50 protein-coding genes (1 of these 50 running past the window's edge) are annotated in these 57671 nt (G+C 56.2%); 16 read left to right on the forward strand and 34 right to left on the reverse strand.

Annotated elements, in window-relative coordinates; translation table 11 throughout:
• Nucleotides 1–89: 89 nt before the first annotated feature.
• Complete coding sequence (locus BM399_RS08425; RefSeq protein WP_177228088.1) at nt 90–1574, reverse strand: O-antigen ligase family protein; 1485 nt, start codon at nt 1572–1574, stop codon at nt 90–92.
• A gap of 65 nt (nt 1575–1639) precedes the next feature.
• Nucleotides 1640–2062 (reverse strand): FecR family protein, encoded by a 423-nt coding sequence (locus BM399_RS21125; RefSeq protein ID WP_177228089.1) that lies wholly within the window; start codon nt 2060–2062, stop codon nt 1640–1642.
• 160 nt (nt 2063–2222) lie between these two features.
• Here BM399_RS21125 and BM399_RS08430 point away from each other — a divergent pair, with 160 nt between their 5' ends.
• The 5 genes from BM399_RS08430 to BM399_RS08450 all read left to right on the forward strand — a co-directional run bounded on the left by BM399_RS08430 (nt 2223) and on the right by BM399_RS08450 (nt 8202).
• Nucleotides 2223–2936 (forward strand): tyrosine-protein phosphatase, encoded by a 714-nt coding sequence (locus BM399_RS08430; protein ID WP_177228090.1) that lies wholly within the window; start codon nt 2223–2225, stop codon nt 2934–2936.
• Nucleotides 2937–3238: 302 nt separating this feature from the next.
• On the forward strand, nt 3239–3817 hold the full coding sequence (locus BM399_RS08435; protein WP_244531158.1) for a polysaccharide biosynthesis/export family protein: 579 nt from the start codon (nt 3239–3241) through the stop codon (nt 3815–3817).
• Between the two features lie 88 nt (nt 3818–3905).
• On the forward strand, nt 3906–6194 hold the full coding sequence (locus BM399_RS08440) for a GumC family protein (protein ID WP_244531159.1): 2289 nt from the start codon (nt 3906–3908) through the stop codon (nt 6192–6194).
• Nucleotides 6194–6781 carry a J domain-containing protein gene (locus BM399_RS08445; RefSeq protein ID WP_143111377.1) on the forward strand — a complete coding sequence of 196 codons (588 nt, stop codon included), beginning with the start codon at nt 6194–6196 and terminating at the stop codon, nt 6779–6781. Before BM399_RS08440 ends, BM399_RS08445 begins: the two co-directional genes overlap by 1 nt.
• Before the next feature lie 86 nt (nt 6782–6867).
• Nucleotides 6868–8202, forward strand: a complete 1335-nt coding sequence (locus tag BM399_RS08450) for a tetratricopeptide repeat protein (protein ID WP_143111378.1) — start codon at nt 6868–6870, stop codon at nt 8200–8202.
• A 2-nt stretch (nt 8203–8204) separates the two neighbouring features.
• On the opposite strand, the gene BM399_RS08455 is transcribed toward BM399_RS08450, so the two are convergent.
• From BM399_RS08455 to BM399_RS08470, 4 genes are all read right to left on the reverse strand, one after another.
• Nucleotides 8205–8564, reverse strand: a complete 360-nt coding sequence (locus tag BM399_RS08455) for a FecR family protein (protein WP_143111379.1) — start codon at nt 8562–8564, stop codon at nt 8205–8207.
• A 225-nt stretch (nt 8565–8789) separates the two neighbouring features.
• Nucleotides 8790–9773 carry a GDP-L-fucose synthase gene (gene fcl, locus BM399_RS08460; protein WP_092867053.1) on the reverse strand — a complete coding sequence of 328 codons (984 nt, stop codon included), beginning with the start codon at nt 9771–9773 and terminating at the stop codon, nt 8790–8792.
• Nucleotides 9774–9788: 15 nt separating this feature from the next.
• Nucleotides 9789–10862: a GDP-mannose 4,6-dehydratase gene (gene gmd, locus BM399_RS08465; protein WP_244531160.1), complete on the reverse strand. Its 1074-nt coding sequence runs from the start codon at nt 10860–10862 to the stop codon at nt 9789–9791.
• A 379-nt stretch (nt 10863–11241) separates the two neighbouring features.
• Entirely contained in the window at nt 11242–12999 is a 1758-nt protein-coding gene (locus BM399_RS08470) for a trimethylamine N-oxide permease (RefSeq protein WP_092867057.1), read from the reverse strand.
• 250 nt (nt 13000–13249) lie between these two features.
• Here BM399_RS08470 and BM399_RS08475 point away from each other — a divergent pair, with 250 nt between their 5' ends.
• Nucleotides 13250–13921, forward strand: a complete 672-nt coding sequence (locus BM399_RS08475) for a helix-turn-helix domain-containing protein (protein ID WP_092867059.1) — start codon at nt 13250–13252, stop codon at nt 13919–13921.
• 68 nt (nt 13922–13989) lie between these two features.
• Here BM399_RS08475 and BM399_RS08480 read toward each other — a convergent pair whose 3' ends face one another.
• Genes BM399_RS08480 through glnT form a run of 4 tightly spaced genes read right to left on the reverse strand, consistent with a single transcriptional unit; the run spans nt 13990 to nt 18338 of the window.
• The gene (locus BM399_RS08480; protein ID WP_092867061.1) at nt 13990–15327 is read right to left on the reverse strand and encodes an FMN-binding glutamate synthase family protein; all 1338 of its coding nucleotides are present in this window, start codon (nt 15325–15327) and stop codon (nt 13990–13992) included.
• Nucleotides 15327–16016, reverse strand: coding sequence for a GltB/FmdC/FwdC-like GXGXG domain-containing protein (locus tag BM399_RS08485; protein ID WP_092867063.1), 690 nt, complete (start codon nt 16014–16016; stop codon nt 15327–15329). Before BM399_RS08485 ends, BM399_RS08480 begins: the two co-directional genes overlap by 1 nt.
• A complete protein-coding gene (locus BM399_RS08490) occupies nt 16016–16912 on the reverse strand; it encodes a class II glutamine amidotransferase (RefSeq protein ID WP_092867065.1) in 897 nt (298 codons plus the stop codon). The genes BM399_RS08485 and BM399_RS08490 overlap by 1 nt, the downstream gene beginning before the upstream one ends.
• 28 nt (nt 16913–16940) lie before the next feature.
• Entirely contained in the window at nt 16941–18338 is a 1398-nt protein-coding gene (gene glnT / locus BM399_RS08495; protein ID WP_092867067.1) for a type III glutamate--ammonia ligase, read from the reverse strand.
• Nucleotides 18339–18493: 155 nt separating this feature from the next.
• Between glnT and BM399_RS08500 the strand changes: the two genes are divergently transcribed.
• The gene (locus BM399_RS08500) at nt 18494–19852 is read left to right on the forward strand and encodes an NAD(P)/FAD-dependent oxidoreductase (protein ID WP_092867069.1); all 1359 of its coding nucleotides are present in this window, start codon (nt 18494–18496) and stop codon (nt 19850–19852) included.
• Nucleotides 19853–19869: 17 nt separating this feature from the next.
• A complete protein-coding gene (locus BM399_RS08505) occupies nt 19870–20265 on the forward strand; it encodes a RidA family protein (protein WP_092867071.1) in 396 nt (131 codons plus the stop codon).
• A gap of 71 nt (nt 20266–20336) precedes the next feature.
• On the opposite strand, the gene BM399_RS08510 is transcribed toward BM399_RS08505, so the two are convergent.
• The 8 genes from BM399_RS08510 to BM399_RS08545 form a co-directional block, all read right to left on the reverse strand.
• Complete coding sequence (locus tag BM399_RS08510; protein ID WP_092867073.1) at nt 20337–21146, reverse strand: vWA domain-containing protein; 810 nt, start codon at nt 21144–21146, stop codon at nt 20337–20339.
• Between the two features lie 12 nt (nt 21147–21158).
• Nucleotides 21159–21500 (reverse strand): helix-turn-helix domain-containing protein, encoded by a 342-nt coding sequence (locus tag BM399_RS08515; protein ID WP_177228091.1) that lies wholly within the window; start codon nt 21498–21500, stop codon nt 21159–21161.
• A 625-nt stretch (nt 21501–22125) separates the two neighbouring features.
• A complete protein-coding gene (locus BM399_RS08520; protein ID WP_092867077.1) occupies nt 22126–23004 on the reverse strand; it encodes a hypothetical protein in 879 nt (292 codons plus the stop codon).
• Nucleotides 23005–23514: 510 nt separating this feature from the next.
• Nucleotides 23515–24372 (reverse strand): ABC transporter permease, encoded by an 858-nt coding sequence (locus BM399_RS08525; RefSeq protein ID WP_092867079.1) that lies wholly within the window; start codon nt 24370–24372, stop codon nt 23515–23517.
• Nucleotides 24365–25276: an ABC transporter permease gene (locus tag BM399_RS08530; RefSeq protein ID WP_092867081.1), complete on the reverse strand. Its 912-nt coding sequence runs from the start codon at nt 25274–25276 to the stop codon at nt 24365–24367. The genes BM399_RS08525 and BM399_RS08530 overlap by 8 nt, the downstream gene beginning before the upstream one ends.
• Nucleotides 25273–26319, reverse strand: a complete 1047-nt coding sequence (locus BM399_RS08535; protein WP_143111381.1) for an ABC transporter ATP-binding protein — start codon at nt 26317–26319, stop codon at nt 25273–25275. Before BM399_RS08535 ends, BM399_RS08530 begins: the two co-directional genes overlap by 4 nt.
• A 175-nt stretch (nt 26320–26494) precedes the next feature.
• Nucleotides 26495–28042: an aldehyde dehydrogenase family protein gene (locus BM399_RS08540; RefSeq protein ID WP_244531161.1), complete on the reverse strand. Its 1548-nt coding sequence runs from the start codon at nt 28040–28042 to the stop codon at nt 26495–26497.
• Nucleotides 28043–28109: 67 nt separating this feature from the next.
• Nucleotides 28110–29735 carry a phytoene desaturase family protein gene (locus tag BM399_RS08545; protein WP_092867085.1) on the reverse strand — a complete coding sequence of 542 codons (1626 nt, stop codon included), beginning with the start codon at nt 29733–29735 and terminating at the stop codon, nt 28110–28112.
• 399 nt (nt 29736–30134) lie between these two features.
• On the opposite strand from BM399_RS08545, the gene BM399_RS08550 reads away from it, so the two are divergent.
• Nucleotides 30135–30959: a cupin domain-containing protein gene (locus BM399_RS08550; RefSeq protein WP_092867087.1), complete on the forward strand. Its 825-nt coding sequence runs from the start codon at nt 30135–30137 to the stop codon at nt 30957–30959.
• A 46-nt stretch (nt 30960–31005) separates the two neighbouring features.
• Nucleotides 31006–32076: a LuxR C-terminal-related transcriptional regulator gene (locus tag BM399_RS08555; RefSeq protein WP_244531162.1), complete on the forward strand. Its 1071-nt coding sequence runs from the start codon at nt 31006–31008 to the stop codon at nt 32074–32076.
• Nucleotides 32077–32095: 19 nt separating this feature from the next.
• Here the strand turns inward: BM399_RS08555 and BM399_RS08560 are convergent, their stop codons facing one another.
• The 4 genes from BM399_RS08560 to BM399_RS08575 form a co-directional block, all read right to left on the reverse strand.
• A complete protein-coding gene (locus BM399_RS08560) occupies nt 32096–32857 on the reverse strand; it encodes an SDR family NAD(P)-dependent oxidoreductase (RefSeq protein WP_092867089.1) in 762 nt (253 codons plus the stop codon).
• 79 nt (nt 32858–32936) lie between these two features.
• Entirely contained in the window at nt 32937–34058 is a 1122-nt protein-coding gene (locus BM399_RS08565) for an ABC transporter substrate-binding protein (RefSeq protein ID WP_092867091.1), read from the reverse strand.
• A 66-nt stretch (nt 34059–34124) separates the two neighbouring features.
• Nucleotides 34125–35150: a 2Fe-2S iron-sulfur cluster-binding protein gene (locus tag BM399_RS08570; protein ID WP_092867093.1), complete on the reverse strand. Its 1026-nt coding sequence runs from the start codon at nt 35148–35150 to the stop codon at nt 34125–34127.
• A 21-nt stretch (nt 35151–35171) separates the two neighbouring features.
• A complete protein-coding gene (locus BM399_RS08575; protein ID WP_092867095.1) occupies nt 35172–36299 on the reverse strand; it encodes an aromatic ring-hydroxylating oxygenase subunit alpha in 1128 nt (375 codons plus the stop codon).
• A 264-nt stretch (nt 36300–36563) separates the two neighbouring features.
• On the opposite strand from BM399_RS08575, the gene BM399_RS08580 reads away from it, so the two are divergent.
• The 3 genes from BM399_RS08580 (at nt 36564) to BM399_RS08590 (ending at nt 39218) form a co-directional block, all read left to right on the forward strand.
• Nucleotides 36564–37106 carry a formaldehyde-activating enzyme gene (locus BM399_RS08580; protein WP_092867097.1) on the forward strand — a complete coding sequence of 181 codons (543 nt, stop codon included), beginning with the start codon at nt 36564–36566 and terminating at the stop codon, nt 37104–37106.
• Nucleotides 37107–37569: 463 nt separating this feature from the next.
• Entirely contained in the window at nt 37570–38304 is a 735-nt protein-coding gene (locus BM399_RS08585; RefSeq protein ID WP_177228092.1) for an MBL fold metallo-hydrolase, read from the forward strand.
• 35 nt (nt 38305–38339) lie between these two features.
• Complete coding sequence (locus BM399_RS08590) at nt 38340–39218, forward strand: DMT family transporter (RefSeq protein WP_244531163.1); 879 nt, start codon at nt 38340–38342, stop codon at nt 39216–39218.
• A 485-nt stretch (nt 39219–39703) separates the two neighbouring features.
• On the opposite strand, the gene BM399_RS08595 is transcribed toward BM399_RS08590, so the two are convergent.
• Entirely contained in the window at nt 39704–41068 is a 1365-nt protein-coding gene (locus BM399_RS08595; protein ID WP_092867103.1) for an NAD(P)-binding domain-containing protein, read from the reverse strand.
• Nucleotides 41069–41192: 124 nt separating this feature from the next.
• Nucleotides 41193–42086 carry a DMT family transporter gene (locus BM399_RS08600; RefSeq protein WP_092867105.1) on the reverse strand — a complete coding sequence of 298 codons (894 nt, stop codon included), beginning with the start codon at nt 42084–42086 and terminating at the stop codon, nt 41193–41195.
• 332 nt (nt 42087–42418) lie between these two features.
• Between BM399_RS08600 and BM399_RS08605 the strand changes: the two genes are divergently transcribed.
• From BM399_RS08605 to BM399_RS08615, 3 genes are all read left to right on the forward strand, one after another.
• A complete protein-coding gene (locus BM399_RS08605) occupies nt 42419–43393 on the forward strand; it encodes an ABC transporter substrate-binding protein (protein WP_177228093.1) in 975 nt (324 codons plus the stop codon).
• A gap of 89 nt (nt 43394–43482) precedes the next feature.
• Nucleotides 43483–44577 (forward strand): quaternary amine ABC transporter ATP-binding protein, encoded by a 1095-nt coding sequence (locus tag BM399_RS08610; protein WP_425284068.1) that lies wholly within the window; start codon nt 43483–43485, stop codon nt 44575–44577.
• Nucleotides 44574–46670: an ABC transporter permease gene (locus BM399_RS08615; RefSeq protein ID WP_092867109.1), complete on the forward strand. Its 2097-nt coding sequence runs from the start codon at nt 44574–44576 to the stop codon at nt 46668–46670. Before BM399_RS08610 ends, BM399_RS08615 begins: the two co-directional genes overlap by 4 nt.
• A gap of 319 nt (nt 46671–46989) precedes the next feature.
• Here the strand turns inward: BM399_RS08615 and BM399_RS08620 are convergent, their stop codons facing one another.
• From BM399_RS08620 to BM399_RS08660, 10 genes are all read right to left on the reverse strand, one after another.
• Entirely contained in the window at nt 46990–48003 is a 1014-nt protein-coding gene (locus BM399_RS08620) for a 2Fe-2S iron-sulfur cluster-binding protein (RefSeq protein ID WP_143111382.1), read from the reverse strand.
• A gap of 73 nt (nt 48004–48076) precedes the next feature.
• The gene (locus BM399_RS08625) at nt 48077–49264 is read right to left on the reverse strand and encodes an aromatic ring-hydroxylating oxygenase subunit alpha (protein WP_092867112.1); all 1188 of its coding nucleotides are present in this window, start codon (nt 49262–49264) and stop codon (nt 48077–48079) included.
• Between the two features lie 231 nt (nt 49265–49495).
• Complete coding sequence (locus BM399_RS08630; RefSeq protein ID WP_177228094.1) at nt 49496–50248, reverse strand: helix-turn-helix transcriptional regulator; 753 nt, start codon at nt 50246–50248, stop codon at nt 49496–49498.
• A 573-nt stretch (nt 50249–50821) separates the two neighbouring features.
• Complete coding sequence (gene fae, locus BM399_RS08635; RefSeq protein WP_092867115.1) at nt 50822–51361, reverse strand: formaldehyde-activating enzyme; 540 nt, start codon at nt 51359–51361, stop codon at nt 50822–50824.
• 518 nt (nt 51362–51879) lie between these two features.
• Entirely contained in the window at nt 51880–52092 is a 213-nt protein-coding gene (locus BM399_RS08640; protein ID WP_092867117.1) for a KTSC domain-containing protein, read from the reverse strand.
• Nucleotides 52089–53936: an ATP-binding protein gene (locus BM399_RS08645; protein ID WP_092867119.1), complete on the reverse strand. Its 1848-nt coding sequence runs from the start codon at nt 53934–53936 to the stop codon at nt 52089–52091. The genes BM399_RS08640 and BM399_RS08645 overlap by 4 nt, the downstream gene beginning before the upstream one ends.
• Complete coding sequence (locus tag BM399_RS08650; protein ID WP_244531164.1) at nt 53933–54721, reverse strand: SIR2 family NAD-dependent protein deacylase; 789 nt, start codon at nt 54719–54721, stop codon at nt 53933–53935. Before BM399_RS08650 ends, BM399_RS08645 begins: the two co-directional genes overlap by 4 nt.
• Nucleotides 54669–55163: a hypothetical protein gene (locus BM399_RS21350; RefSeq protein ID WP_244531165.1), complete on the reverse strand. Its 495-nt coding sequence runs from the start codon at nt 55161–55163 to the stop codon at nt 54669–54671. The genes BM399_RS08650 and BM399_RS21350 overlap by 53 nt, the downstream gene beginning before the upstream one ends.
• A 155-nt stretch (nt 55164–55318) precedes the next feature.
• Nucleotides 55319–56893: a DUF2779 domain-containing protein gene (locus tag BM399_RS08655; protein WP_143111383.1), complete on the reverse strand. Its 1575-nt coding sequence runs from the start codon at nt 56891–56893 to the stop codon at nt 55319–55321.
• Between the two features lie 302 nt (nt 56894–57195).
• Nucleotides 57196–57671, reverse strand: partial view of a DUF262 domain-containing protein gene (locus BM399_RS08660; protein ID WP_177228095.1) — the final stretch only. It continues 1243 nt past the right edge of the window; the window shows 476 of its 1719 coding nt (coding positions 1244–1719); the start codon falls outside the window, past its right edge; it ends in the stop codon at nt 57196–57198.

Here is a 57671-nt window from a genome sequence, read left to right on the forward strand (position 1 = left end):
TTGCGCTGCGGCTACAACGGCGGCGAGGTTCGCCAATGAACTGAACGTTCGTCGCTCATGTTCAGCGCTCTTTTGCTCCTGCAATCAGCCTATTTTTTTCCGGGCTTGTGTTGGAACGGATCGCTCCGCCACTCGTCAGGCCAATTGATATCGGCGCCCCAGGGCTCACCCGCAGAAGAAGGCCCTTTTTCCGGATAACGCCGTTCAAAGCGAGCCCGGTCTATCGGGTCACCGTGAACGTCAGGAGCTTGTTCGCTCGCGTTCACGCCGGCGAACGGCCTAACCAACAAGCCGCATGAAAATGCGAACACCACTGCTATCGCGGTCGTTCGCAGGGCGTAATCGACTAGAGCATGCGCGCTCAAAAGCACAACAACGAAAAGTGCCGCCCTTTCCCAAAGAACATCAGTGGCGAAAGCCTTCGCAGTTGGACGCCGCCAAAGCTCGAAGCATCGCCATACGATCCATGCGCCGAAGAGCAACATCATGAGCAAGCCCGGCAATCCTGCTTCAAGCGCCGCCTCGAGGATATCGTTGTGCGCATGGTTCGCGTACGCCGCGAAGACATCTGCAGGCCGCTCGAACATGCCGTAAACATCGACGAATGTTCCCATGCCAGACCCAAACGGCATAAAGGCTCGCGCAGCCTCAAAAGTGTTTCGGGCAAACGGCAATCGCGCGTCGTCGAGGGTATCACTTCCGAAACGCTCTAGAATGCGCAGAAGGGCAAACTGCAGCGCAAAAATCATCGATACTACAACGGCCGCAGCAAACACTTTGCCTGACCGCAGCCCGGTGCCACGATGGGGATCAAAACTGGCCAACGGCCAAGCGAGCAGCAGAGCCGCCATTGTGAGACCGAGGCCAGCGCGCGATCGCGCCACGAGCTGGGCCGCGATCAAAATCACAAGCACGACAAATCCAGCGATCAGGGGCAGTAGCGCGGCGGGCTCGAACAAGCGCTTCCGGCTGTTGAACCCTGCATCGATAATCAAGGCGCTTGCGAGAACGGTAAGGCAATAAAGAAGGGCGGCAAAATGATTGCGGTTTGCGAAGAAGCCGACGGCCTCGCTGGGGTTCGTATATTCGAAGAAGCGCAACGGACTGTTGGGCCCCTGAGCGACCTGGATCAGCCCAAGGCATGCGCTCAGGAGGCCGATACTCAATACGAGATAACTTAGTTGCCGGCGATCGATATTGCTCAACGACACTGTACCAAGGAACACTGCGAGCGGCGGCATTAATGCGGCAAGGCTGAGCCACGTGCCCGTTGGATAAGCCGTAATTGGCGCCCATTGTCCTTTATTCCCGGCGACCTCGAAGGCGGCCGCCACATTGGCCCTCTCAGGAAGATGGGACCAAATTGCAGGAGGAAGCGGCACCAGTTGCAGCAACGGCACGAGGACAATCGCGACACAGAACGCAAGTATTGCGTTCGTCTCTTTCGTCCTTTCAAGACCAAGGATCCGTGTCGATGCGAGGAGCAGCAAAGGTATCGAAGCAAGCTGCAAAATGCTGTCGGACAGGAAGCCCGCGCGCGTGCCGCCACCCAGCAAGAGGCTGGCCGCAATCACGAACCCGCAAAGTACTCCGACGACGCCCTGTCTCTTCAGAAGATCGAGAAATGCCCGGCGCAGCGTCAGGGACTGGCGGGTTGATTCACGTGCACTATTACCCCTATTCCGCCACCCACGACGAGACTGCCAACGATCAAAGCGTGATCCGGATCTCGCGCCACTGTTTCGCATTTCACTTCAGGCGTGTCCTTCAGGCTGCCGACAGCGCAGCCCCGGCTACAAGGATTGTCGGCGCCGATGATGAAAACGGAATGTGGCCCAACCTTTACCAGACATTGGCCGGCATATGTGATCTCTGCGCTGCTGGCCGGCCCAACCATGACGGTATCTCCGGGATTTCCCTCGGTGCCCGCAACGGTTTTATGAAAGCCTTCGCCGCGATTGATCGAAACCGCGCCAGAAACGAAGGTTATTGTCGCGGTCGACGCCGCAGCATAGGAACTCAGCTGCCAGAAGGCAGCAATCAACGCAAACAACATACGCATTACGCGAACCTCGTACGCAACACAGCCGAGATAACGTCTCATTACGCTAACACAAAGATCGTGGTTTATAAGGCCCGATCACTTGGCGGCGGATCAAAAAATTCCGTCACCGAGATAATATTGCCACGTTAGTTCTTCCACCTCATTGTACGGATCATCCGTGATCGACCTTCATTGCCATCTGCTTCCCAGCATAGACGACGGACCTAACGACCTTGCCATATCGCTCGAGATGGCAAGAACCTTCGTGGCCGACGGCGTCTCGATTGTGGCGTGTACGCCGCATATTTTTCCCGGCATTTATCCGAATACCGGTCACGAGATACGCTACCGCGTCGAACTCTTGCAAAACGCGCTAGATGCTCATGAAATTCCGCTCCGCCTAGTTTCCGGGGCGGACATTCACATGATGCCGAATTTCGTTTCTGGCTTGCGTACGGGCGAGCTGATTTCCCTCAACGACACGCGTTATGTGCTTGTCGAACCTCCGCATCACGTCGCACCGCCACGACTTGAGCATTTCTTCCGCGAACTAATCGACGCGAACTATGTTCCTGTTCTCACTCACCCTGAACGCCTTTCGTGGATCAAGACAGGCTATCCCGTAATAGCCAAGCTCGCCGATGCGGGGGTCTGGCTGCAAATTACGGCCGGGTCTCTCACCGGAGATTTCGGCAGCCGCGCCAAGTACTGGGCAGAACGATTTCTCGATGAACGGCTGGTAAAAATACTCGCGACCGACGCCCATGATATGCTCCGACGACCTCCTATTTTGAGCAAAGGATACGAAGCCGCCGCACGCAAGATCGGCGCCGCCGAAGCGAAACGCTTGGTACTGACGAATCCAACTGCTATACTTTTCGAAGGGAAATGAAGTCACATCGCGGCATCATTTGAGGCATCACGTCCGGCGGGGGGCGGAAATTCATGTTCGTAGCGTCGTGTAGATTTTCTAGTCCACTGAAGCCCGAAACCGCCAGGCGCATCGGGCCTGTGCTTATCGCTTCTGTTTTTACTGCATTATTGTCGGGCTGTGGCGCGACGTTGCCGGAGGGGCAGCTCACCCCTATTGAGACGAGTTCCTCTTCTAACGCTCAGAAAGTCGGCCGCGTCGAAACCGCGTCGTTGCGCACGTCTCCTGATGAAAAATTTGCCGTCACAAAAGCGGCGGACGTCATGACGTCTGCGTCGGTTGCGGGCGCGAGCGGGTACAAAATTGGTCCGCAAGACGTTTTGGATATTTCAGTCTTCAAGGTCCCGGAACTTTCCAAGAGCCTGCAGGTCGCGGATTCCGGCAACATCAATTTGCCCTTGGTCGGGGAGATGCCTGCTGCTGGTCGAACGCCTGAGGAACTCGAGGCGGATCTTACAAGGCAATTGGGCCGCAAATACCTGCAGTCTCCGCAGGTGACCGTTTACGTCAAAGAATACAATAGCCAGCGGATTACTGTTGAAGGCGCGGTCAAAAAGCCGGGCGTATATCCATTTCGCGGCAAAGGGTCCTTGCTGCAATACCTCGCAATGGCGGAGGGCCTCGACTCGCTCAGCTCCGATTCAACCGTTCTCGTGTTTCGGCAGATTTCGGGAAAACGCGCCGCCGCGAAATTTGATATCAGCCAAATTCGAGCGGGCAAAGAGGACGATCCGGCCGTTCAATCAGGCGACGTTATCGTCGCTGGAACGTCCGCTACCAAAGAGACCTTCAATACAATCATGAAAGTATTGCCTCTTGCCGCTGTCTTCACTTTCCTTTGACTCGGGTGCGACGCCTAATTCGGCGGCCAACAGGCTGTAGTTTGTGAAAATGAGAGAGATTGGCGCGGATTCGGAGAACCCAAAATCGGTGCGCCTCGTACCGACGGCAGATGCCGCGCTCATTCCTCGCGATCCTTATGGCTCGATCGGCGACTATCCAGGCTACGGAAGCCAGGATGCGGGCTTCGGCTCTTACGAGCTCGCGGAGCTCTGGCGCATCGTCAATAAGCGAAAGTGGATCATCCTTGGGATCGTGATCGCTTCGGTTTCTATCGGGGCGGTGCGTACCCTGATGGAGACCCCGCTCTATAATTCGACTGTGCGCATTCAGATTGATAGAACCGTATCGAAAGTTGTCCAAAGCGGCGATGTGTCCGCCGACAACTTCGACTATGATTTCTTGCGGACGGAATATGAGCGCTTGAGCGGGCGGATGATGGCTGAGCGCGTCGCATCGGCCTTGAAGCTCGGCGATGACAGTGACTTTCTTCGGCCTCGCGCAGTCACATTGCGCGCGCTTGTAACGCATTTCCTGTCCCGTCCGGCAGCTTCGCCGCAGATTTCCAATAGGGGAGATAACGAACGCGCCGCTGCCGGCGTCGTTCAGGACAATCTCGCCGTGAGGCCGGTGAACGGATCACGGATGGTCGATCTCACCTACACCGATCCCAATCCGGTGCGGGCTCAAAAAATAGCGACCGCTTATGCAGACGCGTACATTGCGTCAAATCTCGACAAGCGTTTTGAGGCCAATGCCTACGCCAAGACGTTCCTCGAGGATCAGCTCAAGCAATTGAAGTTGCGCCTCGAAAACTCCGAGAGGGACCTTCTCGACTTCGCGCAAAAAGAACAGATCGTGGCTGTGAACGAGAAGTCGTCGACGGGAGAAGCCAATCTCTCGGCTGCAAACGCCGCTCTCGGCAGTCTCATTTCGGAGCGCATCAAGAACGAACAGCTTTGGAGACAGATCGAAGCGATACCCACCGATGCGGCCAAGCTGCCTCAGGTACCGCAGTTGCTGTCCAACGGCGTTATCGATGGACTTCGTGCGCAGCGTAACGCACTCGTGACCGAATATCAGGAAAAGCTGGAGACGTTTAAGCCCAGCTATCCGGCGATGATACAGATCAACAACAAGATAAAGGAAGTCGATCGGCAGCTTGCGGGCGAAGTCGGAACGATCAAGAACACCCTGAAAGCCGCATACCAATCTTCGCTCAGCCAAGAGAACGAAATGAAGTCTCGTATCGAGACGCTCAAGGTCGAGCTCTTGGATCTCCAAAAGCGCAGCATTCAATATAATATTTTGAAACGCGAGGTCGACACCAATCGAGGCCTCTACGACGGTCTGCTGCAGCGCTACAAGGAGGTCGACGTCGCGGGCGGCGTCGGCGCCAACAACGTATTCATTGTCGACAAGGCCGAAGTGCCAGGCGCGCCATTTTCGCCCAACCTGTCCCGCGCCCTGCTCATGGCGTTCGCGCTCGGCCTCGGCGTTGCGGCCTCGGCCGCATTCGTGCTCGAGAAGCTCGACGACACGATCAGCACGCCGGAACAAATCGAAGGCATTTCCGGCATCGCGACAATTGGGATCATTCCGAAGCTCGGAAAGAAGGCGACGATCGAATCCGAACTCGCGGACCCTCGCTCGGCTCTGTCGGAAGCCTATCGATCGCTTTGCACGGCTGTTCAATTTTCTACCGAGAGCGGATTGCCGAAGACGCTGCTCGTTACAAGTTCGATGCCGGGCGAAGGGAAATCGACAACGTCGCTTGCGATGGCCAAGCATTTCACCGCCCTCGGCCTCAAGGTGTTGCTTGTCGATGCTGATTTGCGGAATGCCTCGCTGCACATCAAGCTCGGGATACAGGAAGGCATAGGACTTAGCGATTATCTGGCTGGACACTGTTCGCCGCCTGAAGCCTTCCGGAAGACCGATTTCTCGAACCTCGCGTTCATGGCGTCCGGCAGCGTCTTCCCGCATGCCGGCGACTTGCTCGCCAGCCCTCGCCTCATGTCGCTTCTCTCCATTGGACTTGAGGTATTCGATCTGATCGTCATCGACGGCCCCCCCGTCATGGGACTCGCCGACGCGCCAATTCTCGCGAATGCCACTGCCGGAACGATATTTGTCGTCGGGGCCGGTCAAGGCCGTAAGGCTGTCGTCCGCGGAGCAATTCGACGGCTGCGGATGTCTCGCGCAACCGTTATCGGCTCAGTCCTGACCAAATTTGACGCGCGGGCGTCCGGATACGGACGGGAATACGGGTCGAGCTATGGTGACGGCTACGATGCGAGCCCGCGGCGCAACGCACCTTCCTTCAACGCTCCTGACAAACATCATCCCCAAATCGCAGCTCGGCAAGAGAACATGTAATGCAGGACCTGACTGCATTGAGAGTTGCCATAGACATTCTGCAAGTGCCGTCTCGCATGCACGCGACGAGGTCAAAGCCTTTGCCTGACGGTGTTGGGCTTCTCCTCTCTGTTGCGGCCGGCGATGAACAGGTGACGGCGAATGCATCTCGAACGACGGCGAGATCTCCAGAATTCCTGCTCGAAGCGGCGCAATTTTTTGTCGAGCAAATTCTGCTGTCACCGACTTCCGACAGCTATCGCATTCTGGGGGCTGACCGTACCGCTACCGCCATTGAGCTGAGGCGAAACATGGCTCTGCTGCTCAAAATTCTGCATCCCGATCATTATCAAAACGTTCAGCGCTCGATTTTTGCAGGGCGCGTTACCGAGGCCTGGAACAATCTGAAGACCCTCGAGCGCCGCAATACCTACGACGCGGGTCGCGACACGCACGCCGAAGAAGAACACTCCCGAGTACCGGCGAACCGAGCGGCACAATGGCCTCCGGCGATCGCTCGCCATTCGCAATCGAGCTCTCGCCCCATCAGGAGGCGGAGACCGCTGCGGCGCGCATTGTTAGATTTTCTGGCTCACTTCAGGGCCTGAACGCCATTCAACCTCCAGCCAGGTGGATGTCTGGTTCATCGAGAAGAGTTCCGGATGTTTGAATACGGAGCGGTTTGAAACATCAAATGACCAGGCGCTTCCTTGTATTTTCGATAGGGGTGGCACTCGTTTGGCTGGTCGCCTCCAAAAGCTTTGTCGCTTATTTGGCTATCACCGCGCCGGACAAGGCGCTGCGGGTAAGCTCCAGCAATTCGACTGCGCTTCTGAATTTAGCCGACCAAGCTCTCGCTCCGAACGACGCTGCCGCTGATATAACGAACGTCGAGAAAGAGGGTGTCCTCGGCGGGTTATCAAAAGCTGCCTCTGGTTCTTCGCGAGCTTCGGATCAACAGGTGGCCGCGTGGGCGAAGACGGCGCTCGCGAACGAGCCCTTCAACGCTCGGGCCTATCGAATTCTGGGCGAAATTGCAGAGCGTTCCGGCGATCTTCGTTCGGCAACCAAGCTGATGAGCGCCGCGGCCCGTCATTCTCTCCATGAAAGCAAGGCTGTTTACTGGCTGATGCGCAAAGCCTTCGAACAGAGGGATTTCCGGACGGCCACTTACTACGCAGATGTCCTCCTCAGGACGCAGGAGCAAGCCAACGAACATATCGTACCGCTTCTCGCAAAGATTGCCGAAGACAAAGACGGCACGAGCGAAGTCAAAGCGTTGCTGAGGACGAACCCGCCATGGCGCAGGCAATTCTTCGCGACACTTCTCAATAGCGTCACGCACGCGCGGACGCCGCTCGATCTTCTGCTTAGCCTACAGGACAGCCCCAATCCGCCGACCACGGTGGAGTTGCGAACATATCTCGATTTTCTCATCGACCATCAATTCTACGACCTCGCCTATAGTGCGTGGTTGCAGTTTCTCTCGGCAGGTGACCTGCAACGGGTCGGCTTTCTGTTTAACGGGAGCTTTGAGAGCATGCCTTCAGGCTTGCCTTTCGATTGGGTTATCACGCCGGGATATGGCGTGACGATCGACATTGCCGAGAGGCCTCCGCTGACCGCATTCGATACCGTGGCCGACCGGTCATCCGAACAAAGTAACGAGCGCGCTCTGTTCATTGAGTTCGGCTATGGACGCGCCGAATTTCAGCCCGTGTGGCAACTCCTGATGCTCGCTCCCGGTGACTATAAGCTGAGCGGCCAGTACCAAGGACAACTACAGGGCCGCCGCGGATTAATCTGGCGCACCGATTGCGCGGATAACAGCGCACAACTCGGCCAGAGCGATATGTTGCTGGGCGTCGCTCCGGCATGGAAGAGCTTTGAATTCGACTTCAAAGTCCCGAACACCGGATGTCGCGCGCAAAAACTTCAGCTCGTCCTGGACGCGCGCTCGGCGTCAGAGCAGATGATCTCAGGCTCAATCTGGATCGATGACATTAAAATCGTGAGAAGGAAGCCGTGACCTCACGGGCCGATCGCACGTGCATCTTGGAAATCGACTCGACCTGACGCACTGCGGGCATTCGGAATGCTGTCGTTATTACCGTTTGATCCGGCGGCGCAGGGCGATGGTCCGCCGTGGATCAAGAGCGCTGAGCCGGACTCAACAGTGAAATGGCAGCCGTCGCCAAATAAGACCTGGGCTTGACCGTTTGGCTTGGCGAATATCGTATCGCCGATCTTAAGTTCGTCGTGTCCGGTAACCGGCGTGAAGCCGGAGCCGTGATTGACGAAGACTTCTCCCCGCGCGAACGTGATGTTTTCCGCCCTCAGGGATGGTGCAACAAAAAGCGTGGCGATGGATGCGCCGATAAACAACGCCAAGGAATTTCGTACCATTGCAACCCCGCGCATCGACCGAAGCGAATCAATTGATCAGAAGATAACATTCGCTAGTTGAGCGCAGTTGTCTGCACAATGACGATTGGCGCGTTGCCCACAGCGCCCGGCTATTACTCCGTGTTGCCCACAGCCACTGCCGATTTGTCCACAGGCGCGCACAGTCATTGCACGGAAGACGCTAGGCGTCGCCGGCCGAAAGATTTTGATTCAGGCCGCCTCACCGGACGCAAGATAATTCCGGTACGTGCTTTCCAGACCCTGTTCAAAACTGATCTGCGGCCGCCAGCCGAGGGCCTTGAGCTTCGACCCGTCCATCAGCTTTTGCGGCGTCCCATCTGGTTTGGACAAGTCATGCGCAATCTCGCCGTCGAAACCAACGACCTTGCATATGACTCTCGCAAGGTCAGCGATTGAAATGTCTTCGCCCGATCCAACGTTGATGTGTTCGTCTTCGGAATAGAATTTCAAAATGTGCACCAGCGCGCCGGCGCAATCCTCCGCGTGTAGAAACTCGCGGCGCGGCTTACCCGAACCCCAGATGACGAGAGACTTCGCGCCGGACATCTTGGCCTCGTGCGTCTTGCGTATGAGGGCCGGAATAACGTGGCTTGTATTGAGATCGTAATTGTCGCCCGGCCCATACAGGTTGGTCGGCATTGCGGAAACAAAATCGCAACCGAATTGACGACGATAGGCTTGACCGAGCTTGATGCCCGCGATCTTTGCGATCGCATACCACTCGTTCGTCGGCTCGAGCGAGCCGGTGAGAAGCGCCGCTTCGACGATCGGCTGATCGGCGAACTTCGGATAGATGCAAGACGATCCGAGAAAAAGCGCCCGTTCGACACCGTGGTCTGCGGAGCTCTTCGTCACGTTCGCCGCGATCATCAGGTTGTCATATAGAAAATCCGCAGGATAGGAGGCGTTCGCCAGAATGCCCCCGACCTTGGCGGCGGCCAGCACGACGACCTCCGGGCGTTCGCGTTTGAAGAACGCAGCCACTCCAGATGAATCCCGGAGATCCAATTCGCTTCGCGGAGACGTTAGGATCTCGCAGTGCTCGTCCTGCAATCGCCGCGCGATTGCCGAGCCAACCATGCCACGATGTCCGGCAAGGAAAACTCTTTTGCCCCGGAGATCGTAGCGGTATGCGGATCCGATCGCAGGCAAGCTCTCGTCTATGACTGCCATGATTTTCGGCCTGCTTCAGCTTGCGGTACGGTCTTTGCGCCAAGATTCTCTGGCGACCGCTTTCATATCGCTCTCCACCATTTCGGAGACAAGCTGCTTGAAATCCGTCTTATGAGTCCATCCCAGCTTTTGGCGCGCCCTTGACGGATCGCCCCACAGCTCCTCCACTTCGGTCGGGCGGTAGTATCGCTGATCAATGCGCACAAGGTCTTTTCCGGACTTCTCATCCACGCCGATTTCGTCTTTGCCGGAACCTTGCCACTTGATCCGGCGGCCGACTTTTTCAAACGCCAGCTCGACGAACTCGCGAACGGAATGCATCTCGCCCGTTGCGATGACATAGTCGTCCGGCTCCGGTTGCTGCAAAATGAGCCACATCGCCTCAACGAAATCCCGCGCGTGCCCCCAATCTCGCTTGGCGTTCAAATTGCCAAGATACAAACGTTCTTGAAGCCCGAGCTCAATCCCAGCAATTGCCCGGGTGATTTTGCGCGTCACGAACGTTTCGCCGCGCGTCGGGCCTTCGTGATTGAACAATATGCCGTTGGACGCGTGGAAGCCATAGGCCTCGCGGTAGTTGACCGTGATCCAGTAGCCGTAGAGCTTGGCCGCCGCGTAAGGAGAACGCGGATAAAACGGCGTTGTTTCACGCTGAGGTTTCTCTTGGACCTTACCGTAAAGTTCCGATGTCGACGCTTGGTAGAAGCGAACTTTGTCGCCCATGCCCAAGATCCGGATAGCTTCGAGAATACGCAGAGGGCCGAGCCCGTCGGAATTTGCGGTATATTCCGGTGTCTCGAAGCTCACTGCCACGTGGCTTTGCGCAGCGAGATTATAAATCTCCGTCGGAGCAATCTCCTGTATTAGACGGATAAGATTGGTCGCGTCGGTCAGATCGCCATAATGAAGAAAAAACCGTGTCTGTTCCTCGTGCGGGTCCAAATAGAGGTCGTCAATTCGCTCAGTGTTGAACGATGACGAGCGTCTCTTTACGCCGTGGACCGTGTAGCCCTTATCGAGAAGAAGCCGAGCGAGATAGGCGCCGTCTTGACCGGTAACCCCGGTAATCAGTGCACATCGTTTCGTCACTTTTGGATTTCCCCCGCGGTCACTCAGATGACGCGGCGGCTTGCGCCGCAGCCCCCTCAGCATTCTTCCGATTTGACGTTTTCCCAGTCAATGGCGATGCGCTGCAACCACACCGCTGAAGGCATTAAGTCCCACACTTCCGGGGGAAGCGAAATCAGAAACCGAGTCGGCCACTCGGAACCCGCGATGTCACTGAATCTTATTCACATCCAACCGCCCTGAGGCGTTGGGATGTTGTCAAGGCAACAATCAGTTCACTCAGAGTGAGACCATGAGTTGCCTCTACTCGACCCAAAAAACAAAGCTGCGGGAGCAAGCCCCCGCAGCAACTTTTCGTCTGAGGAACACTTTCGAGCCCGGGGTCGTCCGCCCCCGAAAGCTATGGCGTAGGAGGAAGCTGGAAGTAATAGTGCGATGAGAGAACGACACCGGCTGCCAGGAGGAGCGTAAGGTAGGGAAGGAACCCAGCGCGGCGTTCACCCAAATCCTGGCTCTTGAGATCCAGGTCTTCGAGCATGTGGTTCGGGAATTTGCCGCCATCCTGAATGTAGTGCCGATAGAGGAACACCGGGATGATCAACGCGGCGAATATCAACCCGTACCAAAGTGCATTCGGATTGCCCCATACTTTGGCGCCCGCTCCCATGAGTGCAAGGTTTACGAAGCCAAGGAACGCACCAAGCGCGACGAGCCAGTTCGGCGCGCGGTAGGGACGCGGGATATGCGGGCTATCGATGCGGTGAATCCAGGTCGACTGCAGGTTCAGGAAGATGAAAAGCATGTAGCCGACATTCGAGATCGACAGGATCAAATAGTAGGCGGTGGCGTCCGAGGCAGCGAACGTCAGCAGACCGAGATTGAAGACCAAGTCCGTCCACATGGCCCGGGTCGGCGCGCCATGCTCGTTGACGTGTCCGAGGTATTTCGGGAGCCAGCCATCGACGCCACCCTGGTAGAGGGTACGCGAAGAACCAGCCATCGCCATCATGATCGCGAGGATCAAGGCGAGGATCATCATCATCTCGAGGAGATGGACGACGATCGCGTTGTTCCCGCCTACCATGTCGCCCATGGCTGCTGCAACGCCCGTTCCGTCGACGATGCCAGGCTGCGTCATGCCTTCAAGGCCGAGATGCCCTTGGAATGAGGCCGCGACGAGCGAGTAGACCACGACGCAAAGGATGCCCGCGGCGATGATCGCTTTCTTCGTGTCAGCAGCGGGATTTTTGAATTCACGCGTATAGCAAACGGCCGTCTCGAACGCGTAGCTCGACCAGCCTGCAATGAACAGCGCGCCGAGGAACATGGTCCAGCCGGCATTGTCCCAGGCCCCGTTTGGGGGGACCAAAGGCGTGAAGTTCGAATATTCGACGTTGCCGGTAAGAAACGGCACGATGCCGACGATCAGCATCGGCACGATCACGAGCAGTCCGATCCACATCTGGATGCGGGCCGTTCCGAGAATGCCGCGATGCTGTACAGCGAAAGTGGCGAGCATCAAGGCCGCGCCAATGAAGAACGTTGCCCCGACCTCGATCTTCGCCAAGCCGAAGAACGAGAAATCCAAAAGCTTAAATGAGCGGATGAATGGCGTTGCATCTGCGGTCAGCGCGGTGATTGCAATGTTGGCCGCCTCTGCGCCCGACTTGCCGGCAATCGCTGCTGCATTCGACGCATCTTGCAGCCACGCAAGCACTTGCGGAGACTCCGCCGTAAATGAGGGGAGTGGCGCGATCGCATTGAGAATGTATCCGGCGGCGACGGCGCAACCGAGCGACAACACCGGCGTCCAGGCAAACCAATTGCACCAGACGGAAAGCGGCGCGATGAGCTTGCTGTAGCGCAGCCACGCGGCAGCGCCGTAAACAGCCGCTCCGCCCGACTTGTTTGCAAACAGCCCGGCGATTTCGGCGTAGCTGTAGGACTGGATCAGGCCCATCAGGACCGAGATCATCCACACGAGGAAGGCAAGCTTGCCTGCCGTCGCCCCCATCCCGCCGATCGAGATCAAAACCAGCGCTGGAACGCCACTGGCGATCCAAAAAGCACCTTTCCAGTCTAGCGTTCGATGCAGGCCATGGGTGTCGGCGCTCGCGGCGCCCACACCCATGTCCCGCGTTTGTGTCGCGATGGTCATGCGAAGATCTCCCCTTCAGATTCTTGACGCGTGCTCTGTCAAAACATCGCGCGACATATTCACAAAGATGCATTATATGCAAGTATTTTGCATAGACTGCATCTTGAAATTTTCGATATTCTGTTTGTTTTGCAGTCGCGAAGAGCAATAAATGGGCGCTTATTGCACGTGCGTTGGCCACCACGACGGTGTTTGCTTTCGAGCCGGCCCGCTTTAATGGATAATTCGAGAACTCAGAAAAGGGCGACGAATGACAAAAGAAAAGGCCGGCCTCAAAGCGCGGCCCACAACGCGAAAGTCGTCTGCCGAGAAGGCCGCCGTCAACGAGCTCAACAATCGCCACGACTTGGCGCATGTTCCGCTGGAGCAACGAATAGGCGCTGTCATCAAGCGCCGAAGGTTGGAGTCAAATCTCACGCTCTCCGATCTCAGCACCGGCGCGGGGCTCTCGAGCGCGATGCTCAGTCGAATTGAAAACGGCATGGCGACCGCAAGTCTCGACGCTCTCGAGCGCTTGTGCGCCGCCGTCGGCATTGGGCTGTCGGATCTTTTCAAGGAAACAGAGACCAAGCAGGGCAGTGCGCAACTCGTGAAGCGCACCGAACAGATGGAAGTCGTTCGCGTCGGCACCAAGTTTGGCCACACATATCGCCTTCTCTCCTATGACCGGGGACCGCGAAAGCTGTTCGAGCCGTTCTTCATCGAGATGGACAAGAAGAGCGAGACGTATCCCCGCTTCGCCCACCCTGGCACCGAGTTCATCTACATGCTTCAGGGGAGAATGGAGTACCGCTTCGGCGAACATACGTATCTGATCGAGCCCGGCGATGCGTTCACATTCTCCGGTGAGGTCGTGCACGGACCGGAGAAGCTTCTCGACGATCGGATCAAGTTTCTCGCGATCATCTTTTACGGCGAATAAGCCGTTTTCGCCGGCGACGCCGCCCCGTCGTGGACCAGGGCGGCGTCACACACCCGCTGACGAACGCTTCAGAATCCCGGCGATCCGGGGATCCAGTTCGTGCCGGCCAGCGGCACTCTCGCCATAGCGGCAGCTTCCATGGTGAGAGCGACCAGGTCTTCCGGCTCGAGGTTGTGGAGGTGGTTCTTGCCGCAAGCGCGAGCCAGCGTTTGCGCCTCCAGCGTCAGAACCTTCAGGTAGTTCGCCAGCCTGCGGCCAGCGGCGACAGGATCGAGCCTCTCCATCAGTTCCGGCGTCTGCGTGGTGATGCCGGCCGGATCCTTGCCTTCGTGCCAATCATCGTAGCAGCCGGCCGTGGTGCCGAGCTTGTTGTACTCGGCTTCCCAGCGCGGATCGTTGTCGCCAAGGGCGACGAGCGCGGCGGTTCCGATCCCGACAGCATCGGCTCCGAGTGCCAAGGCTTTCGCCACGTCGCCGCCGTTGCGGATACCGCCGGAGACGATGAGCTGCACCTTGCGATGCATGCCGAGGTCCTGAAGCGCTTGCACGGCAGGGCGAATGGCCGAGAGCAGCGGTATGCCCACATGCTCGATGAAGACCTCCTGCGTCGCCGCCGTTCCGCCCTGCATGCCATCAAGGACGATCGCGTCGGCGCCCGACTTCACCGCCAGCTGAACATCGAAGTAAGGCCGGCTGGCGCCGATCTTCAGATAGATCGGCTTTTCCCAGTCCGTGATTTCGCGCAGTTCGTTGATCTTGACTTCCAGATCATCGGCGCCCGTCCAATCCGGATGCCGGCACGCAGAGCGCTGATCGATGCCCTTCGGCAGCTGACGCATCTGCGCGACCCGATCAGAGATCTTCTGGCCGAGCAGCATGCCGCCGCCGCCGGGCTTCGCTCCCTGACCGATGACGATTTCGATCGCATCGGCGCGGCGCAGATCGTCGGGGTTCATACCGTAACGCGACGGCAGATATTGGTAGACGAGATATTTCGATTGGCCGCGCTCTTCCGGTGTCATGCCGCCATCGCCCGTCGTGGTCGACGTGCCCGCGAGACTCGCACCACGGCCCAAAGCCTCCTTGGCGTTGGCCGAGAGCGAACCGAAGCTCATACCCGAGATCGTAATCGGAATGGAAAGCTTGATGGGCTTCTTTGCAAATCTAGAACCGATGACGACTTCGGTGCCGCATTTTTCGCGATACCCTTCGAGGGGGTAGCGAGACATGGATGCGCCGAGCAACAGAAGATCGTCGAAATTCGGCATCCGGCGTTTCGAGCCGCCGCCGCGAATATCGTAGATGCCGGTTGCCGCGGCACGCCGGATTTCGGCGAGCGTCGCGTCGTCGAATGTCGCCGACTTACGAGGCGGCGTTCCGAGCCAGTTTCTCTGGTGCTCTGTCATTAGTACGCTCCGGCATTATCGATATTGAAGTTGTAGAGCTTCCGCGCCGAGCCATAGCGGCGGAATTCGGAGACATCGACCTTGTGGATTTCTCCTGCTGCTTTCAGAAGCTCGCCAAGCTCCGCCTTGTGTTCGTCGCGCATCTCTTTCTCGATGCAATCGGCGCCCAAACTGGCGACTGGTCCGCGAACATAGATGTGCGCTTCGTAAATCGAATCGCCGAGCGCTTCGCCCGCTTCTCCGAATACGACCAAGCGGCCGTTCTGACCCATGAACGCGGAGAGATGGCCGATGTCGCCTTTGACGACGATATCGATGCCCTTCATCGAAATCCCGCATCGCGCCGATGCGTTTCCTTCGACGAGAAGGAGCCCGCCTCTCCCGGTCGCGCCGGCGCTTTGGCTGGCGTCCCCTTTGACGTGGATACGTCCGGACATCATGTTTTCACCGACGCCCTGCCCCGCACTGCCGTCGATCACGATGTTGGCGTACTTGTTCATGCCGCCGCAGAAGTAGCCGACATTGCCGCCAATGTTCACCGTGATGGGCGCATCGACGCCGACCGCGATCGAATGCTCGCCGGCGGGATTGGCGATGGACCAAAGGGTTTCGTTGGTGTCCTTACCGAGCTTGTGCAGAGCTGCGTTCAACTCGCGCACTGACGTTTCTGCTAGATCAACGTTCGGCATCAGGCGTGCTCCCAGAAGTAGACGGTTGCGGGCTTTGGCTCCCACACGCGCGCGGTCTTGATGCCGGGCAGGCACGTGAGAGTTTTGTATTCGGAACCGAACGCGACGTACTCGTCCGTTTCGGCCATGACAGCCGGCTTGCAGGCGATCGGATCTCTGAGGACACCGAAGCCCGTCTCCGTGCCGACAACGAAGGTGAAGAAGCCGTCGAGGTCATCGAGGCTGGATTTCAAGGCTTCGCTGAGCGTCTGTCCGTTCTTCATCTGTCGCGTCAGATAGCCGGCTGCGACCTCGGTATCGTTCTCGGTGCGAATTTTGATACCTTCCCGCCGCAACTCGCGGCGGAGCGAAGCATGATTGGACAGCGATCCGTTATGAACCAGGCACTGATCGGTGGCTGTCGAGAACGGATGCGCGCCGTTGGTCGTCACGGCAGACTCCGTCGCCATGCGCGTATGCGAGATGCCGTGCGTACCGCTCATCTTTGCGATGTCGAATTCGCGGGCGACGTCGTCGGGGAAGCCGACTTCCTTATAAATCTCGAGCCGCTGACCTTCGCTCATGATCGTGACATCCGGCAGATTCTTTGCCAGCCACGCCTCGGCGCGAGGAACGTCTTCCGTTTTTACCGTGACGACCGCGTGTGAGTGGCGCACGCTGACCTGGCCGCCGCCGATCGCCTCCACCAGCAGCTTGGCGGCGCGCGCGATGTCGACTTCCGCAGTGCTGCCTGAGATCGTCAATTTGGTTTGACCGGCCGCGCCGTTTCCGTAGATGGCAAACCCCGCCGAGTCCGGACCCCGGCTGCAAAGCGTCGAAGTCATCTTCGCGAGAAGCTCGCCGAGCCTCGGCTCTAGTTTCGGATCCTTGATGAAAAGGCCCGCAATTCCACACATATCTTTGTCTCCAACTCAGCGTGGTTGTTCAGAAGAAGCTCAAGTAGCGTTTCGTCTCCCAGTCGGAGACGTGGCGGTGGTAGTCGATCCATTCGTCACGCTTGTGGGAGACGAACTCGTCGATGAAATCGGCGCCAAGCGCAGACCTGAAGAAGTCGCTTTGCTCGAGAGCTGTGATTGCTTCGCCAAGCGACTGCGGCAGCACGTCGATCTTGCGATCCGCAATCTCGCGCGGCGTCAGAGCATAGAAGTTGATGTTCTGTGGCGGTCCCGGATCGAGGTTGCGATCGATCCCGTCGAGGCCGGCTGCAATCAACGCCGCCTGCGCAAGATACGGGTTCATGCCGGAGTCGCCGACGCGCAGCTCGATGCGTCCGTAAGGAATGCGCACCATTGCGGTCCGATTGTTGTCGCCGTACGCGACGAAGACCGGCGCCCAGGTCGTACCCGACGCCGTTCGGCCAACGACGAGGCGCTTGTAGGAATTGACGGACGGCGCAAGCAAGGCCGTGAGAGCCTTCGCGTGCGCCAGAATTCCCGCCGTGAATGAATAGGCTAGCTTCGAAAGCCCCATGCCACTCGTGTCGGACTTGTCGTGGAATATATTCCTTCCCTCAGCGTCGGCGAGCGAGCAATGAATGTGCATGCCGTTGCCGGTCATCGAGCTCTTGGGCTTCGGCATGAAGGAGCAGATGGCGCCGAGCTCATGCGCGATCTCTGCGGCCGCCATCTTGAACAAGATGATATTGTCGGCGGAGGTCACGGCGTCGGCGTATTTGAAGTTGATTTCGTACTGGCCGTTCGCGTCCTCGTGATCGATTTGATAAACATCGATCCCTAGCGCCTGCAGGCTTTCCGTCACGCGTTCGAGGAAAACGCGGACTCGGGAGAGCCCCCGATAATCGTACGCGGGCTTCTGCAGACAGTCGGTATCGTCGAGCGGACAGACCGATCCATCGGCGGTACGTTGAAAAAGGCTGAACTCGGGTTCTATGCCGGTGTTGAGCACCCAGCCGCGTTCGCTCAATCGTGCCGTCTGAGCCTTCAGAATGTTGCGCGTATCGATCGGATGCGGCTTGCCATCGACCGTCCCTGTGCCCATCACGCGCGCGTAGCCCGGCGCCCACGGCAAGAGCTTGAGCGTCGACAGATCTCCGACGAGCATGTATTCGGATTCATGCGGCTCTAGGCGAAGTCCGTGAACACCTCCTCCCGCAAATCCCACTCCGTCCGTCAATATATCTTCCAGATGATCGACCGGCACGGATTTGCTCTTGGCGACGCCGTGAATGTCGACAAACTGTGCAAGGACGTAGCGGATATGATTTTGCGTGAGGAATTGCTTCGCTTTTTGAAGGTCGAGTTGTTCTGGCGAGGCCTGTTGGCCTGGCGTCAGCCGCCAATTCCAGTGGTCGAGTGAGTTCATGCGAAACCTCGGACGTTTGGAGCCGCGCTTATGCGCTGTGCGTTTCTTCCCAGTCTCAGCGCATACAATCAACTTGCACGTAGTGCAACTTATTTGTACAAGAATAAACGTCAGATGCGTGGAACTTCGCGCAAAGATCAGGGCCGCCACACACCATGAATGACGAAATCTCAAGCTCCAGCGGCATACGTGCGTTGGATCTCGCGCGCAGAAACGCCACGACAGGCGACCTCAAATTCAAGCCCTATTGGTGGGAAGCGGCCCCGCGTGCGCCGGAGGTGCGAAATCAATTCTTGCCGGCACGCGCCGATGTCGTGATTGTCGGCTCAGGCTTTACGGGCCTCTCCGCAGCCCTGACGCTTCTCAAGAGAGGCCGCTCCGTCATCGTCTTGGATGCCGGCGTGCCTGGAGTGGGCGCGAGCACCCGCAATGGCGGCCAGGTCGGAAGCGGCAACCAAAAATTTCGCGTCGCAAAACTCATCGCGTTGCGCGGCCGGCGGAAGGCGGAGGAGCTTCTGCGCGATGGCACACGCATGCTCGACTATATCGAGCATCTGATCACGACCGAGAACATCGATTGCGCCTTCTCCCGGTGCGGCCGCTTTCGCGGCGCGATGCAGCCCGAGCATTATGAAGCCATGGCGCGCGACATGGAGGATCTCCGCAATATAGCAGGCGTCGAGAGCTTCATGGTGCCGAAGTCCGAGCAGCACAGCGAGATCGGGTCCGATGTTTTCTTCGGCGGTTCCGTTCTTCCGAATGATGCCTCGTTGCACCCCGCCCGCTACCACGCGGGATTGATGGAAAGGATCACCGCACTCGGCGGCGAAATCATCGGCAATGCGACGGTCAATGGCATCAAGCACGATTACGACGGCTTCAAAATCCGCACCGCTATCGATGATATGACGTGCCGCGAAGTCATCGTCGCGACCAACGGATATACCGGCAACATCGTTCCCGAGCTCGGCCGGCGCATCGTTCCGATCGGCTCCGCGCTCATCGCCACGGACGAAATTCCGGAAGCGCTCTTTTCGACCTTGATGCCGAAGCTTCGCGTCTACGGGAATACCAATCGCGTATTCTACTATTATCGCGCGGCGCCCGGAGAACGGCGAGTCGTTTGGGGCGGCCGGGTCGGCAGGCTCGCGCCCGAAACATCCGCGGCCGCATATCGCCATTTGGCGAGAGACATGCTGCATGTGTTTCCCGCGCTTCGCGACACGGCCGTGACGCACGCGTGGACCGGCCAGATCGGATACACCTACGATGAAGTTCCGCACATCGGCCGCACGGCCGGCGGGATTCACTTCGCGCTTGGATATTGCGGCACGGGCGTGTCGCGCGCCACGTACTTCGGTCACAAGATCGCGCTCAAGCTTCTCCAAGATCCGGAAGGCAAGACCGCCTTCGACGATCTCGATTTCCCAAGCTTCCCCTTCCATCCGATTGCCAAGCGAGCCGTGCCGGTCGTCGAGACCTGGTATCGAATTCGCGACGCAGTGAACAAATAAACCTCGAAAGGAGCGACATGACAAAAACCGCCAACAAAAATCAGCGGCTCAACGTTTCATCCGGTGGCGCATACGAATCCGTCTTCGGATATTCGCGCGCCGTGCGCGTGGGGGACGACGTGCACGTTTCTGGAACCTGTGCACCCGCCGGGAATGAGAAAAGCGACGTGTACACGCAAACGCGCGCTGCGCTCGCGATCATCGAGAAAGCTCTCGCCGATGCCGGAGCAACGACGAGCCAGGTCGTTCGAACGGTCGTCTACCTTCGCGATATCAACGACGCCGAAGACGTTGCCAGAGCCCACCTCGAAACGTTCGATGCGATCCGGCCGGCCAGCACGCTCGTGCAAGTTACGTCCATGATGCGGCCCTGGCAAAAGGTTGAGATCGAGGCCTACGCAAAGGTCGTCTGAGCAGGGTGCAAAAAGGCGCCTTGCCCAGACGCTATGACAATTGGGCCTCTACCGGCAGACCGCGCTATTTCTTAGCGGCCCCAGATGTCGCCCGAGCCCCTCTCGTCCCATGCGTCGTCGGGCTTCGGAGCGGCAGCGGGCTGGCCACGATTTATGGCCTTCTTCAGATGGTCAAGGGCGTCAACATCGACGATGCCCTTGCCGCCTGACGCGTCGCCCATCCGCTTGCGCATCTGCGAGGTGAACTTATCAGAGCGGGCATAGGCCTTGGCATCTTGGAAGTCAGAACAAGCATAGCGGATGTTCGACGCCGACATAGCCGTCATGGTTTCTGACAGCGCCACTTCATCAAGTCCGATGTTCACGACGTTGGCAGGACGGATGCCCATACGAGTGCCCTGCTGCGCCGAGGCGAGACCGGCCCCCAAGAACAGGATCAGCCAACCCTTTTCCTGGCGATCGGCGATCAAAGCCTCGACGCTTTCATAGGTGTGCTTCCGGCTCTGGTTTTCTTCGCCGTCGGTGACCACAACCAGGATCGCCTTCTCGCCATTGCTGGCCGCGAGCTTGGCGTCGATCTTGCCGATGCCGCGCCCGACCGCGTCGAGCAACGGGGTGCCTGAACGGGGCACGAAGTCGGCGGCAGTGAGTTCCGGCGCGTCGACGATCTTGCCGTCGCGGATCGTGTCGATGGACTCGGTGTCGAAAATCACAAGCTCGAAATCGGCGTCCTTCAGCGTCGCGTCGGCTTTCGAGTCCTTCAGGTATTTGTTGACGGCGGTGATCGTCGCTTCGCGGCAGCTCGACATCGAACCGGAGCGATCGAGAACCATGATGATGGTGGTGTTGCCGGTCGCGTCTGTCGTGCTCGTTTCGGTCATGCGGGTATCCTTTCAGGTTTCCCAGGCGTCCTTCTTCCCAAGCACCCGATGGATGGCCGCGAGCTTCGTCTCCGTTTCGACAAGACGCCTGCGGAGGCTCTGAACTGCGGCCTCCTCATGTGCGCCAAGCACGGCGGCCGGGTCGAGGTGCACTTCCTCGCAGGCGATCAGGAATTGGCGCAGCGTCATTTCGGTGCTGCCGCTTTCCAGCCGCGAGTATTGGCTGTTGGACAATTCCATCGCCTCGGCGATGGCCGTTTGTGTCAGCCCCGATAACCGTCTGGCATCACTCAAGCGCTCGCGTATCTCGGCGAGGCGTTCATCGACGGTTTTTGACTTCGAGTGCTTCGACATGGATTGCATGTAGTGCAATAGGCAACTTGCTTCAAGTGCAACATGTCGATTTTATCGTTTTGGCCCGCCATCGGCCTCAAGCGCGTGCAGTGCGATCGTCCCCCGGATTTTGCCGGGTAATGGGGAGACCGCTCGGCTGCCGCCGTAAATCGGCACGCCGAAAAGCAATATGCTGATGAATTTCCGATGAGACTTGGTTTGCATCGCCTGCACGGCGATACGCTCGGAGCAGCATGCAGATGCGCTTTGGCGCTACACTATGAAAAGATTGGTCGGAGCGAGAGGATTTGAACCTCCGACCCCCAGTCCCCCAGACTGCTCGGGTCGCCTTAAGTTATTCTTATAATTTGGAGTCTGCTTACACGAGCGTTGCACTAGGGCTCGGTTTCGCTCAACAAATAGCGTCATTTGTACAACGTCCGGTTCGCACTGTTGTGCGTCATTGGCCCCCCCTTGGTTCTCGTCGATCGGCCTCAGTGGCACAACTGTGAGATCCTGGTCGCTCGTTACGTCTGCTTCCTGTCGCTTCCGATGGGAAGCTGCGGGGCGCGGGTATTGGAGTCAGGTGAAGTGGTAGTGACTTGCCCGCGCCCCTCGCGGTATCAATCGTCGCCACCGGCCGAGATCAGCCGGCGGCCAAGACAGGCGTCTGAGACCTATCCATTCCCTCCCATGTTGGCTGAACCCTTTGGGGGAACCACACGACCGGTGACTGTTGAGCCCTCGTGTCCTCAGCCACGGCCAATGGTTTGCGCGAGGTGATCTCGCGAAACGTCGAATAAAACACGCAAGCTCCGTCGGCGATCGGCGAAGACCGGCCGTCACATTCGAGGGTGAAAGCCGTATAGCTGTGATTGGCGCAATCCGACTTTTGCGCTCGGCAACCTGTCGGCAGAGCACCTTCCGAAGTACGAGTGGGAGGCTGAAAGGAGGCTGCAAGCGCCGTCCGGCCGACAGGCTCGATGTCGAACGACGTTTCGCGGCAATCGGCGCAATCCGCATGTCGCGTTCGGCAACCGCTCGGGTGGACACCTTCCGGAGCACGAGCGCGAGGTTGAAAGAACCAAATACGGTGGAGAGTGAGGCCGCAAAACTGTGCGAACAACACCGAAAGGCCCAAAGACCGGATGGCATTGGGCGACGCGTTTTCGATACCCCCCTTGATATGGGCGGTAAAATACGAAAATTCGCTTGCCGCCGACACCACGACGACCAGTAAAGTGAGCAGAAGGAGGCTCAGCGCAATCTGCCAATCGCGTCTTCGGACCGCTGCCCGGACGTGTCCAGGGCCCAACAAACGCAGGTACGCGCAAACAAGGGCCAGCGCCAGCGGAAGCCACGAGTCGCCGAGCAGCAACGAAAAGCCCTTGTAATCGGCAGCGAAGCAACTGCAGAAAATGGCAGATACGAGCGTGACGCCACTAGCGGCGTAAAAGAGCGCACCTATTCTGTCTTTGATTATGGCCGTCAGGTCTCCCGCTCGAAGCGCGAAAGGGCGCGCCATTCGAAAGCATTTTCGTCGACTAATACGAGACGGAGAACCAATTACCGGCAGTGTCTACTTCTGTTCGCAGTGGTCTACACCCAGTGCGCATTGTCAACGATGGTCGAGAGAACTCACCGGTTTGTCCCCAACTCGTCGATCACCAAATTTCGATAGGTAGAACGGCAGCTTTCCAACCTTCATGCGTTCGACCGATTTCGATAGCTTCCAAATGATTAGTCAGGTTCGCCGCTTCTGAATTTGGCTGCAGAGGGTCGGCATCAGTGCAGGGCGTCGGACGGGAAAACTTTCTAAGATATCAGACCACCAGAGGTCTTACGGCGAACCTCCAGGCCTTGAACGACTGGATGTTCTGAAATGCCCCATTGCCCCGCCACGTCGATAATTTGGGGACTTCTGCTGGCGAAGATTAACTGGCGAACCGAAATATCGGCCTGCGGCACGTTCACCGGCACCGTAGTTCAGGTCCTTCAAATACTGCCCACTATGGCCCTGGCTCGCTTGGCTGCTCTACGCCTGTGCCTTCCGCAACTGACGTGAATGCCAAACCATGATTATTGCGAGGCTTATGATCACCGTACAGGCAAGAACAACCGATGCGACCGCGAGACGAGGTGTTCCTGCCGATCGCAAACTCAACCACATGAGCACCGGCAGTGTTTGAGTATCACGCGTGGTGAGGAAGAGCGCCATCACAAATTCATTAAGAGAGATGACGAATGCGAATAATGCCGAAGACACGATCCCCGTGGAAACCGACGGAAGAACAATTTCGAAGAAGGTTTGGAAAGGCCTGCCACCAAGATCGTAGGAAGCTTCGACTATCCGATGATCTACCGTCCGGAACGTTGTTTCCATCAGCATAAAAACGAGTGGAATTGCCCACAGCGAGTGGGCGAGCATGACGATGAGTCGGGAACCGTAAAGCTGATATCCCAAAATGTCGGCCGATCCCATCGCCATCGCGACGCCAAGACCAAGAACGACTCCTGGCATAAATAACGGCAGCATGACCAGGAGATAGAGGAGAGGTTTGAAGCGAAATTCATACTTCTCAAAGGCCCAGGCCGCGACCACCCCACATGTTGTCGAGATAACGGTCGTACCCACCGCAATCATGAGACTATTGAGCAAGGCATCGGTCCACTGCGGACTGGCAAAGAAATCCCCATACCACTTCGTAGACCATTCACGAATGGGAAAACGCAATGCGCTTGCATCACTAAAAGACATCAATAGCGTCACGATGATCGGCGTGAGTAGGTAGATCACAATGAACGCCACGAAGCCCCATGACGAGAACTTAAGGATACCAGCCTGCGCATTGGACTTCACTTGCATGGGTGATGGGACGGTAGCGTTAACCATTGATGGGTGTCCGCTTTGCAGAGACTGATCGGATCATCATCATCACGACACCTACTCCGGCCGCAAGAACCATCGAAAACGCCGCTGCTTTTGGCCAGTTATGCCTGGACAGCATCTGTTCCTGAATGAGGTATCCAATCGTCCAGAGAGTATCTGGGCCAAGCGCCGATGGCGTTGCATAGGTGCCGATAGCCCAGATAAAAGACTGCGCGAACGACGCGGCGATCCCGCCTTTCGTAAGTGGAAGCAGGACTTCGTAGAAGGTAACGATCGGCGAGGCCCCAAGGTCGCTGCTCGCTTCGAGCAGCTTTTTATCGATCCCGTCGAACAGTGAGAGAAGAATGAAAAAACTAAAGGGAAGGATCAAATATACAAGGCCTACGAAGGCGGCATACTCGGTGTATAGCAATCCGACCTTGTCAGACAGTAGTCCCATCGTAGTGAGGACATAGCTCAACAGCCCGTTCCGTGGAAAGAACACCCACCACCCGAAGATGATGGAAATTTCGGAGATCAGCATCGGGCACAACGCGAGCGCGATGAACATAAAGCGCCAACGTCTAGGCTTCATCCACACAAGAAGAGCGAACGCATAGCCTATAAGCGTTGTCGCAATGGAAACTCCGAATGAGAGCTTAGCCGTTGTCCAGATTGCGTTGCTGAATGCGGAATCAGTCAACAGGCTCGAATAATGGTCGAAAGTAAATCCCGGTACATAGAAGCGTTGGTCGATCTTTTCGTTAAAACTCATTCGCGCCATATACACAATCGGCACGGCGAAGAAGAAGAGAGTAATGGCGAGCGCGGGCGACACCAGCAACCACGGCGCAAGTTTTTCCCGCAGCCTGGCTCGCCTTCGCGCCGCTTCATAAGTAGCTGCAGCATCCGGCCCGGCGATATTCATCGGTACGCCCTCATGTCTGCGTTGCTCCACCCAACCTCGATAGTATCGCCCGGGTTTGCACGTACTTCCCCCGGCTGATCAACGAAGAGTTCAACCGCCCCCGACTTGAGGTGATATCGGTGCACATCGCCCAGAAATTCGACAAATTGCAGCTTCGCAACTAGACGGTTCTCAGCTCCATCCCGGCATGTCAGTCTGAGGCGAGATGGGCGAACGCAAATTCTCCATTCTCCATCTGGCAAGGAGGACGACAGAGAAAGATTAAGCGTCGTCCCGCTAAGATCGAATGCCTGACCGCCTGAAACGCGGAGGGGAATTGAGCAGTTCTCGCCGATGAACGTGTACACAAACTCGTTTGCAGGAAGATTATAGATATTCGACGGCGTGTCGATTTGCTCGATCTTCCCCTGCTTCATAACTGCTACCCGGCTTGACATAGCCATCGCTTCGCTCTGGTCGTGCGTGACGTAAATCGCGCTGAATCCAAGTTCCTGGTGTAGGCGCTTGATCTCCGCCCTCAATTGGAGTCGCAGTGAGAGATCCAGTGCCGACAATGGCTCGTCGAATAAGAGTATCGCTGGCCGCACAGCCATAGACCTTGCGAGCGCCACACGCTGTTTTTGTCCACCGGAAAGCTGGTTAGGATAGCGGTCCTCGTATCCAGCGAGGCGTACGATTTGAAGCGCTTCCTTGATCCTCTTTTCGGTCTCCGATTTGCTTGCTCCTCTCATCCGGAGGCCATACGCGACGTTTTCGGCGACCGTCTTATGCGGAAACAGTGCTCCTGACTGAAAGATCGTCGTGGTATCTCGGCTATAGGCTGGAAGATGATCGACACGCTTTCCGTTGATATTGATGGACCCAGAATCGAGGTTCTCGAATCCGCCAATCAAACGAAGTGTGGAAGTCTTGCCTGATCCCGACGGACCGAGCAGGGTTACGAATTCCCCCCGCTCGATCGCAAGCGACACGTCGTCAACGGCCACAACACTACCGTAACAACGCCTGATGCCAACTAGCTCCAGCGCGTATTTATCCGACAATGTCCGCTCTCCTATGGCCGGGGCTCCAAATCCCGCATCTTGAAATATTGACGACAACCCTAGCGGCCGATCGTGCTCCGCGCGACCGCCTGGCGCAGAGTTATGCTCCGTGATCCGATGCGTGCTCAATGCAGATTGGATGTGATGGGCCTTTGCGCCGGATGCTGTCACGACGTTAAACTCCCGTTGAAGCGAACGCTTCAGCTTTTGAGTACGGGAACCACCAGAAATCGTGGGCGGGCGCCGCAGGATCGATCATCACGAATTTTGACTCTCTGAACGTTTCCAGCCCCTCCAGGCCGAGCTGCCGCCCGATGCCTGACATTTTGCGGCCGCCAAACGGGCCAGCGGGGTTGTCTAAGAGCGGAGCGTTTACCCACACCATACCGCTCTCCAATTCAGCCACAGCGCGGTGTGCCTCGTTTAGGTCGGAGGTGTAGATTGTCGCCCCAAGTCCGAAATCCGAAGCGTTGGCGACTCGAATCGCATCCTCAAAGCTGTCCACCCGGCAAATGGCAGCCACCGGTCCGAACGGCTCATGCTTCATGATATCCATGTCGGGTCGCACATCGACAAGGATGGTGGGCTCATGGAAGAAGCCCGCATTTAGGTGATTGGGGCGTTTGCCGCCGCAAACAATGCGCGCACCTTGCTCCACGGCTCGCGCAATCACACCTTCGAAACGAGCACGCTCTCGCTCGCTTGCCATTGGCCCGAGATCAACCTGGTCCAAACCATTTCCGATTCGAAGCTTTGAAGTTTCTTCGATCATCCGTCCAACGAAAGCATCGTGGACGTCACGATGAATCAAAAGTCGTTCTGCTGATGTGCATACCTGTCCGTTATTGACGAAGGCAGCGAAACTGGCCGCACGTGCAGCGACATCAAGTTTGGCGGAGGGCATCACGATGAAGGGATCGTTGCCCGAAGCCTCGATAAGACAACGTTTGAACTGACGCGCGCAAGCCTCTGCGACCAGCTGGCCGGTAGCCACACTTCCGGTAAACCCGATCATTGATGTGTGGGGGCTCGAAACCAGTTGCGCGCCAACATTCCCACGCCCGGTTACGCATGACAAGAGTCCGGGTGGCAGCGAGGAAGCGAAACACTCCACGAAAAGCAGCGTCGAGAGGCTTGTGAGTTCAGAAGGCTTTACAATGACGGCATTGCCAGCTGCCAATGCCGCTGCGGCTTCCCACGCTAACAGCACCAACGGAAAGTTGAAGGGCATAATCAGACCAACAACGCCAAGCGGCTCCTTGACGACATACTGGAACTGCCCGGGCACTGTATTGCCAACAACCCTTCCTGCATCATGGCGAGCGAGCTCGGCGTAATAGGAGATAGCGGCAGTACACCACTCAACCTCGTCGATCGCTTCCTTGTAAGGCTTGCCCATTTCGCGGGTCATCAATTCCGCGATGACGGGCTTGCGGTCTCGAATGGCCGAAGTAACTTGGTGGAGCGCGCTCGCTCGTTCCTGCGCACTGAGAGCGTGCCAGTCCTTCCACGCCGTTTTCGCGTCGAGCAGACATTTCGAGATTTCTGCTGGCGTTGCCTCTGCGACCTTCCCAATCGGCAGTCCGGTCGCTGGGTCGATAACGGGTATCAGTTCCGTCGAGGCGCTTTTCAGGACTTTTCCTTCGATAAACAATGATGCGGAAAGTCGATTTAGCTCTTGCTTGACCAAATCGCTACCCTGCACCGAAAGCGAAGCCTCCACGTCGTTCTCCTCAGAATTTTTTTGGATTATCGGATACTGTTTCTTGCTCAGTCAGAACGTAAGCGCGCTATTTGCTCCCATACCCCATCGACGATCGACGCCCGGAATACTTCAGGATCTCGCGGGCGGCGTTGTAACCGGGAATGCCCGAAACGCCTCCACCTGGATGGGCGGACGAGCCACAGATAAACAGCCCATCGATAGGCGTTCGATAATCGGCATAGTGCGGTATCGGACGCTGGAAAAACAATTGATCGGAAGCGAGCTCGCCCTGGAAGATGTGACCGTTCGGGAGATTCACGATCGCTTCGATATCTTCAGGAATGAGAAACTGCGAAGCGATGATGTCGTTACTGAACCCCGGCGCAAATCGGTCCATTACCTTTAGGACGTTCCGTTCGAAATTCTGCTTTTCGGCCTTCCAGTCGCCGTTTCGGAGTTTATACGGCGCGTGACCGCCGAAGAGATTGACGACATGCTTCCCGGCGGGCGAAAGCGACTTATCGACGATCGTTGGAACGACCGGTGTGATAAAGGGCTCGGTCGAATACCACCCATATTTGGCATCATCGTACGCGCGCTCAAGATAATTGATGTCCGGAGCGATGTGCACATATGTCGGATAGCTCCAGTCGCCTAGAGCGCCGTCCTTGAGCGCGCGTTCTAGGCACGCATACTGAGGAGGCCGCTCGGCCGCAATATTCATCTTGAACGCGGTAGAGAACGTCCTGTAGCCCTGCACGTCCTTGACCACGTCGGCCGGCAAGTGCGCCTCGCCGACGAGATCAAGATAAAGAAATTTCGCGTTAACGTTCGCGGCAATGAGCGGCGCACTATAGGAATCACCCGCTTCTGTGATCACCTCGCGAACGCGCCCGCCCACGACGCGAACCTGCGCCACAGGGCTGTTCGTTTTGATCGTTGCACCCGCCTCAACGGCAGCCGCCGCGAGAGCCTGCGTGATCGACCCCATTCCGCCCTTTATAAAGCCCCATCCGCCCGCGCCGGCATTTTCGCCCATGACGTGGTGCATGATGACGTAAGCAGAGCCCGGCGTCTTCGGACCGGCGAATGTTCCAATTGACGCGTAATATGCCAGCACGGCCTTGATGCGTTCGTCTTCAAACCATTCCGAAAGAAAATCATAGGCGCTCATCATGAGCATGTCGGCAATTTCAAAAAACTTTTTGCCGTAGCGGCGATTTCGAAGCGCAAAACCACCCATCTGACTTAGCGTGCGAAAATCTCTCTTTGTCGGATCGAAAGGCGTCTCCCACAATAGCTTCCGAAATACGTTAGCCGTGTCGATGAGAAACCGGTCGAACTCCGGGTAGATCTCTGCATCCTTCTTGTTGAAACGCGCAAAGCTCTCCTGAGTTCTCTTCACGTTATCCGAGAAGATTATGTAATTCCCATCATCGAGCGGAGAGAGCATGTCACTGCAAGGCATGACTTCTAGCCCATGCCGCTTAAGCTCCAACTCAGCTTGGATGCGCGGGTGAAGCATGCTCATAAGATAAGAGAAAATCGAAGCGCGGAATCCCGGCGCGATTTCCTCCGTGACCGCTGCGCCTCCAACGACAGGGCGGCGCTCAAGCACAAGAGGCTTGATACCCGCTTTAGCGAGGTAGGCTGCGCAAACCAGCCCGTTGTGCCCGCCGCCAATAACGATGGCACCGTATTTTTCGGCCATAAATTGCCCCACAAACAGAAATGGCTTCGTCTGTTCCGGCGACCGAGAGGCAATTCGGTTTCACACGGCCATTTTCAATATGGCCGCGCATTCCTGCACGGGCTGGTTACATTAAAAGCTATAAAATTATAGCTTTCATCGCGTGTCAAGCCGAATTGCAAAAGAGTCAAATATAGATATTGCGGCGTGACACCAATTTATCGAATGCTGCAAAGCGTCAATAATTGAGGCCATTTTATCCGTTTGCCGATTCATATCGCGCCTGCGCACGCCTCAGTGAATCACATCCATGGGATGTAAAAATATTCTATATTAGTGTAGTTTTTCCGCCTTGCCGGCCGCCACGCCCTGTTGCTAAAGACTAATCCCCGTTTCTTCTCGAGGAGCGCTGGCCCAGCCATGTCGCGCGGCTCTTATTCCCCAAGACTGAAGATCTCCGACGTTGCCCGTCTCGCCGACGTGTCGGTTTCCACTATTCGCGTGTGGGAGGCAAAGGGACTCCTTAAACCCAGCTATAGCGACGGCGGCCGCCGCCTCTACACGACAGCCGACGTCGAGAAAGCGCTTCAGATCAAACGCATGCGAAGCGGCCGAGGAATGCCGCTTACAGATATCGCTTCTACTTTTAAAAATGACTCAAACGGCAAGTCATCCGTCGACAAAAACGCCACCGCCAGCGTTTCGGACGTTGGGCCTATCTTGCGCAAGTTGCGCACGGAAAAGCGTTTGACATTGAAAGAGGTCGCGGATGCCGTCGAGCTGACGCCGGCAGAGCTTGCGTCGACCGAACGAACTTCGATGGGCCTTGATGTTCCCGCCTTGAAGCGGCTCGCGACATTTTTTGGCACAACACTGAATGGCATCATGGGCGCCGCTGTCCCGACAGATGGCAAGGAAATCGTTACCCGTGATCGTGGCGTAATCTTGCCCCGTCTCGGTGTGGGCTTGATGGTCGAGCGGTTCGGATCCGGCGCCGACATGATGGACTGCCAGCGCTGGACCATCGAGCCAGGGGTTAGCAGCAACGGATCTTATCGGCACGAGGGCGAGGAATTCATTGCCGTCTTGTCCGGTACATTTGAGATCACTCTCGCGGATGAGCGCGTTTACGTCCTGACCCAGGGCGACACGATTTATTTCAAGAGTGGGATTCCGCATTCTTGGCGAAACCCAGGCCCGATTAAAACCGAAATGATTTGGATCTGCGCGGGCCACTCCTTCTAACTTTATTTGACGACCACTCCTAGATTGGGAGCTTGTAGCGACTGAGATGACCTTCGATAGCGCAACATCGTTCTCACTCATCGGTCGAAGCGCCACGACGATTGGAACTGACAAATTTTATCCTTGTCTCCTTAGGATCCTCACCAGCGCGATCCGCCATGACATGGCGATGGTCATGCGCTACCCGCGATTCGCGGCTCCTGACTTCCTCACAGCGACGGGTTTTTCCGAGGAGCTCATGGAAATTTACTTGGCGGGCTTTTATCGCTTCGATCCCTTTTTCCGGTACTGGCGGACCGTTGGAAAATGCGGCGTCATTCCACTTTATACGGCGGTCGCCCCAGCCAAACGAAGAACTGATTACCTCCGCATCTTTCAACCGATGGCAAAAATCGAAGATGAGCTCGGGGTCTTTCTTCCTGGCGCCGGCGGCTCCAGCATTGCGTTGTTTATTGAACGATCGAGCGGCAAGTTCACGCCAACCGAAATGGAACACGTGCATCACATCTACCCTGTTCTTGCCGGTCTTCATGATGCGCACTTGCGAAGCATCTTTTCGACATTGGGCACGAACGTCACCGGCGCATCTCCACCTTCGCGACCAACCATGGTCGTCGACAAAAGCGGGTTGCGCGTCCATGCCGACAGTTCTTGGCAAGACACAGAACATCATCAACCCATCTTAAGAGATGCCCTGAGGCGGCTTGAGGGCCAATCGAAAAAGACAATTCCTATGCCCGATGGAACTATCTTGCATATGGAGCACTTGCCGAAAGACTTTCCTATCGCTCCCGAAGGAAAAATTTTCATACTCGAAGAACCCGGCCTGCAACCAATGGCAGAAACTTCGTATGCGGAGCACCTCCCATTTGGATCGGCACTAACCGATCGGGAAGTGCAAATCGTTAAGCTCGTTTTGCAAGGCTTCCCGACTTTTGAAATCGCGCGCCGCTTGAAAATTACGGTCGGGACGGTGAAGAACCACCGTAGACGACTGTACCAAAAGCTCGATATCACGTCCGAGCGCGAGCTCTTTCTTTTATACCTGCAATCGCTGCCTCGACCGCAATCCACGACAACTGGTGACGCAACTCCCACTGAGCATCTTAAACGTTGATGACACAATAGATGGACCTTTAAAAAAAAGAGGGACGTAGAGGCGATACGGCCGTCAGGCCGCCGTCCACCACGAAAAGTTGCCCAGTGCAAAATGCGGCCTCGTCGCTGGCCAGCCAAGCCACGGCGTTTGCAACATCGGAGACAGTGCCCATTCGCCCAAGAGGATGTCGTCTTTCAGCATCCCTACGCGCGGCCATCGGGTCGCTCGCAACCGCGAACGCGCTATCGCTCATTCCGGTATCGATCCAACCCGGACAAACGGTGTTGCAACGAATTCCCACCTCTCCGTACTCCGTCGCTAATGATCGCGTGAACGCGTGGACGAAAGCTTTTGACGCGCCGTATACTGACAGCCCTGGGTCCGCGACGAGCCCGCTCACTGACCCGACGTTGACAATGGCGCCTCCGTCCGCGAGATCCGAAAAAAATGCACGACAACAATAGAACACGCCCCTAATATTCGTAGATATCAGTTCGTTGAATTCGGCGTTTGATGTCGATGCTGCCCGTCGCTCTATTTGAATTCCTGCGTTGTTAACGAGGATCTGCGCCTTGCCGTGACGTTTGATGACTATTTCCCGCAATTCGACGACCTGTGCTTCAATCCCGATATCCGCAGTAACCCAATCGATGTCGAGGGGAAGATCAGCAGGACGGGGGCTTCGCCCGCATGTCACGACCTTTGCTCCATCGCGCGCGAAACGTTCAACAACTGCGCGTCCTATCCCTCGGCTTCCTCCCGTTACTACTGCGATCTTGTCCTTGAGCGGCAACGCCATACGCTTGACTGCCTTTAAGTACCGTCAGTTGCCGCTCGCGTGAGAATGCCAAGCGATCTGAATGCGATTCGAAGCCGATTCAGCGCGCCGTCGTTTTGGCAATCGTCTGTTTCAAGCGGTCGTCATAGGCCTGATATTCCGCATTCAACTTATCCCAACCGTCCATCGTCAAGAGGCGGAACATACGGTGGAAGTCCTCGTTCGACGCCGGATAATTTTTCCAGTGGTCCGGCACTGTCACATCGTTGCGCGCCATAAATGTCAATGATTGGCTCAGGAAACGATCCTGTGTTTCCTTACTCATGAGGTAATCGAGAAAGAGGTCGGCAAGTTCTCCGTGCTTTGTGCCGCGCACCTTGAAATACCAATCGCTCCATGCCGCTGCCCCCTCTTTCGGCGCGGCAATGTGATATTCATCGGGATCTTGCTTCAGGAATTGGTACGCATCGGACGAATAACTTGTGGCAGCATCTGCTTCGCCTTGATTGAGGATGTTCGCCTGCTCCGCCCCATCCTTAAACCAACGTGCGATCTTCAGCTGGTCCAACTTTTTGAACAAAGGCTCGGCGGTCTTGATATCATACATTTCTGTCAGACCGGGCCGCGACGAACTGAGGATCGTAGGGATCGCAAGTGTGAACCACCAATAGCCGCTGTCGCAGGTCACTTTTCCCTTGAGACGATCATCCCACAGCAGGTTCCAGCTCGTGGGTTCCAGTCCTACCGATCGCCTCAGCAAAAGCAGCGACGTGCCGCCAGCGAACGGTACGCCGTAGTCTTTGGCGCGCTCCGGTCGGCTCTCAAAGAACCACGGATAAATCGCACCCATGTTAGAGTAGGAGGACCATTCCTTCTTTTGGAAAAGGTTCTGCGAGATACCTGCTGACGAAACGTATTCTTCACCGATTGTGACATCGAATGGCGGCTTATCCGCCGGCGCTGCTACGATCTGATTGATTATCTGATCCCAGCCGCCGACGGTTTCGGCTTTCGTGCCATACTTGGCATTGAAGGGCTCGATCACCGTCTCTCGAAAAGCGCTTTCGTAGTTACCAGACCAAGACACCACCAGAAGGTTTTCTCCTGCGAATGCCTCTTTGGCAGTCGCGGGATTCGCCCGACCGATTATAGCCGGCGCAGCTAGAACAGCGGCTCCCGCAGCTCCAAGTTTAACAACATGCCGTCTCGTAACGTCGGTCATCTGCGTATCCCCTGGTTAGCTACTTATATTTTTCGTTTTGCTCTTCAGCTTGTACGTGCCTAGCCATCATCCTGAGAGCATCGGCGGGCTCACTTGTTCGGTGGTAGGCGTTCTCATGACAAATGCGTCTGCATAACAACGGTCCTGCGGAAGGCTTTTACTGACCAGTGCGCGTCTGCACGCCTCCACAATTGCGGGCGAACCGCATAAAAATGCGGTCGCATTGGCGAGAACCGTGTAATTCGCATCGAGCAGAGCGAGCAGTTGTTCCCGCGCGGTCGCGCCCGTCTCAGCTTCGCCTGAGGTCCGAAAGTGGTTGGCGTCTCGAAGTTGCCCGCAAAGTTGCCGAATTTCTTCTACGAGATAATGGCCCTCTTCGCACTGCGCCGATTGATATACGTGCACCGTGTCGGCATATTTTGCTTGTACGGCCGCGTGTAGGATGGACTTAATTGGCGCGAGGCCTGTTCCACTGGCAATCAGTACCAATAGCCCTCGTGTTTTCGGCCTGAGATACGCGAAGCCAAAGGGACCAGTGATTGAAACCGGATCCCCAATGCTCGCCCGGTCATGAACGTGAGTGCTCACGCGACCACCGGCGACCTTCCTTATATGAAACTCTAGATGGTGATCACCACGACAGTTAGCAAAAGAGTATTCCCGCGCCGGAAGATTTCCAAAGTTTACATTCGCGTACTGGCCGGGATGATAATCCGAAAAAAGTTGATCGGTTTTTACTCTGACTATGGCAACGTCTCTACCAACCCGATCAATTGACGAGATTCGCCCGTTGATGTTGGATTGCTCGCTTAGATTTTCGCGAAGACACGGGACAACGACGCAATCGGTCTGCACCTTACTTTTGCAGGCAAGAAACAGACCTTCCTTCCTCTCCTGATCAGACAAGACCATCTTGCTGACCGGAGCTTGATTGATCCGTCCCGACACGAGAACAGACTTGCAATCTCCGCACACGCCGTTTTGGCATCCGCGTGGATAGTCGAAGCCGTGCCGAATTGCTGCTTCTAAGACACTTTCGTTGTCCTCGGCGTCAAATTCCACGCCCGCGTCGCGAATGATGACTTTCGACATGGCGATAAGCACGCTCGACCATTAAAGATCGGAACTCAGGGCTTCCTTGACGAGAGTATGAAACTTGTGCACCCCGTGCTCACTCATCGAAGTTACCTCCGCATTGTGAACGAAACGCCCCTGTTGGTACCCCCTGGAGTGCAAGCCCTTCTGGACGCTTTCGACCAAATTGATGTCTTCGACCTGCAGCACATTGTCGATGTAATCGATGAATTCCTGCGCTTCCTTATCCGGCGTGTCGGACATCAGGTAGAAATCAAAATATTCCAGGGTGGTTTCGGGGCCCGTGGGGATGAAGTGGAAGATCGTCATGTTCGGCTGGCCGGGGAACACGTTGAAGGCAACGTTTGGCCAAATCCAAAATCCTGCGTACTTCGGTACCTCGCAACCATCCCCGCGCCTCACCTTGTACGCACTGTTGTCTTCGGCACGAATTGGCGACAACTGAGTAATGTGACGCGAATGCGTCGTCACCGTATACTGGTCATGGTCGACGAGCTCGACGAACGCGGGATGGGCCGGCGGGCAGTGATAGCATTCGAGGAAATTGTCTACGACGTTCTTCCAATTCGCCTTAAGTTCGTATGTCAATCTCTTTGCAAAGACCAACTTCTCCGGATGCGGACTGTAGGATCGGATCTCCGCTTCGAGACCTGGATATTGGCTGGCGAGTGGACTGGCGTTGGGATCGAGATTGACAAAAACGAATCCGCAGAATTCCTCTATTGCAACCGTCTTTAGGCAGAACTCACTCACTTCGAAGTCCGAAAGCGCCTTGAGCGACGGATTGGTGCGGAGCTTGCCCGCCAGATCATACGTCCATGCATGATAGGGACACGTGATTGCGCTTACTTTTCCCTGCCCCTGGAGCAACTCGTGAGCACGGTGGGAACACACGTTGTAGAATGCTCTAAGCTGCTTGTCCTTGCCCCGCACAACGACGATGCTCTGATCGGCAATTTGGACGGTGATGTAGCTGCCGGGCTCCGACAGGTTGGCGGTAGCGGTGACATAATTCCATGAGCGATAAAAGATGTCCCGCTTCTCTTTCGCCCAAATTTGATCGTCGAAATAAAACTTGGCCGGAAGCGTGCAAGACTTCGCTGGATCGTCCGTCAGTTTCCCAAAGTCCAGAACTTGATTATCCATCACCGTCTCCAAGGAATTTCGTGACACATTAAATACCCCCGCTTCCTTGGAAAGCTATGGTGCCTACAGGCATAAGCGCGAGCGCTGCATCGAGCATGCTGACGTGCATGCAATGGTGCCGGGAGACACCATTGGCGTCAGAGCCAATTCGAGCTTTCGATGTACGCGCGGCGCAATCTGAATGAGATGCCGTTGTCTGGTGCGGAGGACGAGACATCTCCTGCGCGGGCACAAGATACGACGTCCAGCAACTGAGAGACTTCAATGAACAATCTACTTTTTCGCACCGGCGAGGCGACGGTTTTGGCAGCTAAGGGTCAGTATACCGATGCGATGCCTGAGGTGGTTATCGGAACGATAGACGGGCCGGTGGGGCAAGCCTTCGCGAGCATGATGGGTCAGTCCCTCGGACATACTCGCTTTTTCGTCATTCGAAACCTCAACCAGATGGTTCGCCCGGCCGCGATGATGACGTCGAAGGTGACGATTCCCAACGGAGCGTATGTCGGTCTCTTTGGTGGGGTTGTGCAGGCAGCGACGGGTGACGCAATCGTCGACTGCCTCAAAGAAGATATATTGCCGAAGGACAAGGCCAACGAACTTTGCATGATTCTAACCATCTGGCTCGATCCTCGGTGTGCAGACCATGCCGAGCTCGACAAACGCGATCTATATCGCTGCAATTACGAGGCGACAAAGCTTGCTATCGCACGCGCCATGCGTTGCGAGCCGTCGGTCGAGGAATTGATCTCTAACCGAGACAAGGTCCAACACTATGCTTTGACCGGTGTATTCCCGCCGAAATGACTTCATTATGAGTTGCACGGTTGAGCCGGAGCGGACAGGAGGATTTTCGCTCCGGCTCACTTGCGTGCGTGAACAGGCTCATGCGTGTGTGAACAGGCTCAAGCGCAGTCGAAGATATCGGTACTAATTTTCCGCACAATGGTGCCGGTGGACACCGTACGAGTCACGGAACAGCGATTTAATCGCGACAACATCCGCAATCCGTCTGCACACCAAAGGCAGCTTCATCGAAGATGAGAAGTCATCGCCGCCTTAGCAAAGCGGCCGATTGATGCCCTTAGGCACCATAGTAATTGGAAGACGTTTCAATAAAACTCGGATTTCAATTTTTCGCCGGTTCGCACGAAGGTGCATCGAAGGAATGAGCAGGACCTCACTCGAGGCGAAAGCAGAGAGACTACGCGGTTCAATCGAAGTTGAAACGACTTCGCTAATTCATTTGCCCAGTTCGAAAGAGACCACCATGCAAAAATCCATCGCCGAGTTCTGGTATGGCGTAGAGGCATGCGATCATAAGATCGTGCGTTTGCGCGAGATCTGGACCGACCCCTATCTCGCAGGAAATATTTGGCTGGTACGAGGCTCGAAGCGAGACCTCGTCATCGACACGGGAACGGGCATCGTATCACCTCGCCCAGTGATCGATGCGATTGTCGATAAGCCGATTCTCGCGGTAGCGTGCGCCTGCTACTACGATCACGCCGGCGGGCTTCATTTCTTCAGTGAAAGAGGCTGTCATCGATTGGATGCCGATAAAATCGCCAATCCGACTCTCGAATCATCTGTTGTGTCAACCTACGTCAAGGAAGGCATGCTACTTGCGTGGCCCTATGATGGATTCGAGATCAAATCCTATAAAATGCGGGGTGCTCCGCCGACGATATGCTTTGACGATGGTGACATCATCGATTTGGGCGATCGGCGACTAGAAGTTCTTCATGTCCCCGGAGTGACGCCCGGCAGCATGGTGCTCTGGGAAGCGGCGACAGGCAGTTTGTTTACATGCGATACGCTTTACGACGATCCTGTACTAGATCGCGAATTCGCTGCAGATGATTCCATCACTCTGATAGACAGCTTAAAGCGGCTTCGTGAGCTGCCGGTGAAGACCGTGTTCCCAGGACATTATCAATGTTTTGGACGCGAACGAATGCAGGAGATCATAGACCATATTCTCCTTTCGATGGCGCCTGTTTAGAACCGAAACATATGCGAAATTGCGAAGGACGCCAGATGGCTTCAGCTGGGGACACTAGATCACGGCAGTTGGGTGTCGCTTTAGTCGTCGCATCGGCAATTTGCTGGAGCACTGCTGGACTTTTTGTCCGTGTTGCCAATCTTGATTCAGCGACGTTACTTTTCTGGTCTTCCTTTTCGGCGTGTCTAAGCCTCTTAATAATCTGTGCCGTTCGGATTCGACGTGAACTAATCCGTCAAATATCGATGATAGGCATGCCCGAACTTCTTTATATTTTAATCTCTACCGTAAATAACACGAGTTACGTCATTGCCTTGAACTCCACCAGCATCGCGAACGTTATGACGATTTACGCGTCATTGCCTTTCGTCGCGACCATCGCCGCATTTTTTTTGCTAAAGGAGCGCGTTAGCATACGCTTCCTACTATCAGGGGGGATGGCGATGCTGGGCGTCGCTATCACTGCGGGCGCCGCTGGTACGGCAAACGATATTTACGGACTGATTGCAGCATTCATTTCGACGTCATGTTTTGCGGTGCAGCTTGTGCTGGCGAAACGTTACCCAAAAATGGACATTCTACTGATCACTGCTCTCTCCGCAGGTGTTTCGACCGTGTTGTTTCTACCGTTCACGGATTTCGCTTCACCGACACGTGGTCAGCTGCTAGGCGGCGTTTTATATGGAATTATTCCATGTGCCGTTGGACTTCCGCTCGTACTAGCAGGTGGCCGTCGGGTTAAGTCCGGAGAAGCGGCGTTCATTACGATGTTGGACGTGGTGCTCGGACCCATTTGGGTGTGGCTGTCCTTTGGGGAGCGACCAACTGATTACGCATTAGTTGGTGGTGCTATGGTTTTGGGCGCGGTGGCATGGTATCTTTCGAAAGAGGCTGTGCCATCCACCGTGTCGTGATGACGTAACGAGGTCGGCCCTTAACTTGGCCAGTGACCGTTGGCACCGTAAAAATGCGAGTGACCGCATTCTTCATCCTTCGGTAGACAGGTTGCCAACCGCACTCTTGGCGTTCCGAGAATTTTGCACTTCGGATGGACCGGTTGATCATCGGTAGTCTATGGAACTACCGCTGCTCCGAACGATCCTCGACGCCTCGACGAGGGAGTCCGCGGCACCCGCTTCGAGCGCGGTCTTCTCAAGATCGCGAAAGATATCTCTCAAGGTGGACAGCAGCTTTTTCGGATAGGTCTTCAGGATGTAGCGCTGCGTCCGCATCCATTGGTGACGCCCAGCCGATTCATCTTAACAAGCAAGGTGGACGGTTCGAGCAAGGAACGGTCTGCCACGAACAAATCAAAGCCTCCAGGAGCTCAGTGCTGAGCAGGTCAGCGAACCGATCTCTCAGCGAGACCGATCCGCCATACTTGCAAATCGTCTTGCCGCTATTCGGCAGCCGCCTTCGTTTCCGGCTGATTGAGAAACGCCTCCAACGAATCGTCGAGGGCCTTCATCCAGGGGGTGTGATGCGCAGGCGCCGTCGTGCCTGTTTGAAGCGACGTGTGCGACTGGTCGCGATAAGTCAGGATGTTATCCATCTTATGATGTTCCCACCGCTTGAACGTCTTCGCCACACCGTCGACATCGAGACGCGGATAGTCCGTTGGCGTAATCAGATCGCGGACGTACTCTGTCTGGAAATCGATCGCCTCAGTCGCGTCGACGATTGCTGCTTCTTTTTCGGTCCACCTCTGAATATCGGCTTCCTGTTCGGCGCGCGGCGGCAGCTTGATGCGACCGAGAACGACATCTCGCGCATACCAAGCCTGAGCATCAAACATGTTGAACGTATAGAATTGGTCCTGCATGCCGATGTACATCAGCTTCGGGTTGTCGAGCCAAAAGATGCCCTTGTAGAGGGACTGCGGGTAGAGCCTGTTGCGCGACTTCAGGCGCAACGAGTCCTCCATGAATGGATGATGGTGGAGGTAGCCAGTGCAAAGGATGATGGCATCGACGGCCTTCTTCGTCCCGTCCTTGAAATAAGCAGTCCTGCCGACGACTTTTTCAAGGAGCGGGACCTCTTCCATGCCTTCCGGCCACTTGAAGCCCATGGGCTTCGTCCGCCAGGAAAACGTGACGGATTTGGCACCATACTTGTAGCACTGAATACCGATGTCTTCCGATGAGTAGCTCGCGCCTACGCACAGCACGTTCTTGCCCGCGAACTCATCTGCGGAACGGAAGTCGTGAGAGTGCAACGTGCGACCGAGAAATTTATCGAGCCCCGGAAATTCCGGAACGTTTGGTGTCGAGAAGTGTCCGCTGCATCCGAAGACGTAATCAAATTCGGATGACGAGATCCTGTCGTTGACCAGATCTTTGACCGCGACCGTGAATTTCTGCGTATCTTTATTGAAGGTTACGCTTCGCACCGTGTGGCTGAGTTTGATGTAAGGGAGGATGCCGCTGCGCACGATGCGGCCCTTGATGTAATCGTGAAGCACCGCGCGCGGAGGGAACGAGGGAATTGGACGGCCGAAATGCTCTTCAAACGAGTAGTCCGCGAACTCGAGGCATTCCTTCGGTCCGTTCGACCACAGATAGCGGTACATGCTGGCATGGACCGGCTCTCCGTGCTCGTCGGTTCCGGTGCGCCAAGTATAATTCCAGATTCCACCGCAATCGCTTTGACGCTCGTAACAGACCAACTCGGGAATTTGCGCGCCCTTTCGCCGTGCGCTTTCGAATGCGCGCAAAACTGCCATGCCGCTCGGGCCAGCGCCAATTATCGCTATTCGCTCTGTCATATCGTGTCCTTTCGACGTTATTCGCGTTGAGTTAGCGGGTTAAAATTCTGCAATCGGTCTTCTCACTGGCGCGCGAGAGTGTTAGTGGCGAATGCGGGATGTGGTTTTCGCGTGCCTCTGGGCTTCAGCTGGGAGCTGGCTCCGGCAAAGGTTGCCTTTCGATCGATAGGTACCAGGTGACCGCGCCCAGCGCGGTGGCGGCACCTACGACGGCTTCAATCGTCGGTTCCTCGCCGAAGAACAGCCAGACCCATATCGGCCCAAGAACGATCTCGAGCATGGTGAGGAGTCCGGCTTCCCCGGACTTGATCATGCGTCCACCGACGAGCGCGAGGTTGATGCCGAGTCCGTAGGCAAGGAGCCCGTAGAGGACGCATCCGCTGAGTTGAATCAGCGAAGGCACTCCGTAATTCATAAAGGGGGCGCAAACGGCGGCCGCTAACCCTGCAGCAATCGCACTGGCCAGAAGAACATCAAGGTTGGCATAACGCTTTGAGACGACGAGCATGACCGCGAACGCGACAGTCATCAAAAAACTTACGATCAGTCCGATGGCATCATTGATCGTCGCGGCGGCGCCTGCGGTGATAGCGATGCCGGCCATTGCAATGATGCCCGCGACGATAAACTGGCGACTGACTCGTTCGTTCAGCCAGAGGAAAGCGATAGCCGTCGCAACAAGGGGCAATGACGCATAAATCGTCATCACATTCGCAACGCTGGTGTACTGCAACGCAAGAACGTAGCTCGTCGCGCAAAATGCAGCGATGATCACGTACACCAAACCCGGCCAACCGATCCCGAGGATCGCCCGCCAAAGACCGCCCCGGAGGCGGACGGCACAAACGACGCCAAGCCCAAGACACGCCGACATGGCGTACCAGACGACAAGAGTCGCGATGTCGAGGTTTGCCAGACGTACAAATAGACCTGCCGTGCTCCAGCAAACGGCCGAGGCTGTCACAAGCGCGACGCCCATCCGTCGCGTGCCCCAAAAGTCAGCCTGCTCCATAGTCATTCAAGCTCGACCTCGCGATGTGTGTCTTTCACATCCCGATTATCGTCCTCGAGCTTAGGGCCACAATGGTGCCGCTTGGTACTATTGGGCGGTGCCCGTGTTGGGTTTCACCCTCGCTATCGTCGCGTTTGACGATCCCTGGGTGGGATCAGTCCTCCGGACTGAGAGAGCACGATTTCAAGTTAGTTTGGCAGTGCGCAACTGAACCATTTTTCATCATTCCGCCTCGAACTGCTGCACAGCCGCATTGCCTATGGTGCCACCTGGCACCATTGGCTTTGACCTGCCGCAGGCTTTTGCTGGTGACCTCAGCTCCAAACCGGAGAATTGTCATGTCCCGCCAGCTCATCATCTCTCTCCTTGTCTCGTTCGGACTTCTTGCGTTCACGTGCGATGGCAACGCTGCTTCTGTTCCTGAATCGAAAGAGCCCATCAAAATCGCGCTGAACGAATGGACCGGCCAGAACGTGACGGCCAAAGTTCTGGGCGGCATCTATGAATCCATGGGATACAAAGTCGAATACGTTACCGCCGGAGCCATGCCGCAGTTTACTGCGATGCAAGAAGGCAAGCTGACGACCCAGCCTGAAGTTTGGACAAATCTTGTCGGCGAAGCCTATCCCAAAGCGCTTGAGACCAAGACCATCGTTGAGCTGGGACTGCTTGGGCTGAACAATTACGAGGGCTGGGCGTATCCCAAATACATGGAGCAGATGTGTCCCGGGCTGCCCAGGCTCGAAGGGCTGATTGCTTGCAAAGATAAGCTCGCAACTCCCGAAACCTTTCCCAAGGGACGCATCCTCGCCTATCCCTCAGATTGGGGAACGGCATCCGCGAAGCTCGTCGCAGGAATGAAGCTTCCGTTCGTTGCAGTGCCCGCAGGCAGCGAAGGAGCCGAGATCGCAGAAATCAAAGCAGCGTTCCTCAAGAAGGCACCGCTGGTGCTGATGTTTTGGAAGCCGCACTGGGTCCATGCAGTCTACGATATGGACTGGGTGCAGATCGACCCGCCCTACAGCGACGCGTGCGCAACGGATCCCAAGGTCGGCCCCAATCCCGATACGACCGACGACTGCGGCTTTCCGCAGGCGCGCGTCGTCAAATCGGCCTGGGTGGGTATGGAAAAACAATGGCCGGCTGCCTTCAGCGTTCTCAAGAATTTCCAGTTTGATGGCACTGAGCAGGGCAAATTGGTTTACGAGATCGACCAGAAAGGTCGCAAGCTCGACGATGTCGTTGCCGAGTGGTTGAAATCCCACGAAGGCACTTGGAAGCCGTGGGTGACCACCGCGACCGCCAGCAACTAATCCCGACAGAACAATAGGCGCGCTCGATCCTGGGCGCGTCTACCAATTGCCGCAAAGAGCAAAGCCCCTACGGGCGGGAGGGATCAAAAGTGAACTTTCAATTGAGAGATGCGTACACCCCACATCCAGTGTCATCAAATGCCAAACTAGCCTGCGCAAATCTCTGGAAAGTCTATGGTCCGAAGGTAGGCTATTACTTCGATACCAAGGGCTACATCATCGATCCGCAGCTGCTCGCAAAGCGCATGCGCGACGAGAAGCACATCCCAGCCGTTGCCAACGTTTCCCTCGACATTCCCGAGGGTGAAATCTTCGTCATCATGGGATTGTCCGGGTCCGGCAAGTCCACAGTGTTACGCTGCCTCGCACGTCTGCTTGACCTCTCTCACGGTCAAGTCGTTCTCGACGGTCAAGATATTTCGAAACTGACCGAGCGCGACCTCATTGATGTTCGACGCCACAAGATGGGGATGGTGTTCCAACATTTCGGGTTGATGCCGCATTTAACGGTCATCGATAACGTCGCTTTCCCTCTCAAGATCCAAGGTAAGCCAAAGCAAGAACGGCTGGCCCGCGCGCACGAAATGATAGAACTCGTTGGCCTTCACGGCCGCGAGGACGCCTATCCGCGCCAGCTGTCCGGCGGTCAGCAGCAGCGCGTCGGCATTGCGAGATCGTTGGCGGTTGGCCCCGAGGTTTGGTTTCTCGACGAGCCGTTCAGCGCGCTTGACCCCCTCATCCGTCGTCAAATGCAGGACGAGTTTCTTCGCCTGCAAAAGCAGCTCAAGAAAACGATCGTCTTCGTCACGCACGACTTCATAGAAGCCATGCGTCTCGCGGATCGTATTTGCGTGATGAAGGACGGCTTTGTTGTACAGGTCGGCACGCCGGAGGAGTTGGTCTCGCGTCCCGCCAATGACTACGTCCGCTCGTTCGTCGGCGACGCTCCGCTCGCGAAAGTGTTGCGCGTCGGGGCGATCATGAACCGGCACATCGCAGATGAGCATCGCGCCATAGCCACCACGAAGATCTCCGCGTCGGCCAAGCTCGAAGAAGCGATGACGTTGTTCCGCAATGAGAGCAGTGTCCTCAATGTCTGCGACGAGGAGGGGCAGGAGATCGGCAGCCTTTCGGCGTTGCAAGTCGTTCAAGCGCTTGCGGCTAAGTCGAGGATCGCGCCGTGAGTGGAGAACGCCAAACCAGATCAAATCTCGCCGGCACGCTCGATATGTCGTGGAAAGATATGTCTTGGCTCCTAATGGGCCTGCTCGCCGCGATCGCATTGTATGCCGCACCAAATGTGACATGGTTGGGAACGTTTCCCGAGCATTGGGGCCTTCCCATTTCCGCGTGGACGAACGCGATCCTGGCTCCGATGGTCGTAGGCTTGCAGGGCGCGACACGCGTCCTCAGCCAAGTTATCGGCGCGCCAATGTCCGCAGGCCGCGCCGTGCTCGATTGGACGCCGTGGAGCACGGTGACATTGGCATTTTTCCTTCTCGCCTATTGGACGGCGGGAATTCGAACAGCGTGTTTCACGTTGGCATCGTTCCTGTACATCGTCTCGGTGGGCTTCTGGACGCCCACGATGAACACGATTGCTCAGATCGGGTTGGCCATACCTATTGCCATTCTCTTAGGCTTTGCGATCGGAACGCTCGCGGCTCGCTACCCCCGCTTGAACACCGCTACGCAAGCGAGCCTCGATTTCATGCAGACGATACCGACGTTCGCATATCTTATCCCGATTTTGCTGTTGTTCGGCTTTGGTCCCGTCGTGGGGCTGATCACCAGCATCATTTATGCGATGCCTCCGATGATCCGGAATACCATCCTCGGCCTTCAGCGCGTGCCGCCGGAATTACGCGAGTCTGGACGCATGAGCGGCTGCACGCCCTTGCAGGAGTTTTGGTGGGTGCGTGTGCCCGCCGCGACGCCCCAGCTGCTGGTGGGGCTCAATCAGACCACCATGGCCGCCTTTTCGATGATCATCATCGCTTCCGTAATCGGCGGATCACAAGACATCGGCTGGGAAGTCCTCAGCACGATGCGCAAAGCGCAATTTGGAGAAAGCCTTGCCGCAGGCGTCGTCATCGCGGTCTTGGCGATGATCCTCGATCGCGTCAGCTGCGGGTTCACGCAACGCTATGTCCACGGTGAACAATTTCACACCAATCGCTATTTCTGGATCGCTTCACTCGGAGCTTTGTTTGCGTCGGTGGCGCTCGCGAGCTTGGTGCCTTCTCTCTGGGTCTGGCCCGACGCGTGGGTGATCCGGCCGGCTGCTCCACTGGATACCGCCGTGGACTGGATTACCGCGAACTACGGCACTAGCCTCAACGCTCTAAAAACGACAGCCTTCTATTACTTTTTGCTGCCGCTCAAAATCGGTCTCGTGCAGGCAGTGACGCCAATGACCTGGGGCCTTTCGTTCGATGGACCGGTGCAGATCGGATATTGGGCAATCGCTGCCCTCGCCGTCGGTGTTGCAACAGTCTACTCCGATCGCGCGGCAGCATCGATTATCGCGGTCATCGCGATACTCTTGTTCTACGGCACCACAGGCATCCCGTGGCCCGTGTTCATCGCGATTGTCACCCTCGCGGCTTATCAGGCCGGAGGGTTTCCCACGGCAGTCTTCGCGTTCTTGGCGCAGCTGTTCATTCTAGTATCCGGATTTTGGCCGGCTGCGATGCTTTCGGTCTATTTGTGCGTAGCGGCCGTGGCAATCTGCATCGCGATCGGAGTCTCATTGGGAGCTGCCGCTGCTAACAACGATCACCTTTCCGCTCTCCTACGTCCCATCAACGACGGTTTGCAGACCGTTCCCCAGTTTGTTCTGCTCATACCCGCTTTGATGTTTTTCCAGGCCGGCGATTTTACTGCGCTGATCGCCATCATTCTGTACGCCATCGTCCCGGCGATAAAATATACCGAAGCCGGCTTGCGCAACGTTTCGCCTAACTCCGTCGAAGCTGGGTTGGCATTGGGGTGCACGAAACGACAAATGTTTTGGCAGGTGCGGTTACCGCAAGCCGTTCCTGAAATCCTGCTCGGTGTGAACCAGACGATTATGTACGCGCTCGCGATGCTGGTTATCGCAGCCCTCGTCGGCACCACCGACCTTGGTCAGGAGGTCTACATCGCGCTCGGTAAAGCCGATGCCGGAAGCGGGCTTGTCGCGGGCATTTCTATGGCGCTGATCGCCATGATCGCCGATCGTGTGCTCCAAAATGCGGCTTCGAGCCGAAAAGCGGCACTCGGGTTGCCGGTATAATTACTTTGCGGGGTCGCGTCCTGCGTGACCCGGCCAAGATTTAGCGGCTAGCCCGTGTTTTTACTCGGGCCAGCCTCTGCATTACAAAGCCAAACACGGCTCTACCGAGCTTTTTGGCAAATGCTGTTCGAAGCGAATGCCGCCGAAAGTGAATGTGCGAGCAGCCTGGGGTTAGCCTTTGAGGCGGGTCATGGGGCGTCGTCCGTTTCAAACGCGTCGATGCGCCGAAGTGGAATCCAAGGGAGCGGAATGCCTCTGGAGCCCCCGTTCAACGACAGGCCGAGTTTTGTCTCGGCCTCTATCCAGACGGCGGACGGATCTATTCGACGACCATCGTCGATGCAGAGACGAAGGGATCGGCGTGACAGTCGGATGGAGTGACCCCCATCTCCATCGCAAACTTCTGGCAATTCGCAACCAATCCAGGCGAACCGCAGGTATAGATTTTGTGTCCTTGGAGGGTCTCGAAGTGGCGCCTAAGCTCAATAAAAACGTCGGTTGTCCTGGCGGCATCGATGCCGTTGGCGCGGGTAATGACCGGGAAATAACCAAATCTCGGGTACTTTTCGGCGAGCTTCAGCATTTCTTCGTTTTGATAAAGTCCTTTCGCCTCGCGCGCGGAATGGTAGATGCGTATGTCGTGGCCGGGCATTGATGCCAAGGCGTCTAGCAATATCGATTTCGCCGGTGCGAGTCCCGTGCCGCCGACGACCATCGTAATTGGTCCTGGGTGCTCTTTGCGGAGGTAGGCGCTTCCAAACGGAGCATTCAAGACGAACCGGTCCGACGGTTTGCACTTCTCGTATACGTGCTTACTGACCTTCCCGTGTTTGTAATACTCGATGTGAAATTCCAATTCCGCCGCACCTGGGCGATTGGCGAACGAATATTCCCGCGCTGGAAGATTGGGGAAAGTGAGCGTGGCGAACTGCCCGGCGCTAAACATGGGCGAAGGGCTCGTGCAGGGCTTGGCCTTGAGGATAGCGATCTCCGATGACACGCGGTCTATCGACGTCACGACGCACTCGTACTTGGCTGGGGTGAACGTGTCTGCGTCCTCAATGAATTCTACCTCGCAGTCGCTTGTGGGCATCGCGCGGCAGGCGAGGATGATGTTTTCGAACTTTTCTGCCTCCGTGAGTGCCGTCGGATCATATGTTTTGTGCGTGACCGTGCCCTTGCGCAAGATGGACTTGCACGAGGAGCAATTGCCCTGACGGCAGGCATAGGGATAGTCGAGTCCCGCCTTCAACGCCTCGTCCAGTATCGAGAACCCTCTCCGCACCTCTAACGTAGTCTCGAATTGGGGAATCGACACCTTAAAGTTGGCCATTACTCGTCCTTCGATCTTAAAATAAACGCTGCGCACGGCCTCCGTGCGCAGCGTCAAGTGGCCTCGCAATATGTCAGCGCCTGTCAGCGCTCATAGCGTTGTAGTAGATGGACTGAAAATGGTGGATGCCGTGCTCGCTGGATGAGGATGCTTTGTGATCGCCTAACCCGTCGCTCGATCTACCTTCCCCGACAAGCTTTTGGTCGATAACAAGCCTGCCCTGCGAGTATGCAACAGAATGGAGACCACGCTGCACGCTTTCCACTAGGCCGATATCTTCCGGCTGGAGAACGTCCTTGATGTATTCCATCGCAGCCTTCTCTTCCTCATTGGGCATCGCCTCATCGAGGAAGAAATCCCAGTGCTCATACGTGGTCTCTGGGCCTGTCGGCATGATATGCATGAACGACAAATTTCGGCGGCCGGGGAAAACGTTGAAAGTAACGTTGGGCCATAGATACCAAGCTGCGTACATCAGCTGGGCGCCCTGCTGATTTTTGTCGACCTTGTACGCCGAGTTTTCCTCTCGCGCGGGGGCTATGTGGCTCGAGCAGATCGCGAAGTTCTTGGTCTGATAGATGCCGTGGTCGAAGAGCTCTACGAGGGCCGGATGCGCCGGCGGGCAGTGGTAGCACTCCTGGAAATTCTCGACGACATTCTTCCAGTTCGCTTTGATTTCGAACGTCTGACGACCCGCGTAGACCAGCGTTTCTGGAGTATCAACATACTTGCGGACGTCTGCCTCGAAGTCGCCCGATGTCTCAGCGAGCGACTTGGCGTTGAGATCGATGTTGATCCAAACAAACCCAAGGAAAACCTCGAGCTTCACAGGCTTCAGACAAAACTCTTCCGTCTTGAAACCGGCGACATTCTCCAGCACAGAGTTTGAGCGAAGTTGGCCGTCAAGCTCGTACTGCCAAGCGTGATAGGGGCAAGTGATAGCACGCGTCTTCCCTTCACCCTGTAGCAACTGGTGGGCCCGGTGAGAGCAGACATTGTGGAAGGCGCGAAGGTTGCCATCGCGACCGCGCACGATAGCGATACTTTGATCGCCTATTTTGACGGTGCGATAGGCGCCGGGGGCCGCGAGTTGGCTCGCGTGACAGACGAAGTTCCAGGATTTGTAGAAGATCTTTTCTTTCTCGAGTTCGTAGATCTCGCGATCAAAATACAGATTTGCAGGAAGGGTGTACGAATGCGCGGGATCGTTTGGCCGAAAGCGGTCGAGCCCGAAGAGTTCCTCATCGTTTTTCTGGAGCATTTGAAGTCACCTTTTCTTTGCGAAATGCAATGGCCGACGCCCGCTTGGTGAACGCAGCCGAAGCCATACCCTGACGCTATTTCTGGGAATGAGCCGGCAGACAGCAATGGTGCCGGTTGGCACTAGTGGCTTGCTCGCAGTCGATGAATTATTGGAAAGGGTGCGCCCTATTTCGCGGCATCCGGCCCGCGATGGAGACGAGCGACTAACCTAAGCGGCCGAAGCTCGCTATTACTCGTCCTCGGAGGCGTTGCACGGCAGCGTGCGCAGTTTCAGGTTCGCCAGCTGCCATTTCAGCTGATTGGCGAACGGCATGAGCGCGGTGACAAGCTCCCTCTCGGAGGAGACGTCCAATTTTCGATAGATGCGCAAACGACGGTTCTTAACCGAACCCTTTGATATCCGCAGTCGCTGCGCAATCGCGCCAGTACTGAATCCGTCAAGTGTAAGCGCGATGATGTCTCGTTCGCGTGGTGTCAATTGATCAACAATCGACGACGATGCTCGCTCCCCGGCTTCGCTGTCCATAACGCCTTCGCCGATATGGTGAAGAAGAAGGCCCCCGGGGGCGATCGAGTTCATGCAGTCGAGTTCCATCCCCCTGAAAGGCAATGCTCCGTCGGCGAGTTGCTGGCGGATTTCATCATACGACAACGACCACTCGATATTTCTTAGTGCCACGTCCGCTTCCGCAAGCTGGCGCCACTTCGGCGTGGAATAAACAAGCTTGCCATGGCGATCGAAAATGGCGGCTGGCCTGTCTTGGAACGACGCTGGCGCATGCGCTGCACTATGCATCGCTGTCATTAGCGTCCGCGTGTGAGCCTGATGCAGGCCGTGAACGATTGGAAAGAAACGTTCAATGCGTTCGATGTCCTCCTTGGTAAAGCGATCGGCTTTTCTCTCGAAGAACAGCGACAGGCAAGATCTGCCGACCGACGGAAGGAAAATGGCCAGCTCGTCGGTGAACTCCATTTTCTTCATGAAATCGAGGCAGTAGAAATTTTTGTCCGCAGCCGACGGAAGTGCCGTTTCCATGGTCTCAACGCGGGCGACCCTGTTTGAGCGCCAGGAGCAGAAATAAGGATCCGTCGAGCGCGGTTCGGCTCCCAAGTAGTACTGGACGATGTTTGAACTAATTTCTTTCGTATGCAGGACGTCAGGATCGCAACCGGGCGCGTAGCGGACGATCCATCCGGTCTCATGCGGGATAAGCGACCCGATCAATTCCAATAGTCGCAAGTGGAAGCCCAGCTCGCCGATTTCAGAGGAAGCGGCATTCAACGATTTGGACACGTCCTCCCATTCGCGCGGCTCAAACGAGACCAAACAGCTCTCCATCGCTCAGTCAAATGACACGCTCTTAGATGCGGTCTGTTTGTTCAGCGCGTCAATAGGTCGGTCAAACTATTGGTGCCCGGGACAGAATTTAGGCAAAAAGGGTAACCGCCTTAGCGCAGTCAACAAGACCCCGGTTCTTGCGGCGCAAAAAACGCGCGCCCCCGACCTTGGCGAAGTTGAGGGCGCGAGTTTTCCATCGCCGAAAGGCGACCAATCTCAACCAGGGAAGACGTCTGCCAGCGCGTAATGTTTGATCTTATCGCGGTTAGCAATCAGCTCGTCGACTGTAGGCTCACCCTTCATCGCTCTGCAGATCGCCAGCTTTGTTGCCTCATACTGGCAACGATAGAGATCCTTCTTGTCGAGTTCCTTATGATCCGCAACGCGGGGATCCAGCCAAACCGTTATGATCATGCAGATCTCGTTGGCTTTGTCCTTGGGTAGAATGCCGTCCTTCAGACAGTCGACGATCGCGTCTCCGATCGCCCCCTGCACCACGCCGCCAAAGAGCTCGATATAGGCGCTGTTCGGAATCGTGACTTTCGATGTCATCAGTGCGGCTGGCCGCACTTGTTGGTTGAGATCGCGAATAACGAAGAAGCGTGTGTGCCCCATCGATTGCCCCATCATTCCCGCAAAGGCATGCCCAACTGGCCCGTCGACGGTGCCGATGACGATTTCAGGCATCGCATCAGTGTACTGGCCTTCGGAGGCAAGTACCGTCGCTTCACCAGTAAGAAACACCAAGTTTTTCATAGCTCTCAGATTGTTGGACTGGCCCACGGAACTCGTTTGTTCGGATCCGTCTTGAGCAGCGGTAGATCTATTGACTCCCGATGATCAAGTCAGCTCATCGGAAGTCTAAAAATCTCGGATCGCCAAGAGTGTCCCTGGGCACTACCTCCCAAAAAACGAAGATGTGGGTCGGCCAGATTTTACGGTGCCAACAGGCACCATTGAGCAAGACACTCGTCTCGCCGACTATCTGTCCGTTCTGAGGAAATTCCACGAGACGAAAAAGCTGGAGCGGTGTTCCCTGCACTGCTCCAGCTTTACTCATCCCCCCAATACGAATCGATGTCGCTATTCTCGGTCTGATAGATCAGCGACCTCAATCGGTCCAATAGCGATCAGTAAGCGGATTACTAGCGAAAATTTCCATTTTCGCTGCCAATCCAATTCGAGACGTCGGCCGACGATCCGACGCGATTTGGCGGATGTCAGATTAGGTTATGGCGGGCGTCACGGCACCCATATGCGCGCCCACAATGCGCTCAGCCTACGCGTGAGAAAGGATAGCCGCTCCGAATGTAGGTGTTGAGAAACTGACCTTTCGACGGCGCTTCCTTGAATCGCTCATAGAGCCCCGCGTCAACGTTGTAATACTGATAAACCGAGCCGTTGGTGAACTCGACCTCAAGCGTCTGTGTCGGCTCGTCGTACCCAACGGACGCGATATTGGTTGATGATACGTATTCGCGGTTCATACTTTGCCACCTTGGTCATCGGGAGAGTCTTTAATAGGTTTTCGCTGGATCACCGTGTTGTTCGCGACGGCTCTCGTACTCTGGGCACGCCATGAGGCGACCATGCGATCATAACCTTCGGCAACGCGGCGCTTTGCCCAAGCTTCTGTCACCTCGGGATCGGCGCTCCTCGGTTGATACCCCTCGCTGGGCAGCGTCACTCTGCACCGCACCGGCAATCTTGCTGCCTCACCAGCGATGATCGCTTCTCCGGTCCGCAGGACCGGCAGCAAATCCATGAGCCCGGCGAGATTATCGGGCAATGCTCCTTTGACTCGACTTCGATCTGCAGGGTTCGCAAGTCGTAGCGCGATGAGCGTTCCACATTGTGAGAGAACTGTTTCATCGACCTCGGCCGGACGTTGCGAGACGAGCATGGCGCCGACGCCGTATTTCCGTCCCTCTTTGGCAATTCGCTTGACGATGTCGGAGGCAGCGCTGTCGCCCCCCGCGCCGAGGTATCGGTGAGCCTCTTCCATAACGACGAGAAGCGGGCGCAGGATGCCTCCCTCCGTCTTTTCGCGACTCCAGAAAAGCGCCTCATAGACGATGCGCAGAATTGAACTGATCAATCGAACCAGCACGCTGCTTGGAACACTGGAAAGATCGAGGATCGTAATCTGCCGGTCGTGGCCGAGCCAGCCCTGCAACAGCTCCGGAAGGTCACGCTCGATTTCGCCTTTGAGATTTGGCTCCCAAGGCCCGGGATGCAGGATAAAGTCATACCGACGATCGAGAAGCCGAGAGCGCAGAAGGTTCAATTGCCGCCGAATCCCTTTTGCCGCAGTGTTGAGGTAAGGCCCGGCACTTCCAATTGCATGTGGTTGATAACGCGGTGGCGCCAGCTTGTCGGCGCTACCTTCGGCGACGAGCGCTGGCACATCGCGTTGGGCACCGGTGAATGTCGTCGTTTCGAAATCGATCAGTTCATACCATAGCTGCTTCAAGCTGAACGGGATTGGGGTATCAACAGTCAACGAAGACGGATCTACGCCCAAAATGGGTTTCAGAGCGAGGCGCTTTTCCTTGAGCTCCTGGATCTTGTCGGTAAAGGCAATTTCATGATTGTCGCTCAAGGTACCGACTAACAGATCCAGGAGCTCGCCCGCTTCCAGGGCCCAATAGGGTACGAACAGCGGTAATTCGTTCGTTTGAGGCGAAGCGCTGTAGACGCGTGCGACATCGGCAAGCGCCGAAGCATATTCCCCGTGAATATCAAGCAACAATATGCGCGCGGCGGGAGAGCCGCGATCACTGCCGCCGGGCTTGACGATCGATCTCAGAAGACTGGCAACGGTGGTAGATTTACCCGATCCCGTCGAGCCTAGAATTGCGCTATGGCGGGTGACGAGGTTGTCGAGCGAGAGGCGCACGGCAATATTTTCGGCGCTTGCCAGATGGCCAATCTCGACTTGGTCATCCCCTCGCCCCCCATAAATTCGGCGTAAGTCGCCTTCGGTCACGATATGTACGGTATCGCCAATATTCGGGTGTTGGCTTAACCCTCGCTCGAAGCGAGCGCCTATGGCTTCACCTGCCAATTCAACCCGCATCCAGCGGCTAGTCTCGACTACATCTCGTTCGAAATGTTGAGGTGCGGCTGTCGCGCCGACCTCGCAGACGACGCCGTAGAGATCCTGATAGCCCTGCGGTATGCGAACAAAACTTCCCACCTGCCCGACACGATAGGTATGGCCAGCGATGATTGCTAAACCTGAACTGAGAGATTCCACCAGTCGCACGGAAACGGAAGCACCCGTGACGGCACTTACAGTCCCAAGGAGCGTCGGATCGCTGCTGTTCACGGTGCGTCTTCCGTGATCGCTTGCGATGCGCCACCTACGCTGGAAACTTCCGACGCGGCTGGGCGAGAGAGCTCTGTGGCCTGAGCGAGGGCGCAGAAGCGGGTAAAGCGGGCGAAGTCTCCGAGCAAGAACAGCGGTGGTTCTCCAGAGTTGCGCGCACCCCAAAAACTCGCGCGGATGTCTTCCCAATTCTTTGGCGGTTCTCCTGGGCGCCACTTTCCCGCAACACCGCTGATCACTGCGCCATCGGCGGCATATACAGAAAGGTTGGGCCGATCGTAAGCGAGGCGGCACGCAGCTTCTTCTTTGTCGAGCGTCCCGAATTGAAAAGCGAACACGGCGCTATTTGCGTTCATCGCTAAGGCTTCATCAAGTACGGCGCAGACGTGAGCATCGCGAAACGAAAAGCCGATGGCGAGCACCAGCGTATCGGGAGTTAGAAGAAATTGCTTCAAGCGCTCGAAAAGCGCCGCATAAGGTTGTTTCTGCGTCAGATCGTATTTGAGATGATCGGGATAGACGAGCTGAGTGGCGGCGCGCCCGTGCCCGCGCACAACCGCGCCGTTGTCAAGCTTCCAGCCAATAGAACCATGAAGCTTCCAAAGCCTTGACCATCGGGCGGGAAGATCATCGCCCGCAACGGTGACGGGATCGAAAAAAGGTGAGTGGCCGCCGGTGAACCCGTCGAAGTAGGGAGCCCTGACACGTTCGAACGCCTCTTCGAAAAGGAGATCATAATTGGTTGTAAAAATCTCGACCGCATGGGCGCGAAGCGTCCCGCTCACCCAGGCCACGAGCTCGGAATACCCGGTTCGTCCAGTCGGTAGAGCGACGGAGACGATGCCTCCAATGTTTTTGCAAATTTGCTCGCCCCAATAGCCTATAGCCATTTCCATCGAGGCCGCTGATCTTCGTTTTGCCGAGCGCCTTTTCGAGCAATCGCACCTTCGTCAAAACGGTCTCGATATTTGCTTTGCCACCAAGATCGCCGATAATTGCATTTGCGGCAGCAAGGTTTGCACCTTGGAGACCGGCGATCGCATTCCTCGTCAATTCATCGACACCGGGGATTAGCGCTTGGCCCGTTTCCGACAGCTGTCCATCCTTCCCGATTTTGATTGCGAGAGGTGCGCCGGCGCCGACCAATAAGGCAATCCTCTTACGCCCCTGCGAGAGGATTTGACGCAAATCGCCCATGAACCGATCAGGATTATGAACCGTTTCCAAGCCAACCCACTCCGGATAAAATGAAAGAGAACGATATCGGACGTCGAACTGACGCCTCTCCAAACACGATCAGCGCCGCTCGGCGCTCGAGCGATTGCAAAGACAAAAAAGAGCATTTCCCCTCACCCAAGCATATGAAAGCCCCCAAAGGAGATTTATTGCGACAGGGCAATCGCGTTTAGCTCCTTCCAAATGGCGTACATGGCGAAGGTGTCGAGTTCGCAGTAGTCTTTGAGAGCGCCCGATATTGCGCTCCGTTCAGCGCCATCCGTTGTCGTGATCATTTCGGACCAACGTGCGGAGGCGATTCCACCATTTTTGATGTCGAGATGCTCGTAACTTAGGTCCGGGACAAGAACGGGAAGCACCGCCTTAATCGAGGTACTTCCCTTGAACCCTTCATGCACGTAATGCTGATCCACGAAAATATCCCGCAAATCCCGGATCTGTCCGTTGATACGCGTGAGAACAGTAGCCAAGTTGGGGCACCGCGCCGCCATCTCCGTGTTTACGCCGCGCTCGAACGGCGCGTACCAAACGATGACAGAGCCATCCGCTCCGATATGTTCGTCGAGCAATCGAACAACATCCCCAGTCGGGTCGCTCAACTCATCATGCAAAAATTCAAAATGCGCCGGCTCGGCGTCGGGTCCAGTCAGAATGTGCAGTGAGAATTGAAAGGGAATGGGTTGATAGGGACCGTAGCCATCAAACATCGGGATCGCCGGCGCAAACGTCTCATAATCGAGAAAATGAAGCGGCCACTGGTAAGAGGCCAGAGCTTCACGGATACGAACTTTATCGATGATTGACTGACCCGTCTTCGCGACATAAACCTGATTTTTCTGTGCACGGCTCAGGTTAAATTCTTCAGGGATTCCTTCAAGGTTGAATATCCCGCGATCGATGAGGTCAGCGAGCTTCTTTTTGCTGGCGCCGATGCGAACGATGTCGTGCACGGAATAAGCCGGGACGTCGGGATGCGAATAGGGAAATGTGCTGCATTGGCGGCTGCGTCCTTTATAGTGGCAATCGCATCCGTCTTGAGGCTCGTCTGTTTGCTTAAGATAAACGAGAGCTTCATCCATTGCTCGCGTTGTGTCGGGATGTTTTGTTGCAACGCCCGGCGAGCACTCCATTTGCTGCAGAAGGCGGTCGACGTCCAGCGCGCCGGATCGGACATAGGTCTTGTTCAAAAGGATGACGGTGCGGTTGCGCAGAGTGACACCTGCGCGCTCGGCGACAATCGCCTGAAACGTGAGATCGGTAATATGGTCTCGATCATCGATTCCCTCTTTGAGCGCGTTGTTGCCCTTGATTTCGAAGAGATCCCAAGCGCCTTCGGGAGCGGGAGAGATGACGTCACATCGGACGAAGAACCCACCCGACGAAAATGCGGCTTGAAAGATCGTTGCCCCTTTGGCCATGAGCTCCTGAGTCTCACGGACGGCGTCGGCGCCGGTTTTCACTACTAGGACTCCTGCCGGAAAAAGCATACGGGCTGCCCTCTCGACATCGTCTCCCTGTTCGAGAAGTTGCAATTCGAGTTCGGACAAGGCGAATGCCTCAATGAACTCAGGCCGATGCACTTTGAGCCAGCAATTTTTGCGACAGATCAAATAATCAAGGAATATCGTTTTGGTAATGAGCACAGCGCCCTCGAAAGGAATATAGATCGGCAGCCTCGAAAACACACAAAAATTGGTACTGAGAATCGACTCAGCAGCCAAACTTCTGAATAATCGCTCGCAACCAATCGAACCGCCGAATCAGCGCTACTCTAGCGCATTGATCCATTCCTCGTCCCAATCCGTCTAGAAACGAAAAAAAACAAAAAAAGCCGCGCATGCTGCAATCGTCTGCCCTTCCCAATCCAGCATTCCTTTCGCATGCAGAAATCCAATTTCGATTGGAGATTTCTCCTAGAGAATGTATTGAAATGCTGAATGACTTTCACTTCTGAGCAGCAAACCGCCGCATACACCAGGAGGCGTCCGAGACGCCTCCCATCTCTGCTGCGCAGCAGTGCTCCCTAGATGCGCAGGACCCTGTCTGCAAGGTGTAAAAGGTCCCGCTGACGTGACAGGATGGCGGTCTCGTTCCATTCCGAGTTTGTCATAAGAGACGAGTTAAGAGCGAACGATTGATTGCCATCCGTTCCAAAGATCGAACGCTTCTTGCTTGTAAAGTCTGCGTTGCCGATGGTCGAATTGGCCGGGTGAGTGAGGATCGTGAGATTTCCGAGCATGTAGCACAGTTCCCGGCGACGCTTAATATTGGGAAAGTCTTTGACCCATTTGCTATTACGGGCGGGATTCTGCGGAAGCACGTGTTCGAGAGTAATATTTGGCGGGAAAAACGGCGGAATGTCTGACGACATCTCTGCATTCATCCGTAAGAGAAGCGCTTTGAGGTAGGAAACCTTTTCAGCCTTTTCGCCGATCGGGCCTTGCAGCAATTTGTTGATCTGGTCGCGCTCAGCTGACGTCAGGAATAGCTCGCTGTTCA

The sequence above is a fragment of the Hyphomicrobium facile genome, from assembly GCF_900116175.1.
GTDB lineage: Bacteria > Pseudomonadota > Alphaproteobacteria > Rhizobiales > Hyphomicrobiaceae > Hyphomicrobium_B > Hyphomicrobium_B facile.

What these genes read in the sequence shown, in the direction of transcription:
- BM399_RS08500 (WP_092867069.1), top strand. Translation starts at nt 18,494, where the DNA reads ATGAATGACGAAATCTCAAGCTCCAGCGGCATACGTGCGTTGGATCTC.
- BM399_RS08570 (WP_092867093.1), bottom strand. Translation starts at nt 35,150, where the DNA reads ATGTCGAAAGTCATCATTCGCGACGCGGGCGTGGAATTTGACGCCGAG.
- BM399_RS08530 (WP_092867081.1), bottom strand. Translation starts at nt 25,276, where the DNA reads ATGAATATCGCCGGGCCGGATGCTGCAGCTACTTATGAAGCGGCGCGA.
- BM399_RS08550 (WP_092867087.1), top strand. Translation starts at nt 30,135, where the DNA reads ATGTCGCGCGGCTCTTATTCCCCAAGACTGAAGATCTCCGACGTTGCC.
- BM399_RS08555 (WP_244531162.1), top strand. Translation starts at nt 31,006, where the DNA reads ATGACCTTCGATAGCGCAACATCGTTCTCACTCATCGGTCGAAGCGCC.
- BM399_RS08510 (WP_092867073.1), bottom strand. Translation starts at nt 21,146, where the DNA reads ATGACCGAAACGAGCACGACAGACGCGACCGGCAACACCACCATCATC.
- BM399_RS08565 (WP_092867091.1), bottom strand. Translation starts at nt 34,058, where the DNA reads ATGACCGACGTTACGAGACGGCATGTTGTTAAACTTGGAGCTGCGGGA.
- BM399_RS08600 (WP_092867105.1), bottom strand. Translation starts at nt 42,086, where the DNA reads ATGACTATGGAGCAGGCTGACTTTTGGGGCACGCGACGGATGGGCGTC.
- BM399_RS08445 (WP_143111377.1), top strand. Translation starts at nt 6,194, where the DNA reads ATGCAGGACCTGACTGCATTGAGAGTTGCCATAGACATTCTGCAAGTG.
- BM399_RS08640 (WP_092867117.1), bottom strand. Translation starts at nt 52,092, where the DNA reads ATGAACCGCGAATACGTATCATCAACCAATATCGCGTCCGTTGGGTAC.
- BM399_RS08520 (WP_092867077.1), bottom strand. Translation starts at nt 23,004, where the DNA reads ATGGCGCGCCCTTTCGCGCTTCGAGCGGGAGACCTGACGGCCATAATC.
- BM399_RS08560 (WP_092867089.1), bottom strand. Translation starts at nt 32,857, where the DNA reads ATGGCGTTGCCGCTCAAGGACAAGATCGCAGTAGTAACGGGAGGAAGC.
- BM399_RS08450 (WP_143111378.1), top strand. Translation starts at nt 6,868, where the DNA reads ATGACCAGGCGCTTCCTTGTATTTTCGATAGGGGTGGCACTCGTTTGG.
- BM399_RS08490 (WP_092867065.1), bottom strand. Translation starts at nt 16,912, where the DNA reads ATGTGTGGAATTGCGGGCCTTTTCATCAAGGATCCGAAACTAGAGCCG.
- BM399_RS08575 (WP_092867095.1), bottom strand. Translation starts at nt 36,299, where the DNA reads ATGGATAATCAAGTTCTGGACTTTGGGAAACTGACGGACGATCCAGCG.
- glnT (WP_092867067.1), bottom strand. Translation starts at nt 18,338, where the DNA reads ATGAACTCACTCGACCACTGGAATTGGCGGCTGACGCCAGGCCAACAG.
- BM399_RS21125 (WP_177228089.1), bottom strand. Translation starts at nt 2,062, where the DNA reads ATGCGTATGTTGTTTGCGTTGATTGCTGCCTTCTGGCAGCTGAGTTCC.
- BM399_RS08505 (WP_092867071.1), top strand. Translation starts at nt 19,870, where the DNA reads ATGACAAAAACCGCCAACAAAAATCAGCGGCTCAACGTTTCATCCGGT.
- fcl (WP_092867053.1), bottom strand. Translation starts at nt 9,773, where the DNA reads ATGGCAGTCATAGACGAGAGCTTGCCTGCGATCGGATCCGCATACCGC.
- BM399_RS08630 (WP_177228094.1), bottom strand. Translation starts at nt 50,248, where the DNA reads ATGAAGAAAATGGAGTTCACCGACGAGCTGGCCATTTTCCTTCCGTCG.
- BM399_RS08595 (WP_092867103.1), bottom strand. Translation starts at nt 41,068, where the DNA reads ATGACAGAGCGAATAGCGATAATTGGCGCTGGCCCGAGCGGCATGGCA.
- BM399_RS08485 (WP_092867063.1), bottom strand. Translation starts at nt 16,016, where the DNA reads ATGCCGAACGTTGATCTAGCAGAAACGTCAGTGCGCGAGTTGAACGCA.
- BM399_RS08435 (WP_244531158.1), top strand. Translation starts at nt 3,239, where the DNA reads ATGACGTCTGCGTCGGTTGCGGGCGCGAGCGGGTACAAAATTGGTCCG.
- BM399_RS08605 (WP_177228093.1), top strand. Translation starts at nt 42,419, where the DNA reads ATGTCCCGCCAGCTCATCATCTCTCTCCTTGTCTCGTTCGGACTTCTT.
- BM399_RS08525 (WP_092867079.1), bottom strand. Translation starts at nt 24,372, where the DNA reads ATGGTTAACGCTACCGTCCCATCACCCATGCAAGTGAAGTCCAATGCG.
- fae (WP_092867115.1), bottom strand. Translation starts at nt 51,361, where the DNA reads ATGAAAAACTTGGTGTTTCTTACTGGTGAAGCGACGGTACTTGCCTCC.
- BM399_RS08480 (WP_092867061.1), bottom strand. Translation starts at nt 15,327, where the DNA reads ATGACAGAGCACCAGAGAAACTGGCTCGGAACGCCGCCTCGTAAGTCG.
- BM399_RS08580 (WP_092867097.1), top strand. Translation starts at nt 36,564, where the DNA reads ATGAACAATCTACTTTTTCGCACCGGCGAGGCGACGGTTTTGGCAGCT.
- BM399_RS08585 (WP_177228092.1), top strand. Translation starts at nt 37,570, where the DNA reads ATGCAAAAATCCATCGCCGAGTTCTGGTATGGCGTAGAGGCATGCGAT.
- BM399_RS08625 (WP_092867112.1), bottom strand. Translation starts at nt 49,264, where the DNA reads ATGCTCCAGAAAAACGATGAGGAACTCTTCGGGCTCGACCGCTTTCGG.
- BM399_RS08515 (WP_177228091.1), bottom strand. Translation starts at nt 21,500, where the DNA reads ATGTCGAAGCACTCGAAGTCAAAAACCGTCGATGAACGCCTCGCCGAG.
- BM399_RS08470 (WP_092867057.1), bottom strand. Translation starts at nt 12,999, where the DNA reads ATGACCATCGCGACACAAACGCGGGACATGGGTGTGGGCGCCGCGAGC.
- BM399_RS08620 (WP_143111382.1), bottom strand. Translation starts at nt 48,003, where the DNA reads ATGGCCAACTTTAAGGTGTCGATTCCCCAATTCGAGACTACGTTAGAG.
- BM399_RS08590 (WP_244531163.1), top strand. Translation starts at nt 38,340, where the DNA reads ATGGCTTCAGCTGGGGACACTAGATCACGGCAGTTGGGTGTCGCTTTA.
- BM399_RS08545 (WP_092867085.1), bottom strand. Translation starts at nt 29,735, where the DNA reads ATGGCCGAAAAATACGGTGCCATCGTTATTGGCGGCGGGCACAACGGG.
- BM399_RS08475 (WP_092867059.1), top strand. Translation starts at nt 13,250, where the DNA reads ATGACAAAAGAAAAGGCCGGCCTCAAAGCGCGGCCCACAACGCGAAAG.